Raw genomic sequence first — 56,330 nt, 5'->3', positions numbered from 1 at the left:
GTGCGGCGCTGGTGGACATGGACGTCTTCCCGAAGACCGAGTCAGGCCGCTTGAACACCTGGGTGGGCGTAGGCGGCTCCCCGCAGTCGGTCATCCGCACCGCGCACTACGGATTCCGCATGATGCTCGCGGTCATCGGCGGCTCGCCCGAGCGCTTCGCACCCTACATCGATCTGTACCGCCGGGCCAACGACCAGTTCGGCCACGCAACCCTGCCGGTGGGCCTGCACTCCCCCGGCTTCGTGGCGGAAACCGACGAGCTGGCCCGCGAGCATATGTTCGACGCCTACAAGGAGCAGCGCGACCGCATCGGTGCCAGCCGCGGCTGGAGCCCGATGAGCCGCGGCGAATTCGAGCATGAGATCAGCGAAGGCTCGCTGTATGTCGGCTCGCCGGAAACCGTGGCGCGCAAGATCGCCAAGACCATCAAGTCCCTGGATATCGGCCGTTTCGATTTGATCTACTCCGGCGGCGCGGTGGAAGCCGGCGCCCGCCTGCGTGCCGTGGAGCTCTACGGCGAGAAGGTCATCCCGCTGGTGCGCGACATGCTCGCCCAGAGCTAGGAACGGATTCGCGAACATGCCTGAAGGAGAGATAATGGCTCAGCAGACCATCGGCATCCTCGGTGCCGGGAAGATCGGCACGGTCCTTGCCCGCCGCGCGGTGCAAGCCGGCTACAAGGTGCTCATCGCCGGCTCCGGCGACCCCGGCCCCATTGCCCTGACCATCGAGATCCTCACTCCCGGAGCGGTGGCCGTGGACTCGGCAACCGCCGCACGGGACGCCGACATCGCCATCCTTGCCCTGCCACTGGGCAAGTACCGGAACCTTCCGGTTGCCGAGCTCGAGGGCAAGCTGGTCATCGATGCGATGAACTACTGGTGGGAAACCGACGGCATCCGCGAGGATCTGAACGATCCTGCGGTGTCCACCAGCACCCTGGTCCAGGAGTTCCTGCCAGCTTCGCGGATCGTCAAGGCCTTCAACCACATGGGGTACCACGACCTCGAGGACGAGGCCCGTCCGGCCGGCGCCGAGCGCCGCAAGGCCATTGCGGTGGCCGGGGATCTGCACGCCGACGTTGAGCAGGTGGCACGGATTGTCGATGAATTCGGCTTCGACCCGCTGCCCATCGGCTCCTTGGCTGAAGGCTTGCGCCTGCAGCCTGGACAGCCTGCCTTCGGTGCGAACAAGCAGCTGGACGAGCTCGCCGAGCTGATCAACGCCGCGCAGGTCCAGGCCTCAGCCTAGCTGCGCGAGCACCTCGTTCAGCGCTTCGGTGGACGAGGGGTGGGTGAAGATCTGGTCGCGCAGCTCTGCAGCCGTCATGCCCTGCCGCATGGCCAGCGCCACCAGGTTGACCACCTCCTGGGAGTCCACGTGCATCAGCGCCGCGCCGAGGATCTCCTCGCTGCGCGCATCGACGACGAACTTGATGATTCCCCGCGGGTCGCCCACGATCTTGGGGCGCGGCATTGCCGCGATCTCGGCAACCTTCTTCACCGCGATCCTGGTGCCAAGCCCGCGCTTCGCAGCCTGCTCTTCGCTCAAGCCGACGCGTGCCAGCGGCGGGGTGGTGAAGATGGTGTAGGGAACAGCCACCCGGTCCTTGGTGCTGCGCGATCCGTCGCCCAGCAACCGGCTGGCCAGCACCCGGTGGTCATCAAGCGAGATGTAGGTGAACTGCGGGCCGCCATTGACGTCGCCCACGGCATAGATGCCCGGGACGCTGGTGGCCAGGAACTCGTCCACCACGACTTCCCCGCGGGAACCCGTCTGGATCCCGGCGGCCTCCAGGCCCAGACCGGCAGTATTCGGCACACGCCCCAGCGCGATCAGCACCGCGTCGGCCTTCAGCCTCCGCGTTTGGCCCTCGCGTTCATAGCTGACAGTGGCACCGTGCTCGTCCTGGCTGATCGAGTCCACCGAAGCCGAGTTGATGATGTCGGCTCCGGCATCTTCCAGGCAGGCCTGGACTTCGGCGGCCACATCCGGGTCTTCCTTGGACAGCGTGCGGCTTCCGCGATCCAGCACCGTGACCTTCGAGCCGAACTGTGCCAGCATCGAGGCGAACTCGATGCCGACATATCCGCCGCCGACCACGGCAAGGGTCTTGGGCAACGGGGCATGCTGGATTGTCGTGGAGTCATGCACCCGTCCCCCAATCTGCGCGCCATCGATTTCCGGGACCGCAGGGAGCGCGCCGGTGTTGATGATGATCGTCTCTGCGCTCAGCTCCAGCTCTTCGGAACCGACGGCAACCCTGAGGCTCTTCGGTCCGCTGAATGCCGCCGTGCCGTTGACCACCAGCACCGAGTCCAGCTCGTCGAGCATGGAGAAGTTCTTGGCGCGCATCATTGCGGTGAGCTTATCCCGGCGATCGACTGCCGCTTGGAAAATCTGCGGGTCGTAGCCGGCACCATCCCGGGATTCGGCATCGTGGATCAGGGCCTTGGTCGGTACGCAACCGATATTGATGCAGGTGCCGCCATACATCTGGGATGACTGCTCGATGATTGCCACCCGCTGTCCTGCCCGGGCCAGGGTACCTGCCAAGGTCTTGCCGCCCTTGCCCCACCCGATGATTATCGCATCGAGCTCTCCGTCCGAGCTTGCTGAATCCATGATCAACCCCTCGCTGCTGGCTCCTTCATTCCAGCACGAGTCTTGTTCCTGCAAGCCGCTCCCGTCAACCCTTAGCGGGCCTTCTCCAGTACAAGAACAGAGCGGCGGACCGCAGCTGCCGAAGCCTGCGATCCGCCGCCTTATGCGCGCGGGGCGCGCTACCGAAGGGAATTGCCACGAGCGGCGGATTCGATGAGATTACCTCCGGGCAGCTCACTGCCCTCAGCTGCAGCGCTGGCCCATGCGGCGCTCGTCGCCACGGAAGCCCAGTTGGAGTTCAGCACGGCCATCAGGGTTTCATGCACCTGCTGGGCGGGGATGGAACCGGCGGCATTGGCGATGCCGATGGCGCCGGTGGCGTCCGAAAGCACTTCCACCGAGAAGCCCAGCGGCTCGGCGGCAGCTGCAGAGCCGATGACGCAATTATTGGTCATGTACCCCACCAAGGTCAGCGTGTCGATCTCGCGCTCGCGCAGCCACTCTTCCAGCCCAGTTCCGGCGAAGATGCTGGCGTAGCCCTTGGTGAACTTGTGGTCGGCGGCTTCCACCCGTGCACGTACCTGCGGGTGCAGGGCAAAGGTGGAGGATTCGGGTGCGAAGACGGGGAATCCTGCGGGCGCCTGGTGCTGCACGACGACGACCGGGATGCCCGCCTTCGATGCTTCGTCCATGGTGTTGGCGATGGCGGCTACCGACTGCTCGCGATCCGGGTATTGGATCTGCAGCAGGCCATCAAAGTATTCCTGCTGCGCGTCGATGACGATCAGTGCTCTGCGTGGTGCGGACATGGTGTATTCCTCTTTCTGATTTGTCGATTTGGCACCATCGGGTGCCAGGTGGTCCAGGATTATTCGGCCGGCTGGTAGTGCCGTGCCATGAGCTGCACGGTTTGCACCGCTGCGCCTGGGGTATGGCTTCCGGTGACCATCATCAGCTCATCGGCTCCGGTCCTCTGCTGCAGCGCTTCGAGGCGCTGCGCCACCTGGGACGGCGTGCCGGCCAGGGTGCGGTTGGTGTACATGTCGAGGATCGCCCGCTCGTTGAGCGTGGCGGGATATTCCGCGACTTCCTGGGCGGACAGCAGCGCATATGGCTCGCGCTTGAACATCCGCAGCATCGCCATGGCCGCGGTGGAGGCCTCGGCACGGGCGAATTCGGGGTCTTCAGCCGCAATGGCACTCTGGCTGACCAGCACGTAGGGACGGTCGAGCACTGCCGAGGGCACGAAGTTCTCGCGGTAGATGCGCAACGCGGTGTCGATATCGGCGTCGCCGAACTGCAAGGCGAATGCGTAGGGACGGCCCAGCCGCGCGGCCAGTTGCGCCGAATACGGAGAGGAACCCAGGATCCACAACGGGGTCTGCGTTTCCGGTGCCGGCAGGCGGTTCTGCTCGTTTTGCCAAGGGCCGGGCACGGCATGGACTTCGCTGTAGGGGTGCCCTGCGGGGAAATCGTCATTCAGGAATCCCACGAGCTCGGCCAGCTGCTCGTCAAAGGTTTCGTTGGCTCCTGTGCCGCGGCGCAGTGCGGCCGCGGTGGCCCCGTCGGTGCCTGGCGCGCGCCCGACCCCCAGGTCGATGCGTCCCGGGGCCAGCGCTTCGAGCATGCCGATCTGCTCCGCGACCACTAACGGTGCATGGTTGGGCAGCATTACTCCGCCGGCACCCAACCTGATCCGCTGGGTGTCAGCGGTGAGCCGGGCCATCATCAGCAGCGGTGAAGCCACGGACAGTGCGGGCATGGCGTGGTGCTCGGACATCCAGAATCGGTGGTATCCGTGCTGGTCCGCGGCCTTGGCGATGCCGATGGTGTCATTCAGGCCCTGCTGGGCGGTTTGCCCCACGCCGGGGCCACCACCGGTATGAACCGACAGTGCGAAGGGAGCGGAGCCGAATCGTGGCGCTGGTTGCAAGGCCAACTCTTTTCTCATGTTATTTCTAGTTTTTACCGTGATATCTACACTAGCAGGTGATCACGGCAAAGCAATACTGATACCATGAGGAATATGTCCCAGATGCCGCTTCCCCCAAGTCCCGGAACAGCGCAGCACTGCAGCATCGATCTGGCTAATAGCGAAATCCAGCTGCCCGGAGGCAAGAGCTTCGACGCGCTGGCCAGCCCGGAGGGCACCACGCAATGGCTCATCGCGCGGGGCCTCGTGCCCCAGGATGCGGCGCTGCAAAGCTATTGCCAGAATCGGCTAGTCACCCTTCGCAGCCAGATCAGGAAAGCTTTCCATGCCAGTGCCTCGGGTACGCCTGTGGCCGCGGAAGTACTGCAGGGCATCAACGCCGCGCTCTTAGCAGCGCCGAGCACTCCATTGCTGCGCCAAGAGCAGGGCAAGGGATTCTTCCGCACGTTGGAACACCCCGCCACGCAATTGACTGAGCACGCCATGTCACGGCTTGCCGAGGACGCGGCGGCACTGCTGAGCAGCGAAGAAGCGGGTCTACTGGCCCAATGCGAGGCAGAGCCTTGCACCCGTTACCTGCTCAAGACCCATGGCCGTCGGCATTGGTGCTGCACACGCTGCGGCGATCGCGTGCGGGCAGCCCGCTCGTACGCCAAGAAGAAGAGCCGGCAGGATTCTCCTGCCGGCTAGGCGACGGAACGAAGATTCCACTTAGCGGCACCACCCACCAATATGCCGACCGTGGCACCCGCCGACTGGCATTGAAAACGAAAAGCCCCCACCATCTGAATTGCGAAACGCTCCACAAAAGTTGCTGCGGGCATGCAGCCAAACTCTTGAGGCGCGCTTCACATCCGAGGATGCTGGGAGCCTATGGAATTTCGGGCGGAACGCCTAGATCTTCTTCACAATGGAAGACTTCAGTTCCATCTGTCCAAAGCCATCGACCTTGGCGGCGATGTCATGGTCGCCCGAACCTTGGACCAAACGGATGCCTCGGACCTTGGTTCCAGCCTTCAGCGCGCCTTGCGCGCCCTTGACCTTCATGGTCTTGGTGATGCTGACGGTATCGCCGTCCTGCAGCACATTGCCGACAGCATCCTTGATCACTGCTTCGGCGGTTTCGGCTTCTTCGGCCTCAGCGTTCCATTCATGCGCGCACTCTGGGCAGACCAGCAGAGCATCCATTGCGTAGGTGTACTCGCTGGAGCATTCAGGGCATGGCAGCAAGGTATCAGACATGGAGCTAATTTTAGTGACCAGATCTGCTCATTGTCGAATGAATCGAATATCGAATAATCCGCGGAATTCCGCGGTAGAAATGGCCCGGCCAACTAGCCCGGAGCGCTTGGCGTTCTGCAGATTAAAATCACTTGTTTTCCATGCGCGGTATCCTCCATACTCAGGCATACAGGCGGGTGCTCACACCGGCCGGGTTAGGGGCAAACCATGTCTAAGCATCACAAGTACAAGAGCTACGGTCCGCAATATACGGTGACACCTAGGGAAGGGCTCACCTTGGAAATCCTCGCTCAAGCAGAAAAGGCCGGAACGAAGGCCGGATATGCGGTGGCCAAGGAGCAGTTATACCGGAATATTGGCGACAACGCGGTGCTCAACGAGCAGCAAACCGACGAACTGCTGGCAGCTGCCGAACGTGCCGGTGCCGCCGCAGCGCTCGCCGCTGCACGCAAAGTCCTGGATAAGACGCTGCGCACCTCTTTCAAGCACTACCACCACCCGCCGGCGCAGGCCTCGCCCGCCCCTCTTGCTCCGCCACCCGCAGTCCCTTCGGAAACGCGCAGCTACGCAGAAACCTATGAGGAGCCCCTCGCCAGGCACACCCCTGCCCTGGGATATCAAGAACCGCCAAGGAAAAAGGTTGATCAGCACGTTCTGACGATCACCCGGGTAGAGCGGCTGAATGACCAGATGGTGCGCATCATCGCCGGTGCCCCAGATCTGGATGGCTACCGTTCCAATGGAGCAATCGACGAATATGTCAAAGTCTTTGTCGCTGATCCTGCCCTTGGACTCGAGCCTCCCTATGATTTGCGGGTCTTGCGACAACGCCTGCCCCGCGAACATGTCCCACGTTCCAAGTCGTACACGATCCGATGGATCGACGCACTGGTCCCGGAAATCGCTATCGACTTCGTTGTTCATGGCGAGCCGGGCACCGTTGGCCATTGGGCTGGAACGGTGCAGCCCGGGGCTCCGCTGGTCATTTCGCCATCGCGCAGCAAGTCTTCGCTGTCGCTGAACGCCGACTATTATTTGCTGGCAGCGGATGAAGCCGGCATCCCGGCGATCTGCAAGGCCCTGGAAGCATTGCCCGCCGATGCGCACGGCATAGCGCTGCTCGAGGTTGCGGATCAGAACGCAATGTTTGACGTGAAACATCCTCCTGGAGTTGATTTACGCTGGTTGCCGCGCGATGGCATTTCGGCGGGACGCAGCACATTGCTGGCCGATGAGCTCCGTTCCCTGCCGCTGCCTCATCTTCGGATTGGGTTAATCGCTTATGCAGAGCGTTCCGCGGTCAAGGAGATCAGCCACGTTGCCCGGCACTGGCACCTCGACAAGCGTTCCACCCATATCGCCTCATATTGGACCCTCCGTGAAGAGAGGTTGCGCCGCTAAAGACCAGGCTGCATGCGCATCGGCATCGGCAATGGCTCTTCCGCGGCTCCCCTGCGCAAGAAGCAGCGGTTTACGCAGTCAACGTGATCCGCTTGTTCTTGCGCCAAGGGGCGCGCCTGCGGCTGGGGAACATAAAATGGGTTCGGAAAGAGATTTCGAGTAATACATTGCCGTCATATGCCGCCTGGCCAGTTTTTGGCCATCGGCCCAGGAGAACTTTAGTGCGCCCCAGCTTGTCACGAATCGCAGTTGCCTTGTTGATCAGCGCATTAGCCTTCTCCCTTGGCTCGTGCGCGACGACACCTGCCGAGCCAGCGCGGGATACGGGCACAGCGGCATTCGACGTCGGGCACTGGCCTCGCACGTTCACGGATTCAATGCAGAACACCGTCAGGATTCCGGCAAAACCTGAACGCATAGTCTCGACCTCAGTAGGGCTTACGGGCTCTCTGCTGGCCCTGGACGCGCCGGTCATTGCCAGCGCGACGGCACCGGAAGGACCAGACGCTGATCGCGACGGCTTCTTCAAGCACTGGGCTGATGTTGCCTCGGCTCGCAAACTCGATCCGCTCTATGAAGTTGGAAAGTTCGATCTGGAAGAAATCGCTGAGCAGAAGCCTGACCTCATCATTGTGGCGGCGACAGGCGCAGACTCCGAATTAGGCAAGATTGGTGCGCTGCGAAAGATTGCACCAACCATTGTCTTGGACTATGCGGATGAGGATTGGAACGAACTTTCAAAACTGCTGGGGGAAGCCACCGGCACCGAAGACAAGGCACAGCAGAACGCCGCAGCCGTTGCCGAACGGATCTCAACACTGAGAGCGAAGCTGTCAATCCCTCCCGGAACCACCGCCTCGCTCATTTCCTATGCTGCCCGTGGCACCTCTCCGATCGCCAAGGCCGCCGGGCCGTACGCGCAGCTGCTGAGCGGACTCGGCTTCACGATGGTTTCAACGCCAAAGCAGTTCGACACGTCCACGCAGCCAAGGGAGGATTTCAGTTTCGTCAGCTACCAAGACCTGCCAGCGGCGCTCACTGGCGATGCCACCTTCCTGCTGGCGGCGAACAAGAAAACCGCCATGGAGTTTACCGCGGATGAATCATTAGCCCAGCTGCCTTCGGTGCAAAGCGGCTCCGTCTTCCCGCTCAGCGCCCCGCACCTGCTGGATTACTACGCAGCCCAAGAGATCCTGGACTATTTCGAGCACGATTTCCCAGGGCTGAGTTCTTCCGAGCTTGAATAGCAGCAGTCTCTTATGCCTGTGCATTCAAAGTCACGCCACCACACGAAGCAGGCACGGCTAAATCGTCAGCCCCACTGCCTATAGTTCAAGTCAGAGACATTTTCATGCTCAAGCACCGGCCACTTTTAGGAGTAGTACCACCGCATGCGTTTGCTGCGTCGCACCTTAGCGTTTTTCACCCTCGTATCCACTCTTGTACTCAGTTCGTGCTCTTCACTGGATAGCGCAGAGTTCCCTCCCCTGCCTGATGCGCAAGGCGCACCTGCCCCAAGCACCGCAGTGCAACGTGAGATCTATGCGGAATCCCTCGAACTGCTCGACGAAATTGCTGTGAAGGGCCGCGCGCCGAAAACCGGCTACGACAGAGCAAAGTTCGGCAAGGGGTGGAAATATCCGGACCGCAATGGATGCGACGCGCGCAACGACATCCTGTCGCGAGATTTGGTGGACGTGACCTATAAGTCGGCCGCTCGACCCTGCGTTGTCCTGAGGGGACGGTTCGATGATCCCTATACGGGCAAGACCATTGAATTCAAGCGTGGCCAAGGCACCAGCACCGCGGTGCAGATCGACCATGTTGTCGCGTTGTCCGATTCCTGGCAAAAGGGAGCGCAGGGCTGGGATGCCGACACCCGACTGGAATTTGCCAACGACCCGTTGAACCTGCTGGCTTCCGATGGGCCGACTAATGCCGCTAAGGGCGACAAGGACGCCGCATCGTGGCTGCCGCCGAACAAGAATTTCCGCTGCGACTATGTCTCGCGGCAGACCCAGGTAAAAGCCAAATACGGAGTTTGGATGACCAAGGCAGAGCACGCCGCGATCGGGAAACTGCTGAATTCCTGCATCTAGCAGCCAAGCAGCTTTGCCTGCATCAATAGCCGGACACAGGATATCCCAAGGTAATATCCACCTTAAGGCCTATCGTAAAGTCGATGGATTTGTGGCAAGATGGATGTTATTCAACACGATAGCGATTATGTTCTGCGATCGTTTGGCCTAATCCTCCACTGCAAAGGCGCATGATGAAGACACGAATTCCCGGAGTCCTCCTGCTGGTTTCCAGCGGATTCATCTTCTCTTTTGCCCTGAACACCGCGCAGCGCGATACGGCCACTGCCTGCTGGGTCGTCTCCACCCTCATGTTCATTGGAGCAGCGATGCTGCTGCTGAAAGCGATTGTCGGCTCCTCCACCGTTACCGCGGGAGACCCTCCGCGAAAGCGTCGGCAATAGCTGCAAACTTCCATTTTCAGAAGCAACCTCTCGGCCTATGGCTGGGAGGTTGCTTCTGTTGAATAACCGCCAGAACTTGTACTTCTGCACCTAAATTTAACGCTAAAGCATCGACATGTTCATTCAGATGCGATAGACATATACCTTGTCACACTCGTCGCATTTAGGAGTACCCATGTCTGCATTCAGGCAGATAAGCAAACTCGGTCTCGCCTCGCTGGCGACGATTTCGCTGGCGGCCGGCGGTGCCGCAGCAGCCCAGGCTACATCCACGCAGAGCCCATCTTCTTCCGCAGCCGCGGGTGCCGAAGCAGTCACCGTGGACCTAGTCGGCATCAACGACTTCCACGGGCGCATTTCCGCAGACAGAAGCTCCGCCGGTGCCGCGGTGCTCGCCGGCGCCGTTGATGAACTGCGCGCAGAAAACGAGAACACCCTGTTCGTCTCTGCCGGCGACAACATTGGCGCTTCGACCTTCGCTTCCGCGTCCCAGGATGATGAACCAACCATCGCGGCGCTCGGAGCCGGCGGCCTGGATGTCTCGGCAGTAGGCAACCACGAGTTCGACAAGGGCTTTGCTGATCTGGCTGGACGCGTCATCGACAGCTACGCTGATTCCACCGGTGAAAACGGTGCAGACTTCGCGCTGGGCGCCAACGTCTACGAAAAGGGCACCAAGACTCCTGCCCTGCAAGAATTTGCGATCCGCGAAGTCTCCGGCGTTTCCGTGGGCTTCATCGGCACCGTTACCGAGGACATGCCCTCGCTGGTTTCCCCAGCCGGCATTGCCGACCTGGATTTCGGCAGCGAACTGGAAGCAGCGAACCGGGTAGCAGCCCAGCTCTCCGACGGCGATGAAGCGAACGGCGAGGCCGATGTGGTGGTGCTGCTGACCCATAATGGTTCCGCTGGCGACCAGTGCGCTGATATTGCTGCCGAAGACAGCACCTATGGCAAGCTCATCCGCGAAGCCAGCGATGAGATTGACGCGATCTTCTCGGGCCACACCCACCAGTCCTACGACTGCGACATCGCGGACCGCCCAGTGATCCAGTCCCACCAGTACGGCACCACCTTGGGCAAGGTTTCCCTGCAGGTGGATCCCGAAACCGGCGAAGTCACCGAAGCCGACACCGAACGAATCGCCTTGGCCACCGAGGGCGCCGACGGCGAATGGGCGGGCAACTTCGAGGCCAACGCCCAGGTTGCAGAGATCGTCAGCAACGCTGAAGCCGAAGCCGAAGTGGTCGGCAGCGTGAAGATCGGCGCCATTTCCGAAGACATCCTGCGCGGCGGCGAAGAACCAGGCTCAGACCGTGGAGTCGAATCCACCCTGGGCAACACCGTAGCCGGCATCCACCTGTGGGCCACCTCGAACGACGACTTTGCCGGCGAACCAGCCGAGATCGCGTTCATGAACCCGGGCGGCCTGCGTGCCGACCTGCTCTACGGCGAAGACGGCACCGTGTCCTACAAGGACGCGTCCGAAGTCCAGCCATTCGCCAACACCCTGATCACCTTCAACCTCACCGGAGCGCAGATCCGCGAGGCGCTGGAGCAGCAGTGGCAGCCGGCTGGCTCGGAGCGCTCCAAGCTGCATCTGGGCATTTCCGAGGGACTGTCCTACACCTACGTTGAGGAAGCCGCCCAGGGCGAGCACATCAAGGACATCACCTTCAACGGCGAGCCGCTGGACGAGGAAGCAACCTTCCGGGTCGCGGCCAACGCCTTCCTGGCGACCGGTGGCGATAACTTCATCGCCTTCGCAGACGGCACCGATCACGCCGACTCCGGCCAGATCGATTTGGACGCCACCGTGAACTACTTCAAGGCGCACGACGTCGTCGAGCCGGCTCCCCTGGGCCGCGCGGTCCTGCTCGAAGAGGAAGAGCCAACTCAGTCGCCGGTTCCTTCGGATGACCCGACCGAGGATCCAACCGAGCCAACCGCTTCGCCGGAACCATCTGAAGATGCGACCGACGAGCCAACCAGTTCGCCAGAGCCAACTGGGGATGCAAGCGAATCCCCAGATGCTTCTGACGAGCCAAAGAAGGACTCCCCGGATCAAAACACCGATGATCTGGCCGACACCGGCTTCAACGCCAGCTGGATCGGCATCATCGCCGGTGTAGTTGTCCTGGCCGGCATCGCCTTGATTCTGGTACGCCGCTTCGGCAACAAGGCCGGCCGCTAAGGTCCACAGGCAAAGGCAAAGGGAAGAACCGTTGAGGTTCTTCCCTTTGCCTTTATCCCGGTAAATTAATCGATGACCAATTCGCCCATGGAATCCCAGCCCTCGCCATCCACCTTGCGGGAGACGATCTTCGGGGTGGAGACCAAGTGTGGCCGCATGGATTCAAGACCTGCAGCGAAGTGCGCCGAGTTCACATGTGCCGCAGCGGCCTCGTCATCACGGAAGGCCTCGACCAGCACGAATTCGTTGGGGTCTTCGACACTCACGGACCAGTCGAAGAAGATGTTGCCTTCCTCGGCGCGGGTAGCCGCGGTGAATTCAGCGACCTGATCCATGAAGGTCGGGGTTGATTCTGGCTTTACCTGGTATTTAACAACGATGAAGTACATGCCTCTATTCTATGCTCCCCTTGTTAATTGTGCCTTGCAGGCGGATGTATTCTTTGTCCCTCCGGGGCATGCCGTCGACCACCAGATCATAGGAATCCTCGATGAGTTCACGCATCAGGTTCGGGTCGAGTCCAGCACGCACGGAATTCCAGTGCTTCTTGTTCATGTGATAGCCCGGGGTGATCTGCGGATGCTCGCTGCGTTGCTGGTCAGCAAGGGCAGGCTCGCATTTCAGGTTCAGCACCAATTCACCATTCAGGTGCATGATCAGCCTGAACATCTTGCCTTTGCCAGGATCCCTGCCCGCCACCTTGAATACGGTGCTCTCAGGGCCAAAAGGATAATCGGCATAAGCGCACGGCATGCTCAGGCACAGCTGCGCCCACGCATTTTCCAGTTCATCTTGAGCAGCTGATATCGCCATCAAAGCCTCGCTATCGGAATGGGTACTCAATCTTAGGGCAGGTATCCATCACCACGTCCAATCCCGCGTCCCTGGCCCGCTGGGCAGCGGCTTCGTCGATCACGCCGAGCTGCAGCCACACCGCTTTGGCGCCCACGGCGATCGCCTGGTCAACGATGTCCCCCACCTTGGAGGAGTTCACGAAGCAATCCACCACATCGATGGGTTCCGGGATATCAGCAAGCTTCGTGAATCCCGGTTCGCCCATCACGGTTTCCCCGCTCAATGACACAGGAAAAATCTTCATCGACAGCTCGTCGCGCAGGAACCGTGCGATGGAAGGAGCCACGCGAACGGGATTATTGGTCAGGCCGACAACGGCCCAGCGTCCCGGTGTGCTCAACAGCCTGCGGATCGTCTCTGGATCATTTACGTGATGGGTGCCCATGCACGACACCATACCGCGTTGCCGGCGATTCAGCTTCCGGGCATCAAAGAAAGACCAGTGGCTCGGACCCATCCATGCCACTGGCCTTTCAAGCTTGCGGAATTCAGTGCTGCAGCTGCGCTGCTTTCTGGGTGGATGCTGCGCTGTTCTGCGTGAACGCTCCGCGGTATTGGGCCGCCGGATGATTTTCCGGAAGCTTGTCCCCGCGGCCGAACACCTTCTGCCGCAGGCTCCCCGGCGTGTACCCGGTTTGCGCCAGGCCGCGGCGACGCAGCTCCGGAAGGACGCCTTCGATGAAGTTGTCATAGGATCCGGGCAGTACGTGGTTCATGATGTTCAACCCATCAATCCCCGCGTCCTGCCATTGTTCCAGCTCATCAACGATCTGTTCCGGAGTGCCGACGATCTGCTGCGCCTTGGCGCGGTAGTGCGCCAGGTCGCGAAGGGTTGGGTTGCGTCCCGGGGTCGAGGCAAGCGCCGCTTCCAGCACGCCTTGGGCGCCTTCGGTCTTCACATCCCCCAGCGGGGTATCCAGATCCAGTCCACCCAGATCCACTCCGATGCCTCCGCCGATGTGGGCGATGATGGCGTGCGGATCCAGGTACTGGTCGTATTCAGCTTCAAGGGCCTTGGCTTCAGCTTCCGTGGAACCGACCACGAAGGACAGTCCGGCGAAGACCTTGATGTCTTCGCGGGTGCGGCCAGCGGCCTGCAGGTTGCTGGTCAACTGCGCATTCTTCTTCGCCACATACTGCGGGTGCGGGGCGAACAGGAACGTCGCCTCCGCATGCGTCGCGGCGAATTGGGAACCGCGTGGCGAGGAGCCTGCCTGGAATAGGAACGGGGTGCGCTGTGCGCTGGGCAGAGCCAGATGCGGACCATCGATGGAGTACAGCTCGCCACGATGGTTGATCTTATTGACCCGAGCAGGGTCGGCGAAGATGCCCGACTCCTTGTCGGCCAGCAGCGCGTCGTCCTCCCAGGACCCTTCCCACAGCTTGTAGGCCGCTTCCACATATTCCTCGGCCCAGGCGTAGCGGTCATCGTGCGCGACCAGGCTCGCACCGCCGAAATTGCGGTGCGAGTTCTCCAGCACGCTGGTGACGATGTTCCACGCCACGCGGCCCTGCGACAGGTGATCCAAGGTGGAGATCTGCCGCGCAAACTGGAATGGGTGGGATTGGATGACCGAGCTGGTCATCGCCAGGCCAATATCCTTGGTGGTAGCGGCCAGCGCGGAGAGCAGAACCATCGGGTCGTGGCTGGGCACCTGCATGCCCTTGCGCACGTGGGAGGCCCAGCCGCCTTCGTGGTCGCCGTAGAGGCCCACCACGTCGGCGAAGAACAAGTTGTCGAACTTGGCGTCTTCCAGCTTCTTCGCCAGGTCCACCCACAGATCCAGCTCGTTGAACTTGTGCTGCTGCGCCTCAGGGTGGCGCCACATGCCGCCGAGGATGTGGCTTGAGGTGTTCATGAGGAAGGCCGAAAGCAGGAAGCGCGGCCGTGATTCAAAGGTTCCCATGGCTACTTGGCTCCCTTGGCCTCGCCGATCGAGTGCAAACCCGTCGGGATGGTTCCGTTGATGAAGTAATCGCCCACCGAACGTGCCTTGAAGGCCACTGGATTGTGGGTGGCGACGGTGCGCGCGTTGCGCCAGAAACGGTCCAGCGACTTGGAAGTGGATACTGCCGAGGCGCCGGTGACGTCGAAGAGTTCGCTGGTGGCGTCCAAGACCAGCTTCGGTGCGGCCACGTGCGCCTGTTGCACGGCGAGCTCGGCGCGCAGGAAGGCTTCCTCGGCATTCAGGCCGAGGCTCGGGTCCAGTGCTGCGTCAAGGTCGCGGGCCGCCGACACCACAATTGATTCTGCGGCGAATACGTTCGAGGCAAGGCGTCCTACAAGCTCTTGGATCTGCGGGTCCTCCTTGAACAGCGCGCCGGAGCCGGTGTTGAAGGTGCGGGTGCGGGTCGCCACGATTCGGGCGGCTTCGTTCCGGGCTGCTTTGCCGATGCCAACCAGTACCGAGAGCAGGCAGAGCTGGAAGAACGCCGGCTCCAGGGTGGAAGCCACCTTGCGCTGGATGATGTTCTGCTCGTCAACCGCGACGTCGGTGAAGATCGCGGTGCCGGTGCCGGTCAGCGGCTGGCCGAATCCGTCCCAGTCGTCCAGGATTTCGACGCCTTTGGCGTGGCGTTCGACTACCGCGTACTGCCGCCCCTCAACGCCTTCGGTGGTGGCCATGACGACAACCCAGTCCGCGAAGATCGATCCGGTGGTGTAGTACTTCTCGCCGCGCAGCACCCACCCGGCGTCCGTCTTGACGAGTTTGGTGTTGGTGCTGCCCAGGGCGTTGCCGCCGCGCTCGGTGGCGGCATTGCCGAAGATCTCCCCCGCGAGCACCCGCGGGAACCAGCGGTCCTGGAACTCCTGCGGCTGCAGGGCAATGGTTTCCACGAACGAGAAGTGGCTGCGCAGCAAGTGGGCTACGTTGGAGTCGGCTGCCGCCAGCTCGATAAGCAGGCGGAACAGGTGCTCATGGCTAATCGGCGAACCGCCGTGGCTGGCTGGCACACGCAAGGTGGTGAATCCTGCGTCCTTGAGCCACTGCACCTGCTCGAAAGGCAAGATGCGCTGCTGCTCACGTTCGGTAGCGCCCTGCGCGATACGGGCAAATACCTGGCTGAAGTGTGCCAAAAGTTCTTGGTAAGCGGCTTCGGTGTGCTGCTGAGCGGAAGGACGGAATGTTGCCAAGGCTTCAGTGCTCATGGATGCTCCTTGTAGATTTTGGAATTGGTGTGAAATGGCTAGGCGGTACGCGTATCGGCCAATTCGCGAAGTACCTTGCCGGGATTCGCCGCAAGCAGGCTTCTGGTGTACTCATGCTGGGGATTGGAATAGATTTCATCGACGGTTCCCGACTCGACAATTTGCCCATGGCACATCACGCCAACGCGGTGGCTGATCCGTTCCACCACATGCAGATCATGGGAAATGAACAGGTAGGTCAGTTGTTCTTCGCGCTGCAACTGGTCGAGCAACTCAAGTATTTGTTCCTGGGTGAGTACATCAAGTGCGCTCAATGCTTCATCGAGGACGAGAATTTTGGCACCGCTTGCCAGAGCCCGGGCAATGGCGACGCGTTGGCGTTGTCCCCCGGAAAGCTCTCCTGGGCGTCTTCCGACCAGCTGTTCTGGCAGGTTCACCTGATCCATCAACTGCGCTACTCGCTGGGCACGCCAAGCGGAATCACCCAGACGGTAGTTGACCATTGGTTCAGCGATGATCGAGCCGATCGACTGTCGCGGGTCCAGGGCAGAGTCGGGGTTCTGATAGACCAGTTGCGCGTCCCTCCACAGGTCATAGCGCTGCTTGCCGCTGATGTTGGCAACTTCTCTGCCGTTGACCAGCACCGATCCTTCGGTGGCTGGATGCATTCCCATGATGATTTTTGCTGTTGTGGATTTTCCGGAACCGGACTCGCCTACCAGCGAGAACGTGGTGCCTCGCTGCACTTCGAAACTGACGTCGGAAAGAACCTGGTGCTCGTTGCGGCCTTTGCCGAAGACCTTGCCGAGTCCCTCCACTGTGATCGCGATGTCGTCTGAGGTTGAAGGTTGCTGCCGGTCCTGATGCGCATAGGCCTGGTCGAGCAGTGCCTTGGTGTACGGTTCAGTGCTCTGTGCAACCAGCGCCGGAACGCTGCGATCTTCGAGGAGCCTCCCCGAATTCATGACCAGTACCCGGTCTGCGATGTCAGTCGCAACAGCCAGATCGTGAGTTACGAAGAGTACAGTGGTTCCCTTCTTCCGAGCCAGCGAAACGAAAACTTCCAAAACTGTGCGCTGGACGGTGACGTCCAAGGCGCTGGTGGGTTCATCCGCAATGAGCAGTTGAGGATTCAACGCGAAGGCGATGGCAATCAATACACGTTGCTTCAGCCCGCCAGAAAGCTCGTGCGGAAATTGATCCAGCCGGCTTTCCGCCCGGTCGATGCCAACGCTCTGCATCAGTTCGATTGCCTTAGAGCGCCACTGGGCCTTTGGAACTGAGCGTGACGGATGCAAACGGAATACTTCGATGATCTGGGAGCCAATGGTCTTCACGGGATCCAGCGAGGCGCCCGGATCCTGCGGGACTAAGCCGATTCCGGCACCACGAATGGCACGCCAGTCGGACAAAGAAAGATTGGTGACTTCAGTACCGCCGAAACGCACGCTTCCCTGGACCTCCGTCCCCTGTGGCAATAGGCCAATCAGGGTCTTGGTCAGCGTTGATTTGCCCGAGCCGGATTCACCGACAATGGCAACGATTTGTCCCGCTGGAATTTCCAAGTTGATGCTGTCAGCAGCTACGGTGCCTTGGGCATACTGGACTGTTAAGTCCTCTATGCGGATCACCGCAGAAGAAGCGTTGCTGGTTGCGTTCATGGTCTTGTCCGTTCATCGAAGTGTAGAGCTAGAAGCGGAATGCCTTGTTGATGGCACGTCCCAGTACGGCTGTCAGCATGACCGCCGACACGATGACCAATCCCGGCAATGTCGTCAGCCACCAAGCCACCGAAAGGTACTGGCGGCCTTCGGAAATCAGCAGTCCCCATTCAGGGGTTGGCGGTGGCGACCCGAAGCCGAGGAACCCTAAACCGGAGATCGCAAGAATTGCAGCACCCAGATCCACAGCTAGCAAGGACAGCACCGGACCGACGATATGCGGGATGATGTGCCGACGCAGCACCGTGAAGTACTTCCCGCCACTCATTAACGCTGCCTGCACGAAATCTCGAGAGCGGACCCTCAGCACCTCTGTGCGCACGAGGCGTGCGAATGCCGCGATAGAGGCGATGCCTACACCCAGGCCCAAGGACAGCGGTCCAGGTTCAGTCGCGGTGACCAGAATCAGCGCAATGAGGAAGGCCGGAACTGCCAGGACAATATCGACAAATCGCATTGCCACGGTATCTGCGAAACGTCCAGCAGTGCCCGCCAGCAGACCGAGGATCGAGCCGACAACGCTTCCAACCAAGCACGCCAGGCCCGCGGTCAGCAGGGTCTGGCGCGTTCCGTAGACAACTCGGCTGTAGATGTCACGCCCCAGATGGTCGGTTCCGAACAGGTGTTCCGCGGATGGCGCTAGCAGCTTGTCAGCCGGCACACCAGTAATCGGGTCGTGGCCCGTAAAGAGCGATGGAAGAAAAGCCCACGCCACAAATACGGCCAGCGGAATGAGAACCCACCAAGCGGCAAACCAGCGTGCTGCTGGATTTCCTATTTTGCTTGCAGTCTTGGTTGAAGCTAGCGGCTGGTCAGCAGTGTCCACCGATCCAACGTGTTCGGTTATGAGACTCATTAGTCCTACTTTCCTTACGCAACGAGCGAGCGGGTTGCGCCGCTTGTTGACGTGACGATGCGTGGATCGAGCTGCGGGTGGATGAGATCAACGAGCAAGTTGACTGCGGTGAAAACGACTGCGGTCAGCAGCACCAATCCCTGGACCAGTGGAATGTCCTGCGCCGTCACTGACTGCAAGATCAGCTGGCCTAATCCCGCGCGGGAAAACACGGTCTCGGTGATGACGGAACCAGCGAGCAAGGCACCAATGGTGATACCGGCAATGGATAGCGCGGCCGGGGCCGCGTTCTTCAAGGTGTGCCTGTAGAAGATCCATGCTTCGCTTGCGCCTTTGGCGCGCAAAACTTCAATAAACGGTTGCCTATTCACTTCCTGCACGCTCTTGATCAGGACCTGGGCAATCGGAGCGCTCAGGTGCACGGCCAGCACGAAGATTGGCACCGCCAACGACATGAACGATCCATCCGGGAACAGCGACATCACGCCGAGCTGCACGGCCAACAGCTGCAAGAGCAGCAGACCCAACCAGAAAACAGGTATCGAAACCATCAAAGGTGGCAGGTTCAGCAGCGCCTTGCGCAACTTCCCGCCTCTGGCCAGGCTCGCAGCCGACGCGATAATCAGGGCGAATACCACTGAAAGAACGAATGCACTGCCAGCCAGAATCAAGGTTGATCCAGCGACTTCCCCGATGCGCGTTGCCACTTCCGAACCATTGGATAACGAATATCCAAGATCCCCGCGAAGCAGCCCGAGCAACTGCGAGAAGTACTGCACGAAGAGCGGCTGGTCGTATCCGTAGTATGCCTTCATCTGGGCAATGGTGGCCGGATCCGCCGCCGAGTCAGTGCTCAGGAAGATCGTGACCGGGTCATTCGGCAAGGATTGCACGGCAATGAAAACCGCTGTGTAGGCAAGCCAGATGACCAGAAGCGCCTGTCCCAGTCGTTTTACGATGTAAGTGCCCATGGATTTGGTTCCTAGCCTTCGCTCTTCCAAGCACCTTGGAAGATGGGCGCGGTACCGGAAGTGAACTCGACGTTCGCCGAGCTATTGGCGCCATAGACCTGGACTTCGTCCCAAAGAACCAGCGTCAGGGCCTTGTCCAGCACCAGGGCACGCTGTTCTTCTTCGACCAGTTTCAGGTGTTCCTCATCGGTGGTCGCCGACTGCTCTTTGGTGAAAAGCTTGTTCAGTTCAGGATCAGCGCGAAGGGTCTGGTTGTTGTTCGCAGGTGCATAGACCGGGCCCAGTCCGCCGTACGCAAACTGGCGAGTTCCGAAGAACTCCACCTTGTCGTCGACAAGTGCGTTGGTCAGGAAAGTATTGTCCGCCGCGCGGTTGATCAGCTGGACGCCGATCTCGCGCCATTGCTGCTCAATCAGTTCGAACGCTGGCTTGATGACTACGGAGTTATTGGAGGTGGAAACCGTGACTTCCAACTTTTTCCCGTCCTTCTCCCGAATGCCATCTGCGCCCGGCTTCCATCCGGCCTCGTCCAATAACTGCTTGGCCTTTTCCGGGTTATAAGCCAATTCTGCTGACAGGTCTACAAACCCTGGTGCCTTGTGGTTGAGGATCGATCCCGAAATGACATAGCTATCCGAGAGAACGGTGTCTTTGATGGCCTGGCGGTCGATTGCAACCTGCAGTGCCTGGCGGACTTTGACGTCTTCCAGCTTTCCCGAGCCAATGCGCACGGCCGCGTGGTTGGTGGTCAGGTCCACCCCTTCGGCGGCATAAACCTTGCCGCCGCTGGAGGCCAGCACCTGTTCGTCTACCGGCTGCAATCCTCGGACGAGATCCACCTGCCCGGACTGGGCGGCGCCGGCACGGCTAGCGACCTCTGGAAGGTACTTGATAACCAGGGTATCCAGGTAGGCATCGCCCTGGTTCGGGGCAGTTTCTGGCGCCCAGGCGTAGTCATCCCGGCTGCTGAAAACGACTTCTTCATCAGGCTTTTCCGATTCGAAGACGAATGGGCCGGAACCAACTATCTTGGAGATCGAAGACTGCGCGGCATTGTCCAGTTCAAGGGTCTTCGGGGACACCAAACCAGCAGTTACGGAGGAAGTCGACCTGAGGAAATTGGCATCTGGTCGCTTGAGCGTTACCTTGACCTTGTTGCCCCCTACGACTTCTGCCGACTTATAGGCGGCAAAATCAACGTTTGGCGCAATCTGGGCAGACTTGATTCCCTTTCCAAGGGCGTCCAGGTTCAGCTTCACAGCCTCAGCATCCAGCTTGGAGCCGTCTGAGAAAGTGACACCGTCGCGAATGGTGAAAGTGAACTCCGTCTGGTCCTCATTGGCTTCGAACTCGCTGGCGATCCAGCCAACCAGTTTGCCGGCTTCCACGTCATAGTAGGTCAGGCGATCAAGCACTGAGTTCAGAACATTCGCCTTCTCATAGAAGCGTGCTGCCTGAGTCTGCCAATTGTTGATAGGGGTGACTTCAGCGAAGGTGAAGGTGCCACCTTCAACCGGCGTCCCTGGATCGGCTACCGCCTGCGCTGCGCCCGTCTTATTGGCGTTGCCGCCGCACGCGGTGAGCGATAAGCCCAGAACGGCAAGAATCGCAGTGGTCTTCAGTCCAAAATGTGCTGTACGCATGATTTCAAATGTCCTCTCGGTTGGTGACCCGAGGATTACGCCTAGATTCCCTGTACGTTCTGCCATGATTCGTGGGACTACTCTTGGCGAGTTTCTCCCGGCAGACTGTCGTGAAAATTAGCAATCTCCATCGGTCCCGGCCTTAGCACCGCTCCCGTTCACGGGTGGTTGCTGCGACTTCAACGAGCCAGGTCTCTCGGTCGCTCTGGATGGGGTGTCCGGCTGTACCGACCGAACAATTCAAGTCTGCAACCCGTGAATTCAGCAGACAAGCGTTACGTAAGACAGGGGTCATGAAGTCACACAACGCATTCTGAAATGCCCGATGTTCGTCATATTGGGCGTAATGCTCTGTCACAAGTCCAAGGATTAAGCACCTTGACAGGAAATCCTTGACGCTGCTGGCCTCGGCGGAGACAATGCGTCATCAGGAGCGCGAAGCGGCCCGGCTCCTGTCGGTGCCGGGCCGCTTCGCGCACGCCGATCCGTACGGCGCAATGGGGGTTGCCGTCAGGAACCGGAGACCGGGGTGAGCACTCCCTGGACCAGCGGATCCTCGGTCGTGGCCAGGTACTCCTGCAGCCGCGGATCGGAAAATGCTTCCACCAGCTTCTGCGCATCGGCGCTCTTGGCATACTCCGCGCCCATGATCAGGCGGGAGGCAAAGGTCTTGGGCGGCTCGGGGAACAAGATCCCCTGGTCGCGGTCGACCTTGCCCGCATCGAACTGGGAGACGTAGCCGATCGCCACGCCGACGTCGTCGAGCATGCGCGGCATCGCCAGCAGGTCGGCTTCCTTCAATTCGAAGCCCCGGGGGTTATCGATGACATCGGAGATCTTCGCGGTGCGCGGTTCGATGTCAGGGTCCAGGCCGAGAAGGCCCTCGCGTTGCAGCAGCCACAGCGCCTGGCCCTGGTTGGCCACATCGTTGGGCAGCAGCAGCGAGGCGCCGCGCGGGATGTCCTCGACCGAGTCGTAATGGTTCGAGTAGAGCCCGAAACCCCACTGGAAGAGCTCCACCGTGGGTTCCAGCTCGACTCCGGCAGCCTCGGCGGACTGCTCCATGTACCACTGGTGCTCGAAAATGGTGGCATCGAATTGGCCGCTGGCCACCGCCTGGTTGGCCTGGATCGGATCCTGCAGCCCGACCTTCTCGATTTCGATGCCGTAGTCAGGCGCGATCTGGCGCGCCACGAAATCCAGGATCTTCTCCTCCCCGGCCATGGCCGGTTCGAAGTGGACCGTGAACTTCGTCTGGCTTCCGGCGGCCGAGGCGGCGGCAGGGGCGGAGCGCTGCTGGCCCAGCAGCACGCCGAGGATGAGGGCGGCCACGGCCGCGAGGGCGGCGATGGTCCAGGGAAGGGCATTGCGGTTCTTGCGCAGCGTGAAGCCGTGGTCGTGCCCGGTGTGCGGTGTAGTCATGGTCTCGCTCGTTCGTTCGTTCGTCGATGGTGTTCAGGGACGCGCCAGGGCGCGGGCGATGCGGTCGCCGAGGAATTGGACAATTTGCACGGTCAGGATCAGCACCACGATGGTCGCCAGCATGACATTCATGTCGAAGCGCTGGTAGCCGTAGGTCACGGCGAGATAGCCGATGCCCCCGGCCCCGATGGTCCCGGCGATGGCCGAGTACTCGATCATCGAGATGGTGTTCAGCGTGATGGCCGAGGCCAGGGCCGGCAGCGCCTCGCGGATCTGGGTGGTGCCGATGATCTGCGCGGCCGAACCGCCGGTCACCAGCCCTACGGCCAGGTTGTGCCTCGGCAGGTCGTTCAGCGCGTTCTGCACCAGCCGGGCGAAGAACGGGATGCCGGCAATGGTCATGGGCACGGCAGCCGCGGCAATGCCGATGGTGGTGCCGGTGACCCATTTGGTGAAGGGGATGATCGCTGCCATCAGCACCAGGAACGGCAGGGAGCGTCCCATGTTGGCGATCCAGCTGAGCACCGCATGCAGGCGCGCCCGCGGGAAGAGCCCCTGTCGATCGGTGTTGTACAGCGCGATGCCCATCAGTCCTCCGAGGCTGATGACCAGGGCCATGACGATTCCGACCATGGCCCAGGTCTGGCCGTAGGCCGGCAGCATCAACTCGGGCAATTGCTGCCACGGAGTGTCGGTGCCCACCGCTGCGCTTTCAAAGGGGATTCTCATGCGTTGGCCTCCACCAGTTCGCGATTGTTGCGGACCAGGCTGCCCGGGTCGGCCTGCAGGCCCCACCCGTCCAGCAACCGGACCAGGTCCTGAGGGCTCGTGCCCCGCACGCCCAAGCGCACGCGGCCCAAGGTCCCCTCGTGGTGCGCCTCGACGGCACCGCCAAGCAGGGCCACCGCGATCCCGTGCTCGATGCCCAGCCGGGAGATCCAGCCGGGATCGACCCGGTCTTTGCGGTAGGCCACCGTCACGGCATAGTCGAAGCCTGCCGGCAGGTCCTCGGCCCGCAGCGGCAGCAGCTTCTCCCCGGTCGCCGAGCCTGGGGAGGCCACCAGCTCATGCAGGGCTCCGTGCTCGGCAATGCGCCCGCCGGCCAGCTGGGCGACCTCGTCGGCCACATGCCGCACCACATCCATCTCATGGGTGATCAGGATGATGGACAAGCCCAGATCGCTGCGCAGCGAATCCAGCAGCCCCAGCACCTGGTGCGTGGATTCGGGATCCAGGCCCGAGGTGGCTTCGTCGGAGAGCAGCAGCCGTGGCCGCAGGGCCAGGGCCCGGGCGATGCCGACGCGCTGCCGCTGGCCGCCGGAGAGCTGCCCGGGATAGGCGTTCGCCTTCTCCAGCAGCCCGACCCGGTCCAGCAGCTGGGCCACCCGCTGCTGCATTTCGTGGTGGACCACCCCGAGGTTCCGCAGCGGAAGGGCCACGTTCTCGGCGACGCTCAGCCGGCTCAGCAGGGCCGAGTTCTGGAAGATCGTGCCGATGGCGCGGCGTTCAGCGCGCAAGGCCCTGCCAGAGAGCGCGCCGAGATCCTTGCCGTCAACGAGGATCTGCCCGCTGCTGGGCTTCTCCAGCAGCGAGATGCAATGGGACAGGGTCGATTTGCCTGCCCCGGAAGGGCCGACTACTGCGGTGATCGAGCCTTCCGGCACCGACAGGTCGATCCCCTTGAGCACCTCGATGCGCCCCTGAGCGGTGTCATAGTGCTTGTGCAGGTCCTTGATCTCGATCATGCTGCGTGCTCCTTGGATGTTGCACCGGGAAGGACTGCCCAGGGCCGAGGCTGTGCCGGCTCGTAGCCAGGCGTGGCCCGGTGGCAGCCACTGCTCCATCGGTCCTGGCGGTAGCACCGTCCCGTGGTTCGGGTGGTTGCTGCGACGTCAACGAGCCAGGTCTCTCGGTCGCTCTGGATGGGTTGCCCGGCCTTGGAGGCCAGGTGTTCCCAGCATGCGTTTCCTGGCCGGACCAAGCCAAGAGTTGCGCAACACTGCGACATCACGTCATTTCCGATCCGGCACTGCGGGCCGTCGGCATCATCTTCGGCGTCATGATTCGTCTCATTGCCGTTCATATGACCTTCCAAGTCGGAAGTGCTCCGGCGGATTTGCGCTCGGCCGGAGCCTTCCCCGGCAACCGCCGGCCGCTGATGCCGCGGCCCGGCCCGGCATCGGGAATACTCGATGCCGGCCTACGGTTGGAATCACCGACTGCTTTTGAAAGGACTGCCATGAAGATCGCAATTACCGGAGCCACCGGACAACTCGGAGGACTCGTCATCGATGCGCTGCTGGAGCGCGGGGCCGATCCCGCGCAGCTGATTGCCATCGGCCGTTCGGAGGAAAAGCTGGCCCCGCTGGCAGGCAAGGGCTTGGAAACCCGCGTTGCCGATTACAACGTCCAGCCAGATCTGGTTTCTGCGCTTGAAGGCGTCGACAAGCTGCTGCTGATCTCCTCCAGCGAAGTGGGCCAGCGCGTTGCCCAGCATGAGAACATCATCAACGCCGCCAAGCAGGTGGACGTCTCGCTGATCGCCTACACGTCCATTGCCAACGCGATGACCGGCGGCATGGAGCTCGCCGAGGAGCACATCGCCACCGAGCGATTGCTGGCCGGATCCGGCATCGGGTACGTGCTGCTGCGCAACGGCTGGTACATCGAGAACTACACCGACCAGCTCATGGGCTACCTCAATAGCGGCGTAATCCTCGGTGCCGCGGGCGAGGGCAAGATCAGCGCTGCCGCCCGGGCCGATTTCGCGGAGGCAGCCGCCGCGGTGCTGCTGTCCGATGAAGAGCAGAACGGCAAGATCTACGAGTTGGGCAGCGACAAGCCATTCACCCTCAACCAGCTTGCTGGCGCTGTCGGCGCCGCCGCTGGCCAGGACGTCGCCTACCAGGAAGTGGATCCCGAGCAGCTGGAAAAGATCTACGCTGATGCCGGAGTCCCAGGACCCTTCGCGCACATCCTCGTCGATACCGACGTGCGCATTCGCGAAGGAGCACTGGAGGTTAGCACCGGTGACCTGGCCAAGCTGATCGGCCGCGCTCCAGCGTCCTTGGGCAAGGTCATCAAGGACAACCTGGACAAGTAGCACCGATCATCGAGGGTCCAGCGGGCAGGCACTCGCGGCAGTCGCTGCCGCGGTGCCTGCCCTGCAGCATTTAAGCTTCTCAACCGCGAATATTCGCGCGACAAGGGTGCAATTTAACGCCCAGATAGATTGTGCTGCGTGTCACAAGCTCGCTGGGAGGTTCCGCTCCCGTAAATTTGCGCATACTTCATCCCCACCTGAAGAGGAGATCAAAGTATGCCACGAGCACGTTTGAGGCCAGTTGCCTGCGCTGCAGCCATCGCCTTGGGCCTGGGAGCTTTCTCGGCTGTCCCGGCGAGCGCGGATCCACGCCACACCGAAAAAGTCCCGACTGCCATTGGAACCGGAGGCGCGGTGTCTTCGGTGGACCCGGAGGCCACCGCCGCCGGCATCGAAGTCCTGCGCAAGGGAGGCAACGCCGTGGATGCGGCCGTGGCCACCGCGGCGGCACTCGGCGTCACCGAACCCTACAGCGCCGGCATTGGCGGTGGCGGATACTTCCTCTACTACGATGCGCAATCGGGAAAGGTCAGCACGATCGATGGTCGCGAAACCGCCCCGGCAGGCATTGCCAAAGATGCATTCATCGATCCTGAAACCGGCGAACCGTACAACTTCACCCCGGAACTGGTTACCAGCGGCGTGGCAGTCGGCGTGCCCGGAACCTTGGCCACATGGCAACGCGCCCTGGACAATTGGGGTTCGCAGAACCTGAAGCAGGTCCTGCGGCCGGCAACCAAAATCGCTTCCCGCGGCTTTGCCATTGATGAGACGTTCCGCGAGCAGACCTTGGACAACAAGGAACGGTTCGCCGCGTTCCCTGCCACGAGCGAATTGTTCTTGCCCGGCGGGGATGCTCCCCAAGTCGGGACCATCTTCAAGAATCCGGATCTGGCGGACACCTACCGGATGCTGGCCAAGCAAGGCCTCGACGGGTTCTATGCAGGCGACTTGGCCGCCGAGATCGCCCACACGGTGCAGGCACCGCCAAAGAGCGAAGACACCACCCTCCCGGTTCCCGCGGGGCAGTTGTCCACCGCCGATCTGGCCGGCTACAAAGTGGTTGAGCAGGAACCCACGCAAGTGGATTACCGGGGCTACGATGTCTTCGGCATGGCTCCATCTTCCAGCGGAGGAACCACCATCGGCGAATCGCTGAACATCCTGGGCCAGTTCGACGTGGCGGCCATGGACGAAGCCGATGCGTTGCACCATTATTTCGAGGCAACTGCTCTTGCCTACGCTGATCGCGGCAAGTTCGTCGGCGACCCGGCTTTCGCCGATGTTCCGACCCAGACCCTGACCGATAAGCTGTTCGGTGCGGATCGGGCGTGCGCCATCAATCCGGACCAGGCCGCGGCCAAGCCGGTCGCTCCGGGCGATATCGAGAACCATGATGGCCAGTGCCCTGCTGCCACCAGCGAGCCGGTTGAAGAGCGGGACACGGAAAACATCTCCACCACCCACCTGTCGGTGGTGGATCGCTGGGGCAACGTCGTTTCCTACACGTTGACCATCGAGCAGACCGGCGGCTCGGGCATGGTGGTTCCCGGCCGCGGATTCCTGCTGAACAATGAGCTGACCGATTTCTCCACGGTCTACGATCCGCAGGATCCGAACCGTATCGAGCCTGGCAAGCGCCCGCGCTCCTCGATGGCGCCCACCATTGTCCTGCAGGAGGGCGAACCGGTGCTGGCCATCGGTTCCCCGGGCGGTTCAACCATCATCACCACGGTGCTGCAGACCCTGGTGAACCGCATCGACTTGGGCATGAGCATCAGCGAAGCCATCGCCGCGCCGCGGGCATCTCAGCGCAATACGGCCGCGGTCACCGCCGAACCCGAGTTCATCGAATCCTATGGCCCTGCGCTTGAGGCCTTTGGCCACAAGCTCACGCCTGCTGGCGATTCCTTCACCCCGCAGGCTGAAATCGGTGCCGTTGAAGCGGTGGAAATCGCAGCCGATGGCACGCTCACCGCGGCGGCCGAGCCCACCAGGCGCGGCGGCGGTTCGGCCATGGTGCTGGAGCCAACCGAGTAGGCGTGCAGAAAAACGGCGGCCTGCGGCAACATTCTTGCGAAGTTGCCGCAGGCCGCCGCCTATTGCGCGAGCTGGCCAGCCGCTCAGGCCTGGGCGGCCAGCCGGTTGGCGACCTTGTACTGGGCTGCGCGGTGGGTGCCCTTCACGCGGTCCCCCTCGCCGAACAGCTTGTTGCGCAGCGAGCCCTTGGCGTACTCGGTCTTGTATGCGCCGCGCGCTTGCAGCTCGGGAACCACGTACTTCACGACGTCCTCGAAGGTGCCCGGGGTGATTGCGTAGGCCAGGTTGAAGCCGTCCACGTCGGTGTAGTCCACCCAGTCGATGAGCTTCTCGGCGACCTCGGCGCCGGATCCGACGGTGATCGGGCCGAAGCCGCCCACGCCCACCCATTCGGCCAGCTGGCGGATGGTCCACGGCTTGCCCTCGTCGCCGCTGGCCTTCTGGAAGGTTTCGACCGTGGACTGGATGGCGTTGGACTTCACGTTGGCTCCGATGACGTCGTCCGGGCCGTACGTGGACAGGTCAACGCCCATCCATCCGGAGATCAGCACCTGGGCGCCCTCGATGTCGGCGTAGGACTTGTAGTCCTCGAACTTCGCCTGCGCGGCGGCCGAGTCCTCGCCGGTGATGATGGTCTGCATCGCGAAGATCTTGATGTCGTGGCGGTCGCGGCCAGCGGCCTGCGCCGCGTCGCGGATCTTGGTAACGGTGGCCTTGAGCATTTCGCGGGTAGGGCTGGTCACGAAGACCGCTTCCGCGTTTTCCGCGGCGAACTTCATGCCGCGCGAGGAGGCGCCGGCCTGGTAGATCACCGGGGTACGCTGGGTGCTCGGTTCGGTGATGGCGATGCCGGGCACCTTGAAGTACTTGCCCTCGTGCTCGATCGGGTGCACCTTGGCAGGGTCGGTGTAGATGCCGCTGGCCTTGTCGGCCTGCACCGCGTCCTCCTCCCAGGAGCCTTCGAGCAGCTTGTAGACGACCTCAAGGTACTCGTCCGCGTGGTTGTAGCGCTCGTCGTGCTCCATCTGGTCGTCCTGGCCCATGTTGCGCGCGGCGGAGGGCAGGTAGCCGGTGACCACGTTCCAGCCCACGCGGCCGTTGGTCAGGTGGTCCAGGGTGGCCAGGCGGCGGGCGAACGGGTACGGGTGCTCGTAGGCGGTGCCGGCGGTGACACCGAAGCCCAGGTTCTCGGTGACCGCTGCCATCGCGGAGACCAGCATGAACGGGTCGTTGACCGGGGCCTGGGCGCCGGTGCGCAGCGGGGACTCGTTGCTGTCGTTGAACACGTCGTAGGTGCCCAGCACATCGGCCAGGAACAACCCGTCGAACTTGCCCTCTTCCAGCACCTTGGCCAGGTGGGTCCAGTAGCCGATGGTCTTGTAGTCGGCGGCTTTGTCCTGCGGGTGGCGCCACAGGCCCGGCGACTGGTGCACCACGCAGTTCATGTCGAATGCGTTGAATAGGATCTCGCGCTTGTTCTCGCTCATGTCTTTGCCCCCATTAGGTCGATGTTCATGGAAAGTATCTGGTTTGCGTCGCGGGCGCTCAGGCCCGCTGGGTCGAATCTTCGCCGGTGACGGACAGCCGCTGCGGCTGGACTCCGTTGATCTCGTAGTCCCCGACGATGCGCGCCTTGTAGATCGCCGGGTTGTGCGTGGCGATGGTGCGCGCATTGCGCCAGTGCCGGTCAAGGTTGCAGCCGCTTCTGGTGGACGAGGCACCCAGCCCGTCGAAGAGCTTGCTGGTCACCCCGATGGCCAGCGGCTGCACCACGGTTTGGGCACGGTTGGCGGCCAGCTCGCAGACCGCATAGCGTTCCTCGTCGTTCAGTCCCGGATCGCCCAGGGCCGCCTCGACTTCGAGCACCGCGCCGATCACCACCGAGTCAGCGGCGAAGGACTCCGCGGACACCTCGCCCACCAGCTGCAGGACCTGGGGTTCCTGGTACACCGGCACCCCGGTTCCGGTGGTGAAGATGCGGGTGCGTGCCTGCACGGCGCTGCGCAGGTCGTTCAGCGCGGCGCGGGCGATGCCTGCCTGCACGGACATGAGCACCAGCTGGAAGATCGCCGCTTCGGAGTCGTTGCGCTGCTGCGGCATGAAGCAGTCCACCGGGACCTGATGGAATTCGGTGGTGCCGGTTCCGGTCAGGCCCTGGCCGAATCCGTCCCAGTCATCGAGGATCTTGACGCCGCTGCGCTGGGTGGACACCACCGCGATCTGGCGTCCGGCAAGCTCAGGGTGGGCCACCGCAACAGTGGTCCAGTCGGCAAAGATGGTGCCGGTGCAGTAGTACTTCTCGCCGTCGACTACCCAGCGCCCGTCCACGAAGCTGGCCTTCGTATTCAAGGTGCCCAGGGCGTTGCCGCCGCGCTCGGTGTAGGCGTTGCCGATGATCTGCCCGGCGGCGATGCGGGCCACCCACTTCTTGCGCAGCGCCTCGTCTTCCAGTGCCAAGACGTTCTCGACGAAGGCGATATGCGCGCGCCACAGCTGGCCTACATGGGAGTCGGCCTCGGAGAGCTCGATGAGCAGGCGGAAGACATCCACCAGCCGCGCACCGTAGCCGCCGTCGGCCACGGGAAGGCGCAGTGCGCCGAAGCGCTCGCGGTTCAGCAGGCCTACCTGCTCGAAGGGAAGCACGCGGTTCAGGTCGCGGTCCTTGGCGGTCGCGGCGATCTGGGCGAAGACCGGGCGGAAGATTTCGGCCAGTCGGTCGTACTGCTCATCCGCGCCGGGGCCGGGAGTGATCTTCAGCAGCTGCCGGGTGGGCAGCTGCTCCTCGAACTCGTCCAGTTCCAGAGCGCTGGCTTGCGAAGGATCGCTGAGCTGGTTGAAGTCCAGCCCTGGGGCATTCGGTGATTCGCCAATAGGCATAAGGGTTCTCAATTCTTTCCATCGGTCCTGGCGGTAGCACCGTCCCGCTCTTCGGGTGGTTGCTGCGGCGTCGTGGAGCCAGATCTCTCAGCCGCTCTGGATGGGTCGTGATTCATTTGTAACGGTAATAATCCGGCGCTTCCAAGCCGCGAAGTCATATTTCGCCTCAGATTTGGAAGGGCCTATGCTCAAATCCCACAGCCTAATCGCCGTCCCATCGAAGATGAGTTGCACGGATTGGCTTGCAGTCGATCGAACCGGACCTAGGTAAAATAAATAACGAAATTTCTGGGCAATGTGACGCAGTTGTCGAAGATTTTTTCATGTTACGCAAGATTTGCGTCCAAATCGTTCGACTCGCTGTAATAGAAGGGTAACCATCCCGAGCGGCCGAGAGATCTGGCTCTTTGACGCCGCAGCAACCACCTTCGGAGCTCCACCTCCGCAGGCCGGTGCTACCGCCAGGACCGATGGAGATTGATATGGCTCTTACCATTGCAGCGCCCGAGGCAACTTCAACCACCTCAACCGCACTGGACGTCCAATTCAGCAACGTGTCGCGGACCTTCACCACAAAGAAGGAAAGCCGCACCGTGCTGGCCGACATCAACTTGCACATTCCAGCCGGCCAAGTCCTCGCGATCCTAGGAGCCAGCGGCTGCGGAAAATCCACGCTGCTGCGTTCGGTCTCCGGGTTGGACCACCCCTCCACCGGTGACATCCGCACAGGCACCCACGAGGTCAACGGCATCAACGAGCTATGCGCCGTTGCTTTCCAGGAACCACGGCTGCTGCCGTGGCGATCGGTGCGCGAGAACATTGCGCTGGGTCTGGCCCCAGGAACCGAGAAGACCTCTGGCGACGCGCTGATTGATGAGCTGATCGAGCTGACCGGGCTGAGCCATGCAGCCAGCCTGCGCCCGCGGGAGATTTCCGGAGGCATGGCCCAGCGTGTTTCGCTGGCTCGCGCGCTGGCCCGCCGCCCGGGCGTATTGCTTCTCGATGAGCCCTTCGGCGCGCTCGATGCCCTGACCCGCCTGAAGATGCAGGATTTGCTGCTCTCAATTCACGCATCATTCCCCACCACGGTACTCATGGTGACCCATGACGTGGACGAGGCTTTGACCTTGGCTGACCGCGTTATCGTCTTGGGACGCAGCACCGGGAACGGCGCGGTTGGTGTCATCGAAGACCTAGCGATCTCCGCCGGGAAACCGCGCCGGCACACGGACGAGAAGTTCATTGCCGATCGCCTGCACCTGCTGCGCCTGCTCGGCGTCGACCCAACCAACCATTAATCCAGGGAACGCATTGGATCCTCGGCGATCCTTGCTCTTTGCCCTATCGTCCATCCGCTTGCACGCATAATTCTAGGATTCTCCATGCTCTTGAACCGCTTCTCCCGCCGCACCGCACTGTCCGCCGCCGCTTTGCTCATGGGCGCAGTTGCCCTGACCGGCTGCGCTGGCGAAAACGCTACGGCCGACTCCGGTGATCAGACCTTGTCCATCGACTTTGCCACGTACAACCCGCTGAGCCTGGTGCTCAAGGAAAAGGGATGGCTGGATGCGGCCGCCAAGGAACAGGGCGTTGACGTCGAGTGGATCCAGTCCGCAGGTTCCAACAAGGCCAATGAGGCGCTTCGCGCCGGTGCTATTGATGTCGGTTCCACCGCCGGTTCCGCAGCGCTGCTGAACCGTTCCAACGGTGCACCAATCAAGACCGTCGCCCTGTACTCCCAGCCGGAATGGGCAGCCCTGGTAGTGGACAAGGATTCAAAGATCGAGTCCGTTGAAGACCTGGCAGGCAAGACCGTGGCCGCCACCAAGGGCACCGATCCCTACTTCTTCCTGCTCCAGGCTCTGGACACCGCGGGACTGAGCGAAGATGACATCAAGCTGCAGAACCTGCAGCATGCCGATGGCCGCACCGCGCTGGTCAACGGTTCGGTCGATGCCTGGAGCGGCCTGGATCCAATCATGGCCGCCGCCGAAGAAGACGGCGCGCAGCTGGTTTACCGGAACCTGGACTTCAACACCTACGGTGCGCTGAACGCCCGCGAAGATTTCATCGAGCAGAGCCCCGAACTGGCCCAGCTCGTGGTCGACGCCTATGAGAAGGCTCGCGGCTGGGCTGCCGAGAACCCTGGGGAAACCGCTGAGATTCTGGCCGACGTTGCAGGGCTCGAACCAGAAGTTGCCAAGACCGTGATCGAGGAACGCTCCAATCTGGACGTTCCGGCGGTTCCCGACGCCAAATTCACCGGAGTGCTGAGCAACATTGGCCCCACCCTGGTGGCCAGCGGCGATGTTTCCAAGCAGGAATCCGTAGATGAAGCACTGGCAACCCTCGTTGACGACCAGTTTGCCCTCAAGGCAGATGCTACGAAGATCTCCGGAGAGTAAACAGCGATGAGCACCGCAAACGTAGCTGATACCCGGGAAAATCCGACACCTGCCAAGCACAAGGCAGGCATCGCCGCAACGATCCTGCGAGCACCCAAATGGCTGCTTGCGCTGATCCTGCCGCTGGCCACCCTGGCTGTCTGGCAATTCGTCACGGTGAGCGGCACCGTTGCTCCGTGGACGCTGCCGACTCCAGGCTCGGTCGTTGCCGCCGCCTTTGAGCTCCTCGAAGATGGCGATCTTGGCAAGCATATCGGCATTTCCACCCAGCGTGTTCTGCTCGGCTTCGCCTTTGGTTCCCTGCTCGGCCTGGCGCTGGGCGCCTTCGTCGGCCTGTCCAAATTGGCAGATGCGTTTCTGGGCCTGAGCATCAGCGCCCTGCGCGCCGTCCCTTCGCTGGCTTGGGTTCCGTTGCTGGTGCTCTGGATGAAAATGGGCGAAGATTCCAAGGTCACGCTCGTGATCATCGGCGCGTTCTTCCCGGTCTTCACCACCGTCGCCTTGGCATTGCGCCATGTCGATGCCCACCTGATCGAGGCCGCTCGCTCCTTCGGCTTGAAGGGACTGAAGCTGCTGCGCACAGTCCAGCTGCCCGCGGTAGTCCCTTCCATCTTCTCCGGACTGCGCTTGGCACTGGCCCAAGCGTGGCTCTTCCTAGTCGCGGCTGAACTGCTCGGAGCGTCGATGGGCTTGGGCTTCCTGCTCACCGATTCGCAGAACAATGGCCGCCTGGACCGCCTGATCATGACCATCGTGCTGCTGGCCGTCTTCGGAAAAATCACCGATGCCCTGCTATCGATAGCCGAACGCTGGGCGATCAAACGCTGGACCTAGCCCCGGACTAGCTAGCACCGGCTGGCAACGCTATCCCTTCCCCCACCAAAGAAAGTTTGCAATGACCACCGAATTGGCAACAACCTCAGCACCTGAATCAGAGGCGGCACGCCAGGAATTCTGGGACGAAGCGGCGCACCTTTTGGATTGGGACACCCCGTGGCACACCACCAGCCGCATCATTCCGGCTGACCCCCAGGCGCAGCGCGGCCCGGAAATTTCCTGGTATCTCGGCGGCAAGCTGAACGCGGCAGTGAACTGCGCCGACCGCCACGTCGCCGCAGGACGCGGCGAGAAGGTTGCGCTGTACTTCGAAGGCGAACCCGGCGACCGCGTTGCAGTCACCTACAAGAATCTGCATGAGCGGGTTTCCCAAGCTGCCAATGCCTTGGAATCCCTGGGCGTGGTGAAGGGCGACCGCGTGGTCATCTACCTGCCGGTGCTCATTGAAACCATCGTCATCACCTTGGCATGCGCCCGCATCGGCGCCATCCACTCGCTGGTCTTCGGCGGGTTCTCTGCCGAAGCGCTGAAGTTCCGCGTGGAAGACACCAAGGCGAAGGTGCTGGTCACCACCGACGGCCAGTTCCGCCGCGGCACCTCGGTCCCGGTCAAGGACAACGCCGATGCGGCAGTTGCCGGCGAGAACGAAATCGAAAAGGTGCTGGTGATCCGCCGAACCGGAGATGAGATCCCGTGGACCGAGGGCCGCGACGTCTGGTGGCATGAGGTGGTTGATACCCAGTCCACCGAGCACACCCCGGAGTTCTTCGACTCCGAGACGCCGCTGTTCATCATGTACACCTCGGGGACCACCGGCCAGCCCAAGGGCCTGGTGCACACCACCGGCGGCTACCTGACGCAGGCGGCCACCAGCTACAACATGCTGTTCGCCAATCCAGACGAGTCCCAGCGCGAGCACGATGTGCACTGGTGCACCGCTGACCTGGCCTGGGTCACCGCCCACACCTACGAGATCTACGGTCCACTGGCTAACGGCGTCACCCAGGTCATCTACGAGGGCGTGCCCAACGCCCCGCATCCGGGCCGGCACTTCGAGGTCATCGAACGCTACAAGGTCACCAGCTACTACACCGCTCCCACCTTGGTCCGCTCGCTGATGGGCTGGTTCCCCGACGGCATCCCGGCAGAATACGACCTGTCGTCGGTGAAGATCGGCGGCACCGTGGGCGAAGCGGTCAACCCCGAGGCGTGGAAATGGTTCCGCCAGCAGATTGGCCGCGACACCGCGGCGGGCCTGCCCATGGTCGATACCTGGTGGCAGTCGGAGTCCGGCGCGACAGTGCTTTCCCCATTGCCTACGGATGAGCACTTCAAGCCGGGTTGCGCCGCACGTCCGCTGCCGGGCATTTCGGTGGACATCGTTGGCGCCAATGGCCGCAGCATGCCGGCCAACGAGCAGGGAAATATTGTCATTACCCGCACCGGCCCGTCGATGGCCCGTACCGTTTGGGGCAATCCGGCACGCTACTACACCAGCTACTGGGAACAATACGTCGAGCAAGGCTGGTTCCTGGCCGGTGACGGTGCCCGCTTCGATGAGGACGGCGACATCTACATCCTGGGCCGCACCGATGACGTGATCAACATTTCCGGCCATCGGCTGTCCACCATCGAGATCGAGTCGGCGCTGGTCACCAACCCCGGTGTGGTGGAAGCCGGCGTCTGCCCCACCCCGGATCCCAAGACCGGACACGCTGCTACCGCCTTCGTGGTGCCGCTGGACAAGACCCTGATCGCCGAGTCGCCTGATGCGGATCTCGCTGCCCGGCAGGCCGAATTCATCGCCGAGCTTCGCGAGACCGTCGCGGTCCAGATCGGCCCGATTGCCAAGCCGCGTGAAATCGTCCTGGTTCCAGATGTGCCCAAGACGCGTTCTGGCAAGATCATGCGCCGCCTGCTCACCCAGCTGTTCGAGGGCACCACGCTCGGCGACACGACAAGTCTGCAGAATGAGCCGTGCATCCCGGAGATCAACGCGATCTGCCGCGCTCGCGGCTAATCAGCCAGGCCAAGCCTCCAGAGGTTGAATAAAGTGAAGCTTCTTCCCGGAATCGGGAAGAAGCTTCACTTGCTTTGCCGGTAATTACTCCCCGGCAGTTGGCTTCGGGCTCTCGCCGTCGCCCTCAGTTTTCTTGCCGTCCTCCACCGGGTCAATGGTGGCCTCGGTGGCTTCGGTGGCGAAGATCTTCACTTCAGCCTCCTTGCCATCGGCACTGACCAAAGGAATTTCGGTGGTCATCAAGCTGAACTGGCTGCCCTCATGGCGGTCAATCGCCTGGCCCACGGAATGCTCAAGCACCTTGCGGGCCACCTTGTCGCCCAGCACCAGCGGATCGTTGCTCAAGTCCTTCCACAACGCCACGCAGAGCAGCAGCATCACGATGACGAACGGCAGCGCCGAAACAATGGTGATGTTCTTCAGGCCGTTCAATGCCTCCGCCGGATGATCACCGCCAGCCAGCAGCATCACCGCGGCAACAGCACCGGTGGCCACGCCCCAGAAGATCACCGCCTTCTTGGTTGGCTCTTCGGCGCCGCGTTCGCTGAGCGCACCCATCACGATCGAGGCCGAGTCTGCGCCGGTCACGAAGAAGATCGCAATCAGCAGCACGGTGACGACCATCAGCACGGTAGCCACCCAGCCTGCCAGCGGCAGGCGGCCGAGCATGTCGAAGAGGATCAGATCGAAGTTGATGTCTGGGGCGCCATCGACGATATTGGCCAGCTTTTCCCCGGTTTCCCCGGCGCGTTCGGCACGTTCCTGAATGCCGATTGCGCCGCCACCGAAGATCGAGAACCAGATCAAGGTGACAGTCGATGGCACCAGCAGCACGCCGGTAACGAACTGGCGAATCGTGCGGCCGCGGGAGATGCGGGCGATGAACAGGCCGACGAATGGGCTCCAGGAGATCCACCAGGCCCAGTAGAAGACGGTCCACGAGGACAGCCAATCAGACATTGCAACATCGCCAGCCGCCGTGCGCGAAGCCATCTCCGGCAAGTCGCCAATGAAGGAGCCAATGGCGTTGGGGATGACATTAAGGATGAACAGCGTTGGACCGCCAATGAATACGATCAACGCGATGATCACTGCCAGCACCATGTTGGTGTTGGACAGCCACTGGATGCCGCGCTCAATGCCGGAAACAGCGGAAGCAACGAACAAGGCAGTCAAAATCGCGATGATGACCACCAGAACGCCGGAACCGACTTTCTCCATCATCCCGGTGGCCTGGATGCCGCCGCCAATCTGCAATGCGCCAAGGCCCAGCGAACAGGCCGAGCCGAAGAGCGTGGCGATGATAGCCAGGATGTTAATCGTGCGGCCGCCCCAGCCGTGGATGGCGCGGTCGCCGAAGAGCGAGCTGAACATGGCGGAGAACAGCTGCGGGCGTCCCAGCCGGAAGCTGCCGTAGGCCATGCCCAAGCCGACAATCGCGTACATGGCCCATGGGAACAGCGTCCAGTGGAAGAGCGTGGTGCCCATAGCGGTGCTCAGTGCCTCGTTGGTGGAGCCTTCCACGGTTCCCGGAGGAGGCGACATGTAGAAGTACAGAGGTTCGCCGACCCCGTAGAAGACCAGTCCGATGCCCATGCCGGTGGCAAACATCATCGAGATCCACGAAACCGTGGAGAACTGTGGCGATTCACCGTCCTTGCCCAGCGGGATGCGCCCGAAATTCTTCGCTGCTACGACAATAGCGAAGACCGCGAATAATGCGGCGGCGATGACAAAAAGCCAACCAGTGTTGGTGATAACCCAGTCCAAGGCTGCGCTGGAGGCCTTGCCCAGCCCCGACGGGGTGGAGAAACCCCAAATGATGAATGCCAGCGCGATAACGCCGGCGATTCCGAATACCCAATAATCCGTACCGGAAAGGGAGTACTTCTTAGGTCGCCTGTGGCGAACTGAATGCAGTTCCTCGACGAGGTCTACGATTGATTGATCCGTCTGCTTCATTGCGTTCTTCCTTCACTGGTGAGATCCCGTGGAGAAGTTCCAGACGGAATCTGCCCAGCCATCGTTTCTCGAGTCAACGATCGCCATGCAGTGTGATTGATTGCGAATTGCTTTTCGGGTGTCGGTCCGTTGTCTCTAAATCTCGCGTCAGAACTGCCTGAAAGAAACAGCTATTCTGCGCAAATAGCCCGCGAAATGTTCCTGCGAAGTGACCCGATTTAGCACGGAATTGACACGATAAATCCAAAATGGGCCTTTTCCAGCATTGTCGACATCTCACCGAGGGTCAAATCAGATCCTTGATTTCACGCCATTTTCAACGTTGGATACGCACTGGATCAAGATGTTTTCGCTGGTGCCGCGATCCGTGTGAGCTTCCTCGCCTCACTCGGATTTCCGGTTTCCGCTTCCGCTAAATCCTTCCCCGCCCCGAATTACCTCCGAAATCGGAATGAACCATTCTCCACTTCGTTTATTCGTCTCGAATATCCGGAATTCAACAATCACCTCAGCTTCGATTCCCCTCCGCCAAGGCATGCCTCAAAAGGCATACTTACTGCACAGAAGCTCTTTCGGCGCATTGTTGCCACTCACCAACTTGTAACCTGTAATACATTCGAACTTATCTTGACTCATTCAAAATAAGCGGGCATGCTGGTTACATGACATCAAAGGCAGGGATCGAGCAGGTGCTGAAGGCGGCATCGATGCGGGTTACGCAACCCCGCGTTGCGGTACTGTCCGCTGTCACTGCGCACCCGCACGCGGATACCGAAACCATCATTTCGGCCGTTCGCGAAGGGCACCCCAATGTGTCGCACCAAGCTGTCTACGATTCGCTGAAGCTTTTCACGAAGCTGGGAGTCATCCGGCAGATACAGCCGCAGGGCCATATCGCCCGCTACGAAGCCCGCGTTGGCGACAATCACCACCATGTGGTGTGCCGCCAGTGCGGCAAGCTGGCGGACGTCGACTGCGCTGTCGGCGGCGCCCCGTGCCTGCATGCGTCCAACGATCACGGCTTCAGCATCGACGAGGCCGAAGTGATCTACTGGGGCACCTGCCCTGATTGCCAGGCCGCGAATGCGCAGAAAGATGTCGTAGTAACCCCCTAGATTTGCCATCACGCAGGACTCGTTCCCGCGTGGCGGACATGAACCGCACAATCCCCTAAAAAATCCGGAAGGAAGAGCACATGTCTGAGACGACCGCAGGTCAGTGCCCAGTAGTTGGCGCGGGTCGAGTTCACCCAACCCAGGGCAACGCCAATACCGAATGGTGGCCGAACAAGCTGAACCTGAAGATCCTTGCTAAGAACCAGCAGGTATCGAACCCGTTGGATGAGGACTTCGATTACATCGAGGCGTTCAACGCACTGGACATGGAGGCCCTGAAGGCCGACTTGGCCGAGATCATGACCCAGTCCCACGACTGGTGGCCAGCAGACTTCGGACACTATGGTCCGTTCTTCATCCGCATGGCTTGGCACTCCGCCGGCACCTACCGCTCCCACGATGGGCGTGGCGGCGGCGGCGCAGGCCAGCAGCGCTTCGCCCCATTGAACTCGTGGCCAGACAACGTATCGCTGGATAAGGCTCGCCGCCTGCTGTGGCCGGTAAAGAAGAAGTATGGCCAGGCCATCTCCTGGGCCGACCTGATCCTGCTGGCCGGCAACGTGGCTCTGGAGGACATGGGCTTCGAGACCTTCGGCTTCGCCGGCGGCCGCAAGGACGTCTGGGAAGCTGACGACGACGTTTACTGGGGCCCTGAAAAGGTGTGGCTGGACAACGAGCGCTACACCGGCAAGCGCGACCTGGAAGCCCCTCTGGCTGCAGTCCAGATGGGCCTGATCTACGTGAACCCCGAGGGTCCAGACGGCAACCCGGATCCGCTGGCTTCGGCCATCGACATCCGCGAAACCTTCCGCCGCATGGGCATGAATGACGAAGAGACCGTAGCGCTGATCGCTGGCGGCCATACCTTCGGCAAGACCCACGGCGCCCACGCCGATGACAAGATTGGTCCGGATCCAGAAGCAGCTCCGCTGGAAATGCAGGGCCTGGGTTGGAAGAACGGCCACGGCACCGGCAAGGGTGCAGACACCGTGTCCTCCGGTCTGGAAGTGACCTGGACCTACCACCCAACCCGTTGGGACAACGAGTTCTTCCACATCCTGTTCGCTTACGAGTGGGAACTGTTCGAGTCGCCAGCAGGTGCCAAGCAGTGGCGCCCGGTCAACGGCGGCGGAGCCGGCCTAGTTCAGCCTGCGTTCGACACCTTGGAGAAGCGCGAACCGCGCATGCTGACCAGTGACCTGGCACTGCGCTTCGATCCGATTTATGGTCCGATCTCCAAGAACTTCAAGGAGAACCCGGACAAGTTCGCCGACGCCTTCGCCCGCGCCTGGTTCAAGCTGACCCACCGCGACATGGGCCCGAAGTCCCGCTACTTCGGCCCAGAGGTTCCAGCCGAGGACCTGCTCTGGCAGGATCCGCTGCCGGCTGCTCCAGAAACCACCCTGGGTGCCAAGGAAATCGCCGAGCTGAAGTCCCTGATCAACGACGCTGGCCTTTCGGTGCAGCAGCTGGTCTCCACCGCGTGGAAGGCCGCAGCGACCTTCCGTTCTTCGGATAAGCGCGGCGGCGCAAACGGCGGCCGCATCCGCCTGGAGCCGCAGGTTTCCTGGTCAGTGAACCAGCCGGAGCAGCTGAAGCCAGTAATCGCCAAGCTCGAGGAAATCGTTGACCAGTTCAACGCCACCTCCGAGATCAAGGCATCCTTCGCCGATGTTGTGGTCTTGGCCGGCAACGTCGGTGTTGAGCAGGCTGCCCTGGCAGCCGGACAGCAAGTCGAGGTTCCATTCACCCCGGGTCGCGTTGACGCAACCCAGGAGCAGACCGACGTGGAGCAGTTCGCTTGGCTGGAGCCAGTCGCTGACGGCTTCCGCAACTACGACTCCGGTTTCCTGAACTTGCCTAGCGAGTACCTGCTGATCGACCGCGCGAACCTGCTGGGCCTGTCGGCTCCGGAGATGACCGTGCTGCTCGGCGGCCTGCGTGTCATCGGCAACAACTGGGACGGCTCGAACAAGGGCGTCTTCACCGACACCCCGGGCGCTCTGACCAACGACTTCTTCGCGAACCTGCTGGAACTCGGTCTGGAGTGGATCCCGTCGGCTGACGAGCAGACCTACACCACCACCGACGGCCGTTGGACCGGCAGCCGCGTGGACCTGGTCTTCGGCTCCAACTCGGAACTGCGTGCTCTCGCCGAAGTTTACGCCTCGGACGACGCCAAGGAGAAGTTCGTCAAGGACTTCGCTACTGCATGGGCCAAGCTCATGGACGCGGATCGCTTCGAACTGCTGGCCAAGTAGCCGCTAGCTTCTGGCAGATAGTGCTGGGCTGTTGCTCCCCTGGTGGGGAGCAACAGTCCAGCATTTGCTTAAGCCGGCTATGGCCAGTTAAAAAAGCGTCGCCGCGCTGCCTGCGAAGTCCGGGTTTTCAAGTTTCAGCAGCTCCGTCTTGGCTTGCAGTCCTCCCAGATAGCCGCCCAATGATCCATCGGTGCGCAGCACCCGGTGGCAGGGCAACACGATGGGAATCGGGTTGGTGGCGCACGCTGAGCCGACGGCTCGCACCGCCTTCGGCTTGCCGATCTGCTGCGCCAGCTGGGCGTAGCTGAGGGTCTGCCCGTAATCGATATGCCCCAGTTCCAGCTGCACTTGGCGGCGGAACTGCGTAGAGAGCTGCAGATCCACCGGGAGCTCGAAACTGTGCCGTGTGCCCTCGAAGTACTCATCGAGTTGCCGGGCGGTCCCATCCAGGCTCGACTTGTCGCGCAGGATGCGTGGGCTGAGCTTTTCCGAGAGCAGCTCAAGTATCCGGTCGTGGCCCTCGGATTCGAATGCCACCCGCACCAGCCCGGCATCGGTGCTGGCCAGCAGCAATGAACCCACTGGGCTGTCGACCATCCGATAGGCGACATCGACAAGTTCAAGCGCGCGGGCTTTTTCAGCGAGCTGGCCTTGCAGCGAGTCGAGGGTTTGCATTTCAGCGGCCGTCGCCTGCTGCTGATAATTTTTTTCGTTCATGGCTGCTCCCGCCATAGTTCCTGGTCGTCTAGCCGGACCCGCAGGTTCTTGATCCCGTCGGCACCGGCCCTGCGGGCAGCGGCTTCGCTGCCCGAAAGGATTTCGGCAATTTGCGCGTAGCTCATCCCGCCCAAGTACCGATAGGCCACGACCTGCCTTTGCTTGCCGGGAAGCTGATTCACCTCGTGCCAGAGCTGAAGATTGTCCAACTGCAGATCCGGCCGGTTCATCCCGGACGCGGGACCATCCATGTCCTGGTCATTAAGGATCTCCGGCTTATGCTTGCGCAACTCGTCAATGGCCTTGTTCCGGGCAATGCGCACCAGCCACGCCAGGACATTGGCATCATCTGGCAGCTGCGGGTACGCCTTGAGCGCGGCGAGGAAGGTTTCGGACCAGGCATCTTGCGCGCGGTGCTCATCCAGCAGGGCGCGGCAAACACGCAGGACGTTCAGTCCATAGTCTTGGACTATCCGCTCGAATGGTGCTTGCATGGCTCTCCTGGGATTTCGCGACCTGCTGGCCTCTCACCATGTAAACGCAACGGCCACCTGTTCTGTGAGGTGTGAATGAAAAATTTTGTCATTCACCCCGCTGCCGCACGGATTCCTAGAATGCCACCAAGTCGGATTCACCGGCGAGCTGCTCAAGCCGGGCCAAATCCACGTCGATAATTTCGCCATTCTCCACGCCTTGGGCTTGCCTGGTTCCTGCCAAGGCGTCGCGAATGGTGCGCATGGTGGCCCCATGGCTCACAATCATGATCTTGCGTCCGGTATGCTTGCTGGCTAGGCCCAGCAGCGCTGGCACCGCGCGGTTCAAGATGTGCGCACGCGGCTCAATCTGGTCTGCGGCGGCAGCCGATTCCTCGTCGCTGACCTCCGCCATGATCCGGCCCTCCAGCGGGCCGAAACCGCGTTCAATGAGTTCCGGAACTGCGTTGCCCGTTTCTGCCCCGATCTGCTGGGCAATCAGCACGGCAGTTTCCCGGGCACGCGCCAAAGGGGATGCCAGAATGAGCGAAAAGTCTTGGCCGATGAGCTTGCGCCCGACTTCGCGAGCTTGCTCGCGTCCGGTTTCGTTCAGCGGGATGTCGGTTTGCCCCTGCAGTCGGCCTGCAAGGTTCCAATCGGTCTGCCCGTGTCGAACCAGTGCCAGCGAAGTATCCATGACTCCAGCCTACCGGTGCCATAGATGTCGAAGAATCTCCGATCACAGGCCCGATACGCAACGTTACGACTCATAGTTGGGTCACGAACGGTCATGTTGCGAAGATTATTACACCATCCCGAGCGGCTGAGAGATCTGGTTCGACGACGCCGCAGCAACCTGCCACATCCGGTGGTTACGGTGCTACCGCCAGAAACGATGCAGCCGCTTACCCGTTGGAGAACGGCAGGAAGCGACATTGATTCCGGGATTCCTGCCTCGATCGCGGCCCGCCCTGCGGTGCACGCGAAACCCCCGTCGACAAGGAGTCGTAAGCCACCATGGCAGATCACAAGTTTGGATTCCGCACCCGCGCCCTGCATGCCGGAGGCACCCCCGATGCCGAGCATGGCTCACGCGCAGTGCCCATCTACCAGACCACGTCGTTCGTGTTCAAGGACGCTGACGATGCGGCCAACCTCTTTGCCCTGCAGAAGTACGGCAACATCTACTCGCGCATCGGCAACCCGACCGTGGCGGCCTTCGAAGAGCGCATGGCTTCGCTGGAAGGCGGCATCGGCGCGGTAGCCACCGGCTCGGGCATGGCCGCGGAATTCGTCACCTTCGCGGCGCTGGCCCAAGCCGGCGACCACATTGTCGCCTCCTCGAAGCTCTACGGCGGCACCATCACCCAGCTGGATGTCTCGCTGCGCCGCTTCGGCGTGGACACCACCTTTATCGACTCCAACGATCCCGCGGACTTCGAAGCCGCGATCCAGGAGAACACCAAGGCCGTCTACACCGAGGTGGTGGCCAACCCGTCCGGCGACATCGCCGATCTGAAGGGCCTGGCCGAGGTGGCGCACCGCCACAACATCCCGCTGGTAGTGGACTCGACGCTCACTCCCCCATACATCCTTCGCCCCATCGAGCACGGCGCGGACATCGTGATCCACTCGGCCACCAAGTTCATCGGCGGGCACGGCACCACCCTGGGCGGCGTGGTCATCGAGTCGGGCAAGTTCAACTGGGGCAACGGCAAGTTCCCCACCATGACCGAGCCGGTAGCCAGCTACGGCAACGTCTCCTGGTGGGACAACTTCGGCGAATACGGCTTCTTGACCAAGCTGCGCAGCGAGCAGCTGCGCGACTTTGGTCCGTCGCTGCCGGCCCAGTCGGCATTCCAGCTGCTGCAGGGCCTGGAGACCCTGCCGCAGCGCATGGACAACCACCTGTCCAACGCCAAGCAGGTCGCCGCCTGGCTGGAATCCGATGAGCGCGTCACCTACGTGAACTACGCAGGCCTGGATTCCCACCCGCAGCACGAGCAGGCCAAGGAGCTGCTGCCCCTGGGCGTCGGCTCGGTCTTCAGCTTCGGCGTGAAGGGCGGACGCGAAGCCGGTGCCAAGTTCATCGAGGCGCTGCAACTGGCCAGCCACCTGGCCAACATCGGCGATGCCCGCACCCTGGTGCTGCACCCCGCCTCCACCACGCACCAGCAGCTGAGCGCCGAGCAGCTGGTCTCCGCTGGCGTGCCGGAAGACTTGATCCGCTTGTCCGTGGGCCTTGAAGACGTCGAGGACATCCTCTGGGATCTGGACCAGGCACTGGCCGCTTCGCAGGAGGCTGCCGCCGGTTCCGCCGCGCAGTTCGAAGCGCCAACTTATGACGGTTCCGCCTGCGCATTGCCAACCGCTTCGAAGGGAGCAAACTAATGACTGCCGTTGAAACCACCTGGGAAGGCCCGGGAGCCGCGCAGCGCCTGGAGATCCTGCGCGAGACGAAGACCATCGCCATTGTCGGCGCATCGAACAAGCCGTCGCGCGCCAGCTACTTCGTGGCTACCTACCTGCTCTCCTCTTCACGGTACAAGGTGTACTTCATCAACCCGGTACTCGATGAGATCCTGGGCCAGCCGGTGTACAAGTCGCTCGCCGATCTTCCGGAGACCCCGGATCTGGTGGAGGTCTTCCGCAAGCATGATGACCTGCCCGGCGTGCTGGACGAGGCCCTGGCCGTGGGCGCGAAGACCCTGTGGCTGCAGCTGGGCTCCTGGCACGAGGAAGTGGCCCATCGCGCCGAGGCCGCGGGCATGAACGTGGTCATGGACCGCTGCGTGAAGATCGAGCACGCCCGCTTCCATGGCGGTTTGCGCCTGGCCGGATTCAACACCGGCGTGATTTCCGCGAAGCGACAGGTCCTCGCCTAGAAAGTCCGGAGCTCCACATAGTGGGTGCATGCAGCATTCAGCTGCATGCACCCATTACGTGTTCGGAACAGCTCCAGAGTTTCCGTGCAGGCCGACGGGACTGGGCTTTTCCCGCGGCTCATTCGGCAGGAACGTACAGTTCACCTGCGCAATCATGCGCGATGCAATTTCCTCGCCTTCCCCCGAAACCCACTTAAAACCAAATAAAGCCAAGAATTCCCTAGATTTTTACTTGACGATGCCACGCAATCGGGCATAAAGTCATGGAAACACAGATTGATGTGTTGCAGGTCATGAGGAATTGCGGAGGCAAGAATGTTCGCCGAAGAACGACACCGGCTGATCGTTGGGCAGCTCGAAGCTGACGGGAAAGTAACCGTCGCCGAGCTCGCGCAGCGCTTCGACATCACCCGGGAAACTGTGCGGCGGGATCTGGCCCAACTTGAGTCCGAGAACTACCTTCGCCGCGTCCACGGCGGAGCGGTTGCCATCACCGAGGCGAGCACCCGCGAGGAAAGCTACGTGGTGCGCACCGCCATCCATTCCGAGCCCAAGGCCCGCATCGCCCAGCGCGCACTGAGCCTGCTGCCGGTCTCCGACGCCTCAGTTGTCATCGACGCGGGAACCACCACGGAAATCCTGGCCGAGCGCATGCTCAAAAGCGCCGCGGGCAACGGCCTGGTGGTCATCACCCATGCCCTGCCCATCGCCGCTGCCCTGGTCCACAGCCCGGATATCGCCTTGGAGCTGATCGGCGGGCGGGTCCGCGGCATCACCGGCGCCTCCAGCGGAGCCCGCACCGTGCAGGAATATTCCCAGTACCGGGCGGACATCGCCTTCATCGGCACCAACGGGCTGCATGCAGGATTCGGCCTGAGCACCCCGGACCCGCTGGAAGCCGCCGTCAAGCGCGCCCTGGTCGCCAGCGCCCGCCGCGTGGTGCTGCTGGCCGACGGATCCAAATTCGACCAGGAAACCCTGGTCTGCTTTGCCCGGTTTGAAGACATCGACACCCTGGTCACCGACCAGCAGCCCGGCGAGGAGCTCGCTGCCGCGCTGGAAGCCGCGGATGTCGAGGTGGTGATCGCATGATCATCACGCTGACCGCCAATCCGGCACTGGACAAAACCATCGAGCTGGGCGAGCCGCTGGCTCCCGGTGCCGTGCAGCGCGCTGTGGCCAGCCATGTCCAGGCGGCAGGCAAGGGAGTGAACGTCTCGCGCGCCATCGCCGCGGCGGGTGGCGCCACCTTGGCCGTGCTGCCCGGAGCCAGCACCGACCCGCTGGTCACCGCGCTGGCCCACGACCAGCTGGCTCACCGGAACCTGCCGATCGCCGAAGCGCTGCGCACCAACACCACCCTGACCGATCCCGATGGCACCACCACCAAGATCAATGAGCCAGGTCCCGCCCTTGATGCGCAGCAGCTGGCCGAGCTCGGCGAGCTGGTCGCCGAAGAGGCCGCCGGCGCCAGCTGGCTGGTGATGGCCGGCTCGCTGCCGCCGGGAGTTCCCGCCGGCTTCTATGCGCAGCTGACCGCAAAATTGCGCGCGGCCCTGGGCGCAAAGTGCCCGAAGATCGCCGTGGACACTTCCGGCGCACCGCTGCTCGAGCTCTTTGCCCACGGCCAGCAGCACATCCCAGACCTGGTCAAGCCCAACGCCGAGGAACTGGCGCAGCTGGCTGGCTGCTACAGCGAAGCGGCACTGGAAGGCTCCATCGAGCTGGCCGCCGGCTGCGCGCAGCAGTTGCTGGACCGGGGCGCCGGCGCGGTGCTGGCCACGCTCGGGGCACAGGGCGCGCTGCTGGTCACCAAGCAGGGCGCCTGGCATGGTTCGCACACCCCGATCATCCCGCGCAGCACCGTGGGGGCGGGCGATTCCTCGCTGGCCGGCTACCTGCTGGCCGATGCCGCTGGGGCCAGCGCCCCTGAACGGCTGAGAAACGCCGTCGCCTATGGGGCTGCGGCAACGCAGCTGCCTGGCTCCACCATCCCGACAGAATCCGATCTCACCGCTGGCGCCGTAACCGTCAGCGAACTTACCTCAACGCAAGGAACCGAGTCATGAGTGAACTAATCACCGCAGAGCTCGTGCTGCTCGACGCCGACCTGGGCAACAGCACGAGCGAGGTCATCGAGAAGCTGGCCCTGCTGGTGGCCAACCAGGGGCGCGCCACCGATGCCGCCGCACTGGCCGCCGATGCCAAGGCCCGCGAAGCCAAGACCGCGACCGGGGTGCCCGGCGGCATCGCCATCCCGCACTGCCGTTCGGCAGCGGTCACCGAACCGACCCTGGCCATGGTCCGGCTGGCCCCGCCGGTGGACTTCGGCGCCAAGGACGGCGAAGCCGACCTGGTGTTCTTCATTGCCGCCCCGGACGGCGCCGACCAGGACCACCTCAAGCTGCTCTCCAAGCTGGCCCGCGCGCTGGTGAAGAAGCCGTTCACCGCCTCGCTGCGCGAAGCAGGCAGCGAAGCCGAGATCGTCGAGCTGATCCGCGCGGTTGTCTCCGATGCCCCGGCGGTCTCCCTCCCCGACGCTGCCCCGGCTGCCAGCCCCGCCGCGCCGGCCGCCCCGGCCGTTGCCACGAAGAAGATCATCGCGGTCACCGCCTGCCCCACCGGCATCGCGCACACCTACATGGCAGCCGATTCGCTGGCCCAGGCCGCCGGCGAAATGGGTGTCGACTTCGCGGTGGAAACCCAGGGCTCCTCGGGTTCCACCCCGCTGGACCCGGCGGTCATCGAAGCCGCCGACGCAGTGATTTTCGCGGTGGACGTCGATGTGCGCGACCGCGGCCGCTTTGCCGGCAAGCCGGTGATCCAGGTTCCGGTCAAGCGCGGCATCGACGAGCCGAAGAAGCTGATCAATGACGCCATCGCCGCCTCCGAAGATCCCAAGGCGACCCGGGTTCCGGCTGGTGCCGCCGCGTCCAGCGAAGAATCCGCCGGCAGCGAATCCTTCGGCGCAGGCCTGAAGCGCGCACTGCTCACCGGCGTCTCCTACATGATCCCGTTCGTCGCCGGCGGCGGCCTGCTCATCGCGCTGGGCTTCCTGCTCGGCGGATACGCCATCACCGATGTAGCAGACCAATACTTGACCGAGAATACGCTGTTCAACTTGCCGGAAGCCGGCTTGCTTGCCTACCTCGGTGCGGTGGCGTTCAAGATCGGCGGACTGTCCATGGGCTTCCTGGTCCCAGCGCTGGCCGGTTACATCGCCTACGCCTACGCCGACCGTCCGGGCATCGCCCCGGGCTTCACCGCGGGTGCCGTGGCCGGCTTCATGGGAGCCGGATTCATTGGCGGCATCGTCGGCGGTATCATCGCCGGCCTGGCCTGCCGCTGGATCAATTCCTGGACCGTGCCGCGCTGGCTGCGCGGGCTGATGCCAGTGGTCATCGTGCCGTTGCTTGGTTCCATTATCGCTTCGGGCTTGATGTTCCTGTTCCTCGGCGGTCCGATCGCCCAGCTCACCGAAGCCCTCAATGGCTGGCTCTCGGGCATGTCCGGCACCGCGGCAGCTATCCTCGGCCTGATCCTGGGCCTGATGATGGCCATCGATTTGGGCGGACCGGTCAACAAGGTCGCTTACTCCTTCGCGGTAGCCGGCTTGGGTGCCGGCTCGGTGGCCGAGAACCCGGCCCCGCTGATGATCATGGCCGCCGTGATGGCCGCCGGCATGGTTCCGCCGCTGGCGATGGCCCTGGCCACCGCCGTCTCCCCGAAGCTGTTCACCGGGGCGGAACGCGAAAACGGCAAGGCGGCCTGGCTGCTGGGCGCCGCCTTCATTTCCGAAGGCGCTATCCCCTTCGCCGCGGCCGACCCGCTGCGCGTCATCCCGGCTTCCATGGTGGGCGCCGGGGTCACCGGCTCGCTGATCATGAGCTTCGATGTGCTCTCCCAGGCACCGCACGGCGGCATCTTCGTCTTCTTCGCCATGGATAACACCTGGCCGATGTTCCTGCTGGCCACCGTCATCGGTACTCTGGTATCCGCGGCGCTGGTGATCATCCTGAAGAAATATGTCCGCAAGGCCCCCGCCCGGGCCGCTGAACAGGCAAAGGCCGCAGCATGAGCCAGGCATTCACCGGAGTAGGCGTCAGCGCCGGACGGGTCATCGGATCCGTGCGCCGCATGCCCGAACCGATCCTCCCGCCCGCAGACGGCGCCCCCTTGCCGGCAGGCTCCAGCCCGGAAGCCGAGGCCGAGCGCCTGAACGCGGCCGCGCAAGCGGTTGCCGCGCAGCTCAAGGAGCGCGCGGCGCAGGCCACGGGCGATGCCCAAGCGGTGCTCAAGGCCACCGCACTGATGGCCAGCGACCGCACCCTGCTCAAGTCCGCCACCAAGCTGGTCGTCTCCGGCACCTGCGCCGAATCGGCCATCTGGGAGGCCGCCGATGCGGTGGCCACGCAGCTGTCGGCCCTCGGCGGCTATATGGCCGAACGCGCCGGCGATGTGCTCGACGTGCGCGCCCGCATCGTCGCGCAGCTGCGCGGCGTGCCCGCCCCGGGCATCCCCGACTCGGATGAGCCGTTCATCCTGGCCGCGGTGGACCTGGCTCCGGCAGATACCGCGACACTGGATCCGGCGAAGGTGCTGGCGCTGGTCACCTCCGATGGCGGGCCGCAATCGCATACCGCCATCATCGCCCGCTCGCTGGGCCTTCCGGCCGTCGTGGCGGCGCCCGGCACCACCGCGCTGGCCGATGGGGACCAGGTCTTCGTCGACGGCATCGACGGGCTGGTCATCGCCGATCCCGGAGCAGCCGAAGAGCACCTGGCCGCCACCTACGCCAACCGCGAGGAGCTGCCGGAGTTTTCCGGCAGCGGCCAGCTTTCTGACGGGCACCGTGTCCCGCTGCTGGCCAATGTGGGCAGCGGCGTCGACGCGCAGCTGGCAGCCGCGGCGGGAGCCGAGGGCGTGGGCCTGCTGCGCACCGAATTCTGCTTCTTGGGCAAGGACAAGGAACCGACCCGCGAAGAGCAGGTCGAAGCCTACGGTGCGGTGTTCGCCGCCTTCGGCGGCCGGAAGGTCGTGGTGCGCACACTGGATGCCGGGGCCGACAAGCCGCTGCCGTTCCTGACCGACGCCAGCGAGCCGAACCCCGCCCTGGGCGTGCGCGGCTACCGCACGACCCTTGCCAGCCCCGATGTGCTCGAACGCCAGCTCGAAGCCATCGCGCAAGCCGCCGACGAGCACCAGGCCGAGGTCTGGGTGATGGCACCGATGATTTCCATTCCATCCGAAGCGCAGCAGTTCGCGCAGCTTGCCACGGCAGCCGGGCTGGCCACCGCCGGGACGATGATCGAGGTCCCTTCGGCGGCCATCCTGTCAGGCCAGATCCTGCAGCGCTGCGATTTCGTCTCCATCGGCACCAATGACCTGACCCAGTACACCATGGCGGCGGACCGCCAGCTCGGTGCCCTGGCCGAGCTCAACGACCCCTGGCAGCCGGCCGTGCTGCACATGGTGGCCGCCACCACCGCCGGTGCCAAGGCAGCCGGCGGCAAGCCGGTTGGCGTGTGCGGCGAGGCCGCCGCCGACCCGGCCCTGGCCGTAGTGCTGGTGGGGCTGGGCGTGAGCACCCTGTCCATGAACAAGCGGGCCCTGGCACCGGTCGCCGCGGTGCTGCGCACCGTGGATCTGGCCACCGCCCAGCGCCTGGCCCAGCTGGCCCTGGACGCCGAGTCCGCCGAGGCGGCACGCAGTGCCGTGCGCGCGCAATTGGGCGAGCTGGACCGCTTTGGCCTCTAGGCCCCCGGAATTTACCGCAATCAACCATTCACGAAAACCCGAAGGAGCCATCATGGCAGAACGTACAGCAATCATCGGCAGCCGGGTCGGACTGCATGCCCGCCCGGCAGCCATCTTCGCCGAGGCCGCGGCCGAAGCGCCCGTTGAGGTCACCATCGCCCACGAGGGCGAACCCGCCGACGAGGCGCTGGACGCGTCCAGCATCCTCTCGCTGATGGGCCTGGGCGCGGAATACGGTTCCACCGTCGTGCTGCGTGCCGAGGGCGAAGGGGCCGAAGCCGTCCTGGAGCAGCTGGCCGCCATCCTGGAAACCGACCACGACGCCGAGTAAGTTCCCAGCGGAATTCCGGGGACCATGCGCCACCGCATGGTCCCCGGTTTCTTTAAATCCCGCTCACTGATCAACAGAACTCAATCGCTGGATATGCCCCTTGCCCCTATTAAGAGGAAGGGCTCGACGCGGGAGCAGGCGGTTCCGCTGCCACATATCCAAGGGCAAGCATTCTTCGGGAGATTGAATCTGCACGGTACTAGACTCAGCACATGGCAAATGACAAAAGCGGCCAAGGGGCCCAATTACGCGAGTATCTGAACGATGCCCGCGAAGCAATCTTGTGGAAATGCGAAGGGTTGAGCGATGCCCAAGCCCGGACGCCACTGACAGCAACAGGCACCCACGTCATGGGGTTGCTGCTTCATCTGGCCGTCACCGAAGCCGGGTACTTCATCGAATGCCTTGGACAGAAGATTGAGAATCCCCTGATTCGAGACATCATGGCAGACGATGACGCCCAGGCCGATTTCCGTCCGCCGTCGAATATGACCTTGGCTGATGCCATGAATCTGTACCGTGAGGCAACCAGCGCAGCCGATGAGGTTCTGGATCATTCTGAACTGAATTCCCCTGCCGTTGTTCCATGGTGGGGAACGCATCGGCACACGACTGTAGAGCGTCTCTTGATCCATATGATCGCCGAGTCCCATCGCCATGCAGGTCACATGGACATCGTGCGCGAGCAATTGGACGGTTTCGTCGGGTTGCGCCCCGCTGCTCCCAACATCCCAGATCTGACGCCCGCACAGTGGGACGAAGAACGCTTGCGGCTGCGCGGAATTGCCGACAACGCATAACTCGTCAACAACCGGCTGGTCTCGCCTGGAGCAGTAATACCCAGCCGGCAGCTGATGATTTGCCGGCTGGGCCCGCGCTACGCTGCTGGTTTTCAGATTAGACCGCTGTCAATTCCCCTGATGACCGCCACGCTTGAATACCGAGCCCTGTCGCCGACCGTGACGAACTATCAACTCATGTTTGCCATGCCCAGCTAACGGAAAGCCACCATCGACGATGTCAGATTCGGCAACGTCGCCCACCAGGATGTTCCGGTTTCAACACGGCCATTCAGCTCTACTGATTGACAGAACTCAATCACTGGATGGATGATGGTTCCTACGCACTACCGCAGGAGCTTTCATGAGCGCGCTCAAAACCTCTGCGTTGCGCCTCATCAAGCCGTTCGCCTATCGCGACTACGCCCTGCTGGCCAGCGCACTCGTCTTCTCCACCTTTGCCGCCGGCATGTGGGCCGTGGCAATGGTCTACCAGGTGCGCCGCCTGGGCGGTGGACCGGTGGAGCTGTCAGCGGTGGCCACCGCCAGCGCCGCCGGGCTACTCTGCTTCGTGCTACTCGGCGGGATCATGGCGGACCGCCATTCCTGCCGGCGGATCGTGATGCTGGTCGAGGCGCTGTCGCTGGCGGTCATGGGCGTCACCGCGGTGCTGGCCATGACCGAGGTCCTGCAGCTGTGGCACCTGATCCTCGCCGGCTTCTGCACCGGGGCAGGTTCGGCCTTCTTCTTCCCGGCCTACTCCGCACTGCTGCCCAAGATGCTCCCCGCCGAGCAGCTGCTGGCGGCTAATGGGCTGGAGGGAACCGCCCGTCCGGTGGTGCACACCGCCCTGGGCCCGATGGCCGCCGGCTTCGTGGTGGCCGCACTGTCGCCGGCGCATGCCATCATCGGCATCTCGGTGATCCACTTGGCGGCGCTGCTGATGCTGCGCAGGATCCCCAACCGCCAGGCGTACAACGCGCCGGGACCGGTTGACGGCCAGGGGCAGCCCGGGATGCTGCGCCAGCTGCGCGAGGGCATCGGCTACACGGTGCGCACCCGCTGGCTGCTGTGGACGCTGCTGTTCTCAGTCATTTCCGTGTTCACCTTCATCGGCCCCTTCGAGGTGCTGCTGCCGTTCATTGTCAGCGGCAACCTGCACGGCGATGCGAAGCTGTTCAGCTTCGCACTGGCGTTCTTCGGCCTCGGTTCGGCAATCGGCTCGCTGCTGGTTGCCTCCGCGAAATTCCCGCGGCGCTACCTGAGCCTGATGACCGCTTGCTGGTGCCTGGGCACCCTGCCCCTGGCTTTGGTGGGCTATGTCGATGAAGCCTGGATGCTGTTCGCGATCCTGCTGGCCTTCGGCATCACCGATGCCGTCGGCATGGTCATCTGGGGCACCCTGCTCCAGCGCCGGGTGCCGGGCCATCTGCTCGGACGGATCTCCAGCCTGGATTTCTTCGTCTCGCTGGCGCTGATGCCGCTGTCCATGGCGGCCGCCGGGCCCTTGACCCAGGTGCTCAGCCTGCAGGCGATTTTCATCATCGCCGGCCTCGCCTCGCCATTGTTCGGAATCATCGCCTGGTGGGCAGGGAAATTTGCCCACGACGAGATCGCGCATCCGCTCTCGGACCCAGTCCCGGCCGCGCTGGACGGCGAGCGCGGCTGAGAGGCTCCGGCCAGCTGGCGTTAGGCGAGCACGGATCAAATTCCCAGCGGCTTTGGGCGTGTAGGTCCCGGGCATCGCTGCGGGATGGCGAGATGGTGGAAGGATGATTTCCCGTTTGCCCGGCGTGGCGCGCCGGTCCCTGCTGCTGCCGCTGTCACTGGCCTGCCTGGTTTCATGTTCCCCGGTATCTGCACCTGCGCCCGATGCGCAACCGACCGCCTCTGCCACCAGCGAGCAGGTGGACTGCACCGTGGCCCGCTGCGTGGCGCTGACCTTCGATGACGGTCCCGGCCAATACACCGGACGGCTGCTCGACGAACTGGAGGCGGCGGATGCGCCAGCGACCTTCTTCCTCGTCGGGAAGAACATCGCCAAGTACCCCGAGACGGTCAAGCGCATGGCTGCCGAAGGCCACCAGCTGGGCAGCCACACCTGGGACCATGCGGATCTCACATCGCTGACCCGGGAGCAGATAGAGCATGAGCTGGGGTGGACCAGCGATGCGGTGGAAAAGGCTGCCGGGAAGAAGCCGACCGTCTTCCGGCCTCCCTATGGGAGCCACGGCGCCGTTTATGATCGACTGGTCCCCTACCCGTTGGTGCTATGGGATGTGGACACCCTGGATTGGAAGCACCATGATCCGAAGAAGACCGTGCGCATCGCCATGGACGAAGTCCAGCCGGGATCGATCATCCTGATGCATGACATCCATGAGAGCTCAGTCAAGGCCGTGCCGGATCTGGCGAAGAAATTGAAGGCCGCTGGCTACACCCCGGTCACCGTGGACCAGCTCTTCAATGGCCAGCTGGAGAACTCGAAGGCCTACGCCTCGGCGCCGGCTGCCGCTCAGGGAGCCTGCTCTGCGTAGAGCCGCAGCTGGTCCAGCTTGTCGCCTTCGCTTTCACGAATATTCGCCGCCAGCTCCTCGCACTGCTCCACTGTCAGGTCCGGATTGATGATCGCCACCTGCAGCACTACCTCGGTGTGCCCCGCGTCATCCTTCAGGTCGTAGCGGTAGGAGAGCCCATCGGGATTTTCCGAGGTATGCAGGATCAGCAGGCGGTTCTCGATAAGGTCATGGACGCGATACACGCGTTCATGCCCGGCCACGCGGTACACGAGGTTGGTGCCGACCTTGAGTTCCGGGTCGTCCGAATGCATGGAACCGATCCCATGGATCCACAAGGGTGCCGCCGCCCAATCGGTAAGCAGCTCCCAGACACGGTGCACCGGCAGATGGATGACCACGGTGCTCTCGAAGACGCTGAACTGGCTCATATGCGAATAGTGCCACCCTCGGCGGCCAAATGGAATAGTTCCATGGCTGTTGCCATGCGATCCATTTCCCGCTATCCAACGGCAAAGGCCGGCACCCAGCGAGCATGGTGCTGCTGGGTGCCGGCCTTAGCCGGGGGAAGACTTACCAGTCTTCGTCGCCGTCGTCATCTGCCTCGGAGATGCCCAGTTCGGGCTCGTTCTCTAGGTCGAAGTTGTACCAGGCCTCGGTGAAGTCGGCCATAGCGTCCAATGCGTCCTGCGCGTCGGAATCCAGCACCTCCATCGCCTCAGGGCTGTTGAGCACTGCGGTCACTGCGAGGAACGGGTGATTGTCGAAGTAATCGGTGGGGGTGGCATCCCCGTTGAACGTCAGGTTCTCGCTCTGCGCGAAGAGTTCGACGTACTGAGCCACTGCCTCAGGCAGACGGGTCAGGTTAATGCCAGTCAGGGACTCATTGTAGATTTCAGCAGTCGCGTCGGCCCACTGCTCAATGAGCTCTTCGCTCATCTGTGCCATCAGATTATCCACCTCGTGGTCGGGGTTCTAGTGCTCACGGGATTCGGTAGCAATTCATCTTATTTCCTCAGCGGGCGCGTGCCAAGACAGAACGGCCCGCGCAGCTGTGATCTTCTACGCGCTACGGCGGTGGCCTGAAACGGGCGGCTGGACAGTACCAGGTTCGGGCCTGCCTCGGCTTCCTGGTTAAAAGCGTCCAGCGGGCATCGTCCAAAACGATACCCGCTGGAATTGCGCATCGCAGACCAGACGGTTTGCTGAAGAGAGCAAGCGCCTAGTAGGCCTTGACGCCCTGCTCCACCACCAAGTGGATCAACGCGAACTGCTTATTCTCGTCGATAGCCCGCAGCGCACTTGCCAGTGCCGCCGGAACATCTGCATCATCCTCGACGCGGACGCCGAAGCCGCCGAAGGACTGCGCCATCAACGCGAAGTCGGGATTCAGCAGCTGGGTTCCGGAGACACGTTCCGGGTACTGGCGTTCCTGGTGGGTGCGGATGGTTCCGTACTGCTGGTTGTCCATGATGATCACCAGCGGGGTGGCGCCGTACTGGGCGGCAGTAGCCAGCTCCTGGCCGTTCATCAAGAACTCGCCGTCACCGGCGATGCTCACCACGCGGCGGCCCGGGTAATTCAGCGATGCGGCGACCGCCGAAGGGATCGAGTAGCCCATGGAACCGTTGCGTGCCGAGAGCATGGAAGCGTAACCGTTGGTCGGGAAGTAGCGGTGGGCCCAGTTGGTGTGCTCGCCGGCGCCGAAGGTCACCATGGCATCTTCCGGAAGGGATTCGACCAGATTGGCCATCATGGTGGCCATCTTCGCCTGGCC

General features: G+C 62.5%; 51 protein-coding genes and 5 riboswitches (2 of these 56 cut by a window edge). Of the genes, 26 read left to right on the top strand and 25 right to left on the bottom strand.

Annotation, left to right across the window (positions count from 1 at the left end):
- Positions 1–563, top strand: the 3' portion of a protein-coding gene (locus BKX98_RS11585; protein ID WP_073707348.1) for an LLM class flavin-dependent oxidoreductase. Its footprint begins 481 nt before the window's first position; 563 of the gene's 1,044 nt are visible here — the last part of the coding sequence; its start codon lies beyond the left edge, outside the window; its stop codon occupies positions 561–563.
- 16 nt (positions 564–579) lie between these two features.
- Positions 580–1,251, top strand: a complete 672-nt coding sequence (locus BKX98_RS11580) for an NADPH-dependent F420 reductase (protein WP_073707347.1) — start codon at positions 580–582, stop codon at positions 1,249–1,251.
- On the opposite strand, the gene BKX98_RS11575 is transcribed toward BKX98_RS11580, so the two are convergent.
- The 3 genes from BKX98_RS11575 to BKX98_RS11565 form a co-directional block, all read right to left on the bottom strand.
- On the bottom strand, positions 1,243–2,625 hold the full coding sequence (locus BKX98_RS11575; RefSeq protein ID WP_073707500.1) for an FAD-dependent oxidoreductase: 1,383 nt from the start codon (positions 2,623–2,625) through the stop codon (positions 1,243–1,245). The genes BKX98_RS11580 and BKX98_RS11575 overlap by 9 nt on opposite strands.
- Before the next feature lie 158 nt (positions 2,626–2,783).
- Positions 2,784–3,413, bottom strand: coding sequence for a cysteine hydrolase family protein (locus tag BKX98_RS11570; protein ID WP_073707346.1), 630 nt, complete (start codon positions 3,411–3,413; stop codon positions 2,784–2,786).
- Between the two features lie 59 nt (positions 3,414–3,472).
- Positions 3,473–4,555: an LLM class flavin-dependent oxidoreductase gene (locus BKX98_RS11565; protein WP_052253841.1), complete on the bottom strand. Its 1,083-nt coding sequence runs from the start codon at positions 4,553–4,555 to the stop codon at positions 3,473–3,475.
- Positions 4,556–4,621: 66 nt separating this feature from the next.
- Here BKX98_RS11565 and BKX98_RS11560 point away from each other — a divergent pair, with 66 nt between their 5' ends.
- Positions 4,622–5,227, top strand: a complete 606-nt coding sequence (locus BKX98_RS11560) for an ABATE domain-containing protein (protein ID WP_198934373.1) — start codon at positions 4,622–4,624, stop codon at positions 5,225–5,227.
- A 204-nt stretch (positions 5,228–5,431) separates the two neighbouring features.
- Here BKX98_RS11560 and BKX98_RS11555 read toward each other — a convergent pair whose 3' ends face one another.
- Positions 5,432–5,779, bottom strand: a complete 348-nt coding sequence (locus BKX98_RS11555) for a zinc ribbon domain-containing protein YjdM (protein WP_073707345.1) — start codon at positions 5,777–5,779, stop codon at positions 5,432–5,434.
- A gap of 207 nt (positions 5,780–5,986) precedes the next feature.
- On the opposite strand from BKX98_RS11555, the gene BKX98_RS11550 reads away from it, so the two are divergent.
- From BKX98_RS11550 to BKX98_RS11530, 5 genes are all read left to right on the top strand, one after another.
- A complete protein-coding gene (locus BKX98_RS11550; protein ID WP_083586809.1) occupies positions 5,987–7,180 on the top strand; it encodes a siderophore-interacting protein in 1,194 nt (397 codons plus the stop codon).
- An 83-nt stretch (positions 7,181–7,263) separates the two neighbouring features.
- Positions 7,264–8,427 carry a Fe2+-enterobactin ABC transporter substrate-binding protein gene (gene fepB / locus BKX98_RS11545; protein ID WP_158024693.1) on the top strand — a complete coding sequence of 388 codons (1,164 nt, stop codon included), beginning with the start codon at positions 7,264–7,266 and terminating at the stop codon, positions 8,425–8,427.
- Between the two features lie 144 nt (positions 8,428–8,571).
- Positions 8,572–9,279 carry an HNH endonuclease family protein gene (locus tag BKX98_RS11540; protein WP_073707344.1) on the top strand — a complete coding sequence of 236 codons (708 nt, stop codon included), beginning with the start codon at positions 8,572–8,574 and terminating at the stop codon, positions 9,277–9,279.
- 170 nt (positions 9,280–9,449) lie between these two features.
- Positions 9,450–9,662: a hypothetical protein gene (locus tag BKX98_RS11535; RefSeq protein WP_038991944.1), complete on the top strand. Its 213-nt coding sequence runs from the start codon at positions 9,450–9,452 to the stop codon at positions 9,660–9,662.
- A 175-nt stretch (positions 9,663–9,837) separates the two neighbouring features.
- On the top strand, positions 9,838–11,856 hold the full coding sequence (locus BKX98_RS11530) for a bifunctional UDP-sugar hydrolase/5'-nucleotidase (RefSeq protein ID WP_073707342.1): 2,019 nt from the start codon (positions 9,838–9,840) through the stop codon (positions 11,854–11,856).
- Between the two features lie 65 nt (positions 11,857–11,921).
- On the opposite strand, the gene BKX98_RS11525 is transcribed toward BKX98_RS11530, so the two are convergent.
- The 12 genes from BKX98_RS11525 to BKX98_RS11470 all read right to left on the bottom strand — a co-directional run bounded on the left by BKX98_RS11525 (position 11,922) and on the right by BKX98_RS11470 (position 24,220).
- On the bottom strand, positions 11,922–12,245 hold the full coding sequence (locus tag BKX98_RS11525; protein ID WP_038991945.1) for a putative quinol monooxygenase: 324 nt from the start codon (positions 12,243–12,245) through the stop codon (positions 11,922–11,924).
- Between the two features lie 4 nt (positions 12,246–12,249).
- A complete protein-coding gene (locus BKX98_RS11520) occupies positions 12,250–12,699 on the bottom strand; it encodes an MmcQ/YjbR family DNA-binding protein (protein ID WP_233125364.1) in 450 nt (149 codons plus the stop codon).
- Positions 12,680–13,096 (bottom strand): CoA-binding protein, encoded by a 417-nt coding sequence (locus BKX98_RS11515; protein WP_073707497.1) that lies wholly within the window; start codon positions 13,094–13,096, stop codon positions 12,680–12,682. The genes BKX98_RS11520 and BKX98_RS11515 overlap by 20 nt, the downstream gene beginning before the upstream one ends.
- A 103-nt stretch (positions 13,097–13,199) precedes the next feature.
- Positions 13,200–14,618, bottom strand: a complete 1,419-nt coding sequence (locus BKX98_RS11510; RefSeq protein ID WP_073707340.1) for an NtaA/DmoA family FMN-dependent monooxygenase — start codon at positions 14,616–14,618, stop codon at positions 13,200–13,202.
- A 2-nt stretch (positions 14,619–14,620) separates the two neighbouring features.
- Positions 14,621–15,862 carry an acyl-CoA dehydrogenase family protein gene (locus BKX98_RS11505; RefSeq protein ID WP_073707339.1) on the bottom strand — a complete coding sequence of 414 codons (1,242 nt, stop codon included), beginning with the start codon at positions 15,860–15,862 and terminating at the stop codon, positions 14,621–14,623.
- Positions 15,863–15,900: 38 nt separating this feature from the next.
- Positions 15,901–17,523 (bottom strand): ABC transporter ATP-binding protein, encoded by a 1,623-nt coding sequence (locus tag BKX98_RS11500; RefSeq protein WP_073707338.1) that lies wholly within the window; start codon positions 17,521–17,523, stop codon positions 15,901–15,903.
- A 28-nt stretch (positions 17,524–17,551) separates the two neighbouring features.
- Complete coding sequence (locus BKX98_RS11495; protein WP_083586802.1) at positions 17,552–18,439, bottom strand: ABC transporter permease; 888 nt, start codon at positions 18,437–18,439, stop codon at positions 17,552–17,554.
- Between the two features lie 14 nt (positions 18,440–18,453).
- Positions 18,454–19,410 carry an ABC transporter permease gene (locus BKX98_RS11490; RefSeq protein ID WP_013347654.1) on the bottom strand — a complete coding sequence of 319 codons (957 nt, stop codon included), beginning with the start codon at positions 19,408–19,410 and terminating at the stop codon, positions 18,454–18,456.
- Positions 19,411–19,421: 11 nt separating this feature from the next.
- Positions 19,422–21,053, bottom strand: coding sequence for an ABC transporter substrate-binding protein (locus BKX98_RS11485; RefSeq protein WP_233125363.1), 1,632 nt, complete (start codon positions 21,051–21,053; stop codon positions 19,422–19,424).
- 124 nt (positions 21,054–21,177) lie between these two features.
- Positions 21,178–21,269, bottom strand: a riboswitch (SAM riboswitch).
- 294 nt (positions 21,270–21,563) lie between these two features.
- Entirely contained in the window at positions 21,564–22,475 is a 912-nt protein-coding gene (locus BKX98_RS11480) for a MetQ/NlpA family ABC transporter substrate-binding protein (protein WP_073707337.1), read from the bottom strand.
- Between the two features lie 33 nt (positions 22,476–22,508).
- Positions 22,509–23,204: a methionine ABC transporter permease gene (locus tag BKX98_RS11475; protein WP_073707336.1), complete on the bottom strand. Its 696-nt coding sequence runs from the start codon at positions 23,202–23,204 to the stop codon at positions 22,509–22,511.
- On the bottom strand, positions 23,201–24,220 hold the full coding sequence (locus BKX98_RS11470; RefSeq protein ID WP_073707335.1) for a methionine ABC transporter ATP-binding protein: 1,020 nt from the start codon (positions 24,218–24,220) through the stop codon (positions 23,201–23,203). The genes BKX98_RS11475 and BKX98_RS11470 overlap by 4 nt, the downstream gene beginning before the upstream one ends.
- A 92-nt stretch (positions 24,221–24,312) precedes the next feature.
- Positions 24,313–24,404: riboswitch (SAM riboswitch) on the bottom strand.
- A 310-nt stretch (positions 24,405–24,714) separates the two neighbouring features.
- Here BKX98_RS11470 and BKX98_RS11465 point away from each other — a divergent pair.
- Complete coding sequence (locus tag BKX98_RS11465; RefSeq protein ID WP_073707334.1) at positions 24,715–25,578, top strand: SDR family oxidoreductase; 864 nt, start codon at positions 24,715–24,717, stop codon at positions 25,576–25,578.
- A 216-nt stretch (positions 25,579–25,794) separates the two neighbouring features.
- Complete coding sequence (gene ggt / locus BKX98_RS11460) at positions 25,795–27,618, top strand: gamma-glutamyltransferase (protein WP_073707333.1); 1,824 nt, start codon at positions 25,795–25,797, stop codon at positions 27,616–27,618.
- 83 nt (positions 27,619–27,701) lie between these two features.
- Here ggt and BKX98_RS11455 read toward each other — a convergent pair whose 3' ends face one another.
- Positions 27,702–29,105 (bottom strand): LLM class flavin-dependent oxidoreductase, encoded by a 1,404-nt coding sequence (locus BKX98_RS11455; protein WP_073707332.1) that lies wholly within the window; start codon positions 29,103–29,105, stop codon positions 27,702–27,704.
- 58 nt (positions 29,106–29,163) lie between these two features.
- The gene (locus BKX98_RS11450; RefSeq protein WP_073707331.1) at positions 29,164–30,495 is read right to left on the bottom strand and encodes an acyl-CoA dehydrogenase family protein; all 1,332 of its coding nucleotides are present in this window, start codon (positions 30,493–30,495) and stop codon (positions 29,164–29,166) included.
- A 15-nt stretch (positions 30,496–30,510) separates the two neighbouring features.
- Positions 30,511–30,602, bottom strand: a riboswitch (SAM riboswitch).
- Positions 30,603–30,869: 267 nt separating this feature from the next.
- Positions 30,870–30,972, top strand: a riboswitch (SAM riboswitch).
- A 5-nt stretch (positions 30,973–30,977) separates the two neighbouring features.
- Here BKX98_RS11450 and BKX98_RS11445 point away from each other — a divergent pair.
- From BKX98_RS11445 to acs, 4 genes are all read left to right on the top strand, one after another.
- Positions 30,978–31,793 (top strand): ABC transporter ATP-binding protein, encoded by an 816-nt coding sequence (locus BKX98_RS11445; RefSeq protein WP_073707495.1) that lies wholly within the window; start codon positions 30,978–30,980, stop codon positions 31,791–31,793.
- An 84-nt stretch (positions 31,794–31,877) separates the two neighbouring features.
- Positions 31,878–32,900, top strand: a complete 1,023-nt coding sequence (locus tag BKX98_RS11440; protein WP_066143637.1) for an aliphatic sulfonate ABC transporter substrate-binding protein — start codon at positions 31,878–31,880, stop codon at positions 32,898–32,900.
- Positions 32,901–32,906: 6 nt separating this feature from the next.
- Positions 32,907–33,734, top strand: a complete 828-nt coding sequence (locus BKX98_RS11435) for an ABC transporter permease (protein WP_038991959.1) — start codon at positions 32,907–32,909, stop codon at positions 33,732–33,734.
- A 61-nt stretch (positions 33,735–33,795) separates the two neighbouring features.
- On the top strand, positions 33,796–35,757 hold the full coding sequence (gene acs / locus BKX98_RS11430; protein WP_073707330.1) for an acetate--CoA ligase: 1,962 nt from the start codon (positions 33,796–33,798) through the stop codon (positions 35,755–35,757).
- 84 nt (positions 35,758–35,841) lie between these two features.
- On the opposite strand, the gene BKX98_RS11425 is transcribed toward acs, so the two are convergent.
- Positions 35,842–37,719 (bottom strand): BCCT family transporter, encoded by a 1,878-nt coding sequence (locus BKX98_RS11425; RefSeq protein ID WP_233125362.1) that lies wholly within the window; start codon positions 37,717–37,719, stop codon positions 35,842–35,844.
- A gap of 662 nt (positions 37,720–38,381) precedes the next feature.
- On the opposite strand from BKX98_RS11425, the gene BKX98_RS11420 reads away from it, so the two are divergent.
- Both BKX98_RS11420 and katG read left to right on the top strand, forming a co-directional pair.
- On the top strand, positions 38,382–38,834 hold the full coding sequence (locus tag BKX98_RS11420) for a Fur family transcriptional regulator (RefSeq protein WP_198934372.1): 453 nt from the start codon (positions 38,382–38,384) through the stop codon (positions 38,832–38,834).
- Positions 38,835–38,914: 80 nt separating this feature from the next.
- Positions 38,915–41,095, top strand: coding sequence for a catalase/peroxidase HPI (katG, locus tag BKX98_RS11415; RefSeq protein ID WP_073707329.1), 2,181 nt, complete (start codon positions 38,915–38,917; stop codon positions 41,093–41,095).
- 87 nt (positions 41,096–41,182) lie between these two features.
- Here katG and BKX98_RS11410 read toward each other — a convergent pair whose 3' ends face one another.
- The 3 genes from BKX98_RS11410 to BKX98_RS11400 form a co-directional block, all read right to left on the bottom strand.
- On the bottom strand, positions 41,183–41,812 hold the full coding sequence (locus BKX98_RS11410; protein ID WP_073707492.1) for a methylated-DNA--[protein]-cysteine S-methyltransferase: 630 nt from the start codon (positions 41,810–41,812) through the stop codon (positions 41,183–41,185).
- Positions 41,809–42,306 carry an RNA polymerase sigma factor gene (locus BKX98_RS11405; RefSeq protein WP_073707328.1) on the bottom strand — a complete coding sequence of 166 codons (498 nt, stop codon included), beginning with the start codon at positions 42,304–42,306 and terminating at the stop codon, positions 41,809–41,811. Before BKX98_RS11405 ends, BKX98_RS11410 begins: the two co-directional genes overlap by 4 nt.
- Before the next feature lie 115 nt (positions 42,307–42,421).
- Entirely contained in the window at positions 42,422–42,982 is a 561-nt protein-coding gene (locus tag BKX98_RS11400; RefSeq protein WP_073707327.1) for a histidine phosphatase family protein, read from the bottom strand.
- A 110-nt stretch (positions 42,983–43,092) separates the two neighbouring features.
- Positions 43,093–43,204: riboswitch (SAM riboswitch) on the top strand.
- Positions 43,205–43,302: 98 nt separating this feature from the next.
- Between BKX98_RS11400 and BKX98_RS11395 the strand changes: the two genes are divergently transcribed.
- The 10 genes from BKX98_RS11395 to BKX98_RS11350 all read left to right on the top strand — a co-directional run bounded on the left by BKX98_RS11395 (position 43,303) and on the right by BKX98_RS11350 (position 54,574).
- Positions 43,303–44,676: an O-acetylhomoserine aminocarboxypropyltransferase/cysteine synthase family protein gene (locus BKX98_RS11395; protein WP_038991966.1), complete on the top strand. Its 1,374-nt coding sequence runs from the start codon at positions 43,303–43,305 to the stop codon at positions 44,674–44,676.
- Positions 44,676–45,170: a CoA-binding protein gene (locus BKX98_RS11390; RefSeq protein ID WP_038991967.1), complete on the top strand. Its 495-nt coding sequence runs from the start codon at positions 44,676–44,678 to the stop codon at positions 45,168–45,170. Before BKX98_RS11395 ends, BKX98_RS11390 begins: the two co-directional genes overlap by 1 nt.
- Before the next feature lie 315 nt (positions 45,171–45,485).
- Positions 45,486–46,262 carry a DeoR/GlpR family DNA-binding transcription regulator gene (locus BKX98_RS11385; protein WP_073707326.1) on the top strand — a complete coding sequence of 259 codons (777 nt, stop codon included), beginning with the start codon at positions 45,486–45,488 and terminating at the stop codon, positions 46,260–46,262.
- Positions 46,259–47,239, top strand: coding sequence for a 1-phosphofructokinase family hexose kinase (locus BKX98_RS11380; RefSeq protein ID WP_073707325.1), 981 nt, complete (start codon positions 46,259–46,261; stop codon positions 47,237–47,239). Before BKX98_RS11385 ends, BKX98_RS11380 begins: the two co-directional genes overlap by 4 nt.
- Positions 47,236–49,248, top strand: a complete 2,013-nt coding sequence (locus BKX98_RS11375) for a fructose-specific PTS transporter subunit EIIC (RefSeq protein WP_073707324.1) — start codon at positions 47,236–47,238, stop codon at positions 49,246–49,248. Before BKX98_RS11380 ends, BKX98_RS11375 begins: the two co-directional genes overlap by 4 nt.
- Entirely contained in the window at positions 49,245–50,927 is a 1,683-nt protein-coding gene (ptsP, locus tag BKX98_RS11370) for a phosphoenolpyruvate--protein phosphotransferase (protein WP_073707323.1), read from the top strand. The genes BKX98_RS11375 and ptsP overlap by 4 nt, the downstream gene beginning before the upstream one ends.
- Positions 50,928–50,979: 52 nt before the next feature.
- Positions 50,980–51,258, top strand: coding sequence for an HPr family phosphocarrier protein (locus tag BKX98_RS11365; protein WP_038991974.1), 279 nt, complete (start codon positions 50,980–50,982; stop codon positions 51,256–51,258).
- Positions 51,259–51,470: 212 nt separating this feature from the next.
- Positions 51,471–52,058 carry a DinB family protein gene (locus tag BKX98_RS11360; protein WP_073707322.1) on the top strand — a complete coding sequence of 196 codons (588 nt, stop codon included), beginning with the start codon at positions 51,471–51,473 and terminating at the stop codon, positions 52,056–52,058.
- 343 nt (positions 52,059–52,401) lie between these two features.
- Positions 52,402–53,706 (top strand): MFS transporter, encoded by a 1,305-nt coding sequence (locus tag BKX98_RS11355; protein ID WP_073707321.1) that lies wholly within the window; start codon positions 52,402–52,404, stop codon positions 53,704–53,706.
- Positions 53,707–53,809: 103 nt separating this feature from the next.
- On the top strand, positions 53,810–54,574 hold the full coding sequence (locus BKX98_RS11350; protein WP_083586799.1) for a polysaccharide deacetylase family protein: 765 nt from the start codon (positions 53,810–53,812) through the stop codon (positions 54,572–54,574).
- Here the strand turns inward: BKX98_RS11350 and BKX98_RS11345 are convergent.
- The 3 genes from BKX98_RS11345 to BKX98_RS11335 all read right to left on the bottom strand — a co-directional run.
- Positions 54,553–54,984, bottom strand: a complete 432-nt coding sequence (locus BKX98_RS11345) for an SRPBCC family protein (protein WP_073707320.1) — start codon at positions 54,982–54,984, stop codon at positions 54,553–54,555. The genes BKX98_RS11350 and BKX98_RS11345 overlap by 22 nt on opposite strands.
- A gap of 142 nt (positions 54,985–55,126) precedes the next feature.
- Positions 55,127–55,501, bottom strand: a complete 375-nt coding sequence (locus tag BKX98_RS11340; protein ID WP_038991978.1) for a hypothetical protein — start codon at positions 55,499–55,501, stop codon at positions 55,127–55,129.
- A 274-nt stretch (positions 55,502–55,775) separates the two neighbouring features.
- Positions 55,776–56,330 carry the 3' end of a thiamine pyrophosphate-dependent enzyme gene (locus BKX98_RS11335; protein WP_073707319.1) on the bottom strand. Its footprint extends 1,101 nt past the window's final position, so only the last 555 of its 1,656 coding nucleotides appear in the window; the start codon falls outside the window, past its right edge — the gene reads right to left on this strand; its stop codon occupies positions 55,776–55,778.

Source organism: Glutamicibacter sp. 0426 (assembly GCF_001906485.1).
Taxonomy (GTDB): Bacteria; Actinomycetota; Actinomycetes; order Actinomycetales; family Micrococcaceae; genus Glutamicibacter; species Glutamicibacter nicotianae.
The sequence above is the reverse complement of the archived record's forward strand: the minus strand, read 5'-3'. Positions and strand labels throughout refer to the sequence as shown.

Bases quoted from the DNA above. Each gene is read 5' to 3' on its own strand.
- BKX98_RS11580 (WP_073707347.1), top strand. From the start codon at position 580: ATGCCTGAAGGAGAGATAATGGCTCAGCAGACCATCGGCATCCTCGGT.
- BKX98_RS11575 (WP_073707500.1), bottom strand. From the start codon at position 2,625: ATGGATTCAGCAAGCTCGGACGGAGAGCTCGATGCGATAATCATCGGG.
- BKX98_RS11570 (WP_073707346.1), bottom strand. From the start codon at position 3,413: ATGTCCGCACCACGCAGAGCACTGATCGTCATCGACGCGCAGCAGGAA.
- BKX98_RS11565 (WP_052253841.1), bottom strand. From the start codon at position 4,555: ATGAGAAAAGAGTTGGCCTTGCAACCAGCGCCACGATTCGGCTCCGCT.
- BKX98_RS11560 (WP_198934373.1), top strand. From the start codon at position 4,622: ATGAGGAATATGTCCCAGATGCCGCTTCCCCCAAGTCCCGGAACAGCG.
- BKX98_RS11555 (WP_073707345.1), bottom strand. From the start codon at position 5,779: ATGTCTGATACCTTGCTGCCATGCCCTGAATGCTCCAGCGAGTACACC.
- BKX98_RS11550 (WP_083586809.1), top strand. From the start codon at position 5,987: ATGTCTAAGCATCACAAGTACAAGAGCTACGGTCCGCAATATACGGTG.
- BKX98_RS11540 (WP_073707344.1), top strand. From the start codon at position 8,572: ATGCGTTTGCTGCGTCGCACCTTAGCGTTTTTCACCCTCGTATCCACT.
- BKX98_RS11535 (WP_038991944.1), top strand. From the start codon at position 9,450: ATGATGAAGACACGAATTCCCGGAGTCCTCCTGCTGGTTTCCAGCGGA.
- BKX98_RS11530 (WP_073707342.1), top strand. From the start codon at position 9,838: ATGTCTGCATTCAGGCAGATAAGCAAACTCGGTCTCGCCTCGCTGGCG.
- BKX98_RS11525 (WP_038991945.1), bottom strand. From the start codon at position 12,245: ATGTACTTCATCGTTGTTAAATACCAGGTAAAGCCAGAATCAACCCCG.
- BKX98_RS11515 (WP_073707497.1), bottom strand. From the start codon at position 13,096: ATGGGCACCCATCACGTAAATGATCCAGAGACGATCCGCAGGCTGTTG.
- BKX98_RS11510 (WP_073707340.1), bottom strand. From the start codon at position 14,618: ATGGGAACCTTTGAATCACGGCCGCGCTTCCTGCTTTCGGCCTTCCTC.
- BKX98_RS11505 (WP_073707339.1), bottom strand. From the start codon at position 15,862: ATGAGCACTGAAGCCTTGGCAACATTCCGTCCTTCCGCTCAGCAGCAC.
- BKX98_RS11500 (WP_073707338.1), bottom strand. From the start codon at position 17,523: ATGAACGCAACCAGCAACGCTTCTTCTGCGGTGATCCGCATAGAGGAC.
- BKX98_RS11495 (WP_083586802.1), bottom strand. From the start codon at position 18,439: ATGAGTCTCATAACCGAACACGTTGGATCGGTGGACACTGCTGACCAG.
- BKX98_RS11490 (WP_013347654.1), bottom strand. From the start codon at position 19,410: ATGGGCACTTACATCGTAAAACGACTGGGACAGGCGCTTCTGGTCATC.
- BKX98_RS11485 (WP_233125363.1), bottom strand. From the start codon at position 21,053: ATGCGTACAGCACATTTTGGACTGAAGACCACTGCGATTCTTGCCGTT.
- BKX98_RS11480 (WP_073707337.1), bottom strand. From the start codon at position 22,475: ATGACTACACCGCACACCGGGCACGACCACGGCTTCACGCTGCGCAAG.
- BKX98_RS11475 (WP_073707336.1), bottom strand. From the start codon at position 23,204: ATGAGAATCCCCTTTGAAAGCGCAGCGGTGGGCACCGACACTCCGTGG.
- BKX98_RS11470 (WP_073707335.1), bottom strand. From the start codon at position 24,220: ATGATCGAGATCAAGGACCTGCACAAGCACTATGACACCGCTCAGGGG.
- BKX98_RS11465 (WP_073707334.1), top strand. From the start codon at position 24,715: ATGAAGATCGCAATTACCGGAGCCACCGGACAACTCGGAGGACTCGTC.
- ggt (WP_073707333.1), top strand. From the start codon at position 25,795: ATGCCACGAGCACGTTTGAGGCCAGTTGCCTGCGCTGCAGCCATCGCC.
- BKX98_RS11455 (WP_073707332.1), bottom strand. From the start codon at position 29,105: ATGAGCGAGAACAAGCGCGAGATCCTATTCAACGCATTCGACATGAAC.
- BKX98_RS11450 (WP_073707331.1), bottom strand. From the start codon at position 30,495: ATGCCTATTGGCGAATCACCGAATGCCCCAGGGCTGGACTTCAACCAG.
- BKX98_RS11445 (WP_073707495.1), top strand. From the start codon at position 30,978: ATGGCTCTTACCATTGCAGCGCCCGAGGCAACTTCAACCACCTCAACC.
- BKX98_RS11440 (WP_066143637.1), top strand. From the start codon at position 31,878: ATGCTCTTGAACCGCTTCTCCCGCCGCACCGCACTGTCCGCCGCCGCT.
- BKX98_RS11435 (WP_038991959.1), top strand. From the start codon at position 32,907: ATGAGCACCGCAAACGTAGCTGATACCCGGGAAAATCCGACACCTGCC.
- acs (WP_073707330.1), top strand. From the start codon at position 33,796: ATGACCACCGAATTGGCAACAACCTCAGCACCTGAATCAGAGGCGGCA.
- BKX98_RS11425 (WP_233125362.1), bottom strand. From the start codon at position 37,719: ATGAAGCAGACGGATCAATCAATCGTAGACCTCGTCGAGGAACTGCAT.
- BKX98_RS11420 (WP_198934372.1), top strand. From the start codon at position 38,382: ATGACATCAAAGGCAGGGATCGAGCAGGTGCTGAAGGCGGCATCGATG.
- katG (WP_073707329.1), top strand. From the start codon at position 38,915: ATGTCTGAGACGACCGCAGGTCAGTGCCCAGTAGTTGGCGCGGGTCGA.
- BKX98_RS11410 (WP_073707492.1), bottom strand. From the start codon at position 41,812: ATGAACGAAAAAAATTATCAGCAGCAGGCGACGGCCGCTGAAATGCAA.
- BKX98_RS11405 (WP_073707328.1), bottom strand. From the start codon at position 42,306: ATGCAAGCACCATTCGAGCGGATAGTCCAAGACTATGGACTGAACGTC.
- BKX98_RS11400 (WP_073707327.1), bottom strand. From the start codon at position 42,982: ATGGATACTTCGCTGGCACTGGTTCGACACGGGCAGACCGATTGGAAC.
- BKX98_RS11395 (WP_038991966.1), top strand. From the start codon at position 43,303: ATGGCAGATCACAAGTTTGGATTCCGCACCCGCGCCCTGCATGCCGGA.
- BKX98_RS11390 (WP_038991967.1), top strand. From the start codon at position 44,676: ATGACTGCCGTTGAAACCACCTGGGAAGGCCCGGGAGCCGCGCAGCGC.
- BKX98_RS11385 (WP_073707326.1), top strand. From the start codon at position 45,486: ATGTTCGCCGAAGAACGACACCGGCTGATCGTTGGGCAGCTCGAAGCT.
- BKX98_RS11380 (WP_073707325.1), top strand. From the start codon at position 46,259: ATGATCATCACGCTGACCGCCAATCCGGCACTGGACAAAACCATCGAG.
- BKX98_RS11375 (WP_073707324.1), top strand. From the start codon at position 47,236: ATGAGTGAACTAATCACCGCAGAGCTCGTGCTGCTCGACGCCGACCTG.
- ptsP (WP_073707323.1), top strand. From the start codon at position 49,245: ATGAGCCAGGCATTCACCGGAGTAGGCGTCAGCGCCGGACGGGTCATC.
- BKX98_RS11365 (WP_038991974.1), top strand. From the start codon at position 50,980: ATGGCAGAACGTACAGCAATCATCGGCAGCCGGGTCGGACTGCATGCC.
- BKX98_RS11360 (WP_073707322.1), top strand. From the start codon at position 51,471: ATGGCAAATGACAAAAGCGGCCAAGGGGCCCAATTACGCGAGTATCTG.
- BKX98_RS11355 (WP_073707321.1), top strand. From the start codon at position 52,402: ATGAGCGCGCTCAAAACCTCTGCGTTGCGCCTCATCAAGCCGTTCGCC.
- BKX98_RS11350 (WP_083586799.1), top strand. From the start codon at position 53,810: ATGATTTCCCGTTTGCCCGGCGTGGCGCGCCGGTCCCTGCTGCTGCCG.
- BKX98_RS11345 (WP_073707320.1), bottom strand. From the start codon at position 54,984: ATGAGCCAGTTCAGCGTCTTCGAGAGCACCGTGGTCATCCATCTGCCG.
- BKX98_RS11340 (WP_038991978.1), bottom strand. From the start codon at position 55,501: ATGGCACAGATGAGCGAAGAGCTCATTGAGCAGTGGGCCGACGCGACT.